General features: G+C 45.5%; 70 protein-coding genes (1 of these 70 only partly in view). 30 read left to right on the plus strand and 40 right to left on the minus strand.

From position 1 onward, the window contains the following. Window positions 1-110 precede the first annotated feature (110 nt). The gene (locus GO755_RS26415) at window positions 111-890 is read left to right on the plus strand and encodes an IS5 family transposase (RefSeq protein ID WP_157588318.1); all 780 of its coding nucleotides are present in this window, start codon (window positions 111-113) and stop codon (window positions 888-890) included. Between the two features lie 316 nt (window positions 891-1,206). Here the strand turns inward: GO755_RS26415 and GO755_RS26420 are convergent, their stop codons facing one another. Continuing rightward, complete coding sequence (locus tag GO755_RS26420; RefSeq protein ID WP_157588319.1) at window positions 1,207-1,860, minus strand: hypothetical protein; 654 nt, start codon at window positions 1,858-1,860, stop codon at window positions 1,207-1,209. 415 nt (window positions 1,861-2,275) lie between these two features. Here GO755_RS26420 and GO755_RS26425 point away from each other — a divergent pair, with 415 nt between their 5' ends. From GO755_RS26425 to GO755_RS26475, 11 genes are all read left to right on the plus strand, one after another. Further along, complete coding sequence (locus GO755_RS26425; protein WP_157588320.1) at window positions 2,276-2,857, plus strand: hypothetical protein; 582 nt, start codon at window positions 2,276-2,278, stop codon at window positions 2,855-2,857. A 480-nt stretch (window positions 2,858-3,337) separates the two neighbouring features. Then, a complete protein-coding gene (locus tag GO755_RS26430) occupies window positions 3,338-4,153 on the plus strand; it encodes a serine protease family protein (RefSeq protein ID WP_157588321.1) in 816 nt (271 codons plus the stop codon). Window positions 4,154-4,686: 533 nt separating this feature from the next. After that, the gene (locus GO755_RS26435) at window positions 4,687-5,055 is read left to right on the plus strand and encodes a hypothetical protein (protein ID WP_157588322.1); all 369 of its coding nucleotides are present in this window, start codon (window positions 4,687-4,689) and stop codon (window positions 5,053-5,055) included. Further along, entirely contained in the window at window positions 5,052-5,639 is a 588-nt protein-coding gene (locus GO755_RS26440) for a hypothetical protein (protein WP_157588323.1), read from the plus strand. Before GO755_RS26435 ends, GO755_RS26440 begins: the two co-directional genes overlap by 4 nt. 168 nt (window positions 5,640-5,807) lie before the next feature. Beyond that, a complete protein-coding gene (locus GO755_RS26445; RefSeq protein WP_198174936.1) occupies window positions 5,808-6,530 on the plus strand; it encodes a CHAP domain-containing protein in 723 nt (240 codons plus the stop codon). 12 nt (window positions 6,531-6,542) lie between these two features. Then, window positions 6,543-6,821: a hypothetical protein gene (locus GO755_RS26450; RefSeq protein WP_157588324.1), complete on the plus strand. Its 279-nt coding sequence runs from the start codon at window positions 6,543-6,545 to the stop codon at window positions 6,819-6,821. Window positions 6,822-6,829: 8 nt separating this feature from the next. Continuing rightward, a complete protein-coding gene (locus GO755_RS26455) occupies window positions 6,830-7,186 on the plus strand; it encodes a hypothetical protein (protein ID WP_157588325.1) in 357 nt (118 codons plus the stop codon). 47 nt (window positions 7,187-7,233) lie between these two features. Next, window positions 7,234-7,998 carry a terminase small subunit gene (locus GO755_RS26460; protein ID WP_157588326.1) on the plus strand — a complete coding sequence of 255 codons (765 nt, stop codon included), beginning with the start codon at window positions 7,234-7,236 and terminating at the stop codon, window positions 7,996-7,998. After that, the gene (terL, locus tag GO755_RS26465; RefSeq protein ID WP_157588327.1) at window positions 7,982-9,448 is read left to right on the plus strand and encodes a phage terminase large subunit; all 1,467 of its coding nucleotides are present in this window, start codon (window positions 7,982-7,984) and stop codon (window positions 9,446-9,448) included. Before GO755_RS26460 ends, terL begins: the two co-directional genes overlap by 17 nt. Then, the gene (locus GO755_RS26470; protein WP_157588328.1) at window positions 9,445-10,839 is read left to right on the plus strand and encodes a phage portal protein; all 1,395 of its coding nucleotides are present in this window, start codon (window positions 9,445-9,447) and stop codon (window positions 10,837-10,839) included. The genes terL and GO755_RS26470 overlap by 4 nt, the downstream gene beginning before the upstream one ends. After that, window positions 10,840-11,916 (plus strand): hypothetical protein, encoded by a 1,077-nt coding sequence (locus GO755_RS26475; protein ID WP_157588329.1) that lies wholly within the window; start codon window positions 10,840-10,842, stop codon window positions 11,914-11,916. 48 nt (window positions 11,917-11,964) lie between these two features. Here the strand turns inward: GO755_RS26475 and GO755_RS26480 are convergent, their stop codons facing one another. The 3 genes from GO755_RS26480 to GO755_RS26490 all read right to left on the minus strand — a co-directional run bounded on the left by GO755_RS26480 (window position 11,965) and on the right by GO755_RS26490 (window position 14,475). After that, on the minus strand, window positions 11,965-12,183 hold the full coding sequence (locus GO755_RS26480; protein WP_157588330.1) for a hypothetical protein: 219 nt from the start codon (window positions 12,181-12,183) through the stop codon (window positions 11,965-11,967). A 164-nt stretch (window positions 12,184-12,347) separates the two neighbouring features. Continuing rightward, window positions 12,348-13,472, minus strand: coding sequence for a DUF4848 domain-containing protein (locus GO755_RS26485; RefSeq protein WP_157588331.1), 1,125 nt, complete (start codon window positions 13,470-13,472; stop codon window positions 12,348-12,350). Between the two features lie 787 nt (window positions 13,473-14,259). Further along, window positions 14,260-14,475 carry a hypothetical protein gene (locus GO755_RS26490; RefSeq protein WP_157588332.1) on the minus strand — a complete coding sequence of 72 codons (216 nt, stop codon included), beginning with the start codon at window positions 14,473-14,475 and terminating at the stop codon, window positions 14,260-14,262. A 46-nt stretch (window positions 14,476-14,521) separates the two neighbouring features. Here GO755_RS26490 and GO755_RS26495 point away from each other — a divergent pair, with 46 nt between their 5' ends. Then, window positions 14,522-14,845 (plus strand): LytR/AlgR family response regulator transcription factor, encoded by a 324-nt coding sequence (locus tag GO755_RS26495; RefSeq protein WP_157588333.1) that lies wholly within the window; start codon window positions 14,522-14,524, stop codon window positions 14,843-14,845. 33 nt (window positions 14,846-14,878) lie between these two features. Here the strand turns inward: GO755_RS26495 and GO755_RS26500 are convergent, their stop codons facing one another. From GO755_RS26500 to GO755_RS26630, 28 genes are all read right to left on the minus strand, one after another. After that, the gene (locus tag GO755_RS26500; protein WP_157588334.1) at window positions 14,879-15,364 is read right to left on the minus strand and encodes an ASCH domain-containing protein; all 486 of its coding nucleotides are present in this window, start codon (window positions 15,362-15,364) and stop codon (window positions 14,879-14,881) included. Window positions 15,365-15,367: 3 nt separating this feature from the next. After that, entirely contained in the window at window positions 15,368-16,006 is a 639-nt protein-coding gene (locus GO755_RS26505) for a YopX family protein (RefSeq protein WP_157588335.1), read from the minus strand. Beyond that, entirely contained in the window at window positions 16,003-16,284 is a 282-nt protein-coding gene (locus tag GO755_RS26510) for a hypothetical protein (protein WP_157588336.1), read from the minus strand. Before GO755_RS26510 ends, GO755_RS26505 begins: the two co-directional genes overlap by 4 nt. Further along, on the minus strand, window positions 16,281-16,454 hold the full coding sequence (locus GO755_RS26515) for a hypothetical protein (RefSeq protein WP_157588337.1): 174 nt from the start codon (window positions 16,452-16,454) through the stop codon (window positions 16,281-16,283). The genes GO755_RS26510 and GO755_RS26515 overlap by 4 nt, the downstream gene beginning before the upstream one ends. Next, window positions 16,451-18,661, minus strand: coding sequence for a DNA cytosine methyltransferase (locus tag GO755_RS26520; RefSeq protein WP_198174937.1), 2,211 nt, complete (start codon window positions 18,659-18,661; stop codon window positions 16,451-16,453). Before GO755_RS26520 ends, GO755_RS26515 begins: the two co-directional genes overlap by 4 nt. Window positions 18,662-18,671: 10 nt before the next feature. Further along, window positions 18,672-19,118 (minus strand): IS200/IS605 family transposase, encoded by a 447-nt coding sequence (gene tnpA / locus GO755_RS26525; protein WP_157588339.1) that lies wholly within the window; start codon window positions 19,116-19,118, stop codon window positions 18,672-18,674. Between the two features lie 98 nt (window positions 19,119-19,216). Further along, entirely contained in the window at window positions 19,217-19,417 is a 201-nt protein-coding gene (locus tag GO755_RS26530) for a hypothetical protein (RefSeq protein ID WP_157588340.1), read from the minus strand. Further along, complete coding sequence (locus tag GO755_RS26535) at window positions 19,414-20,199, minus strand: DUF5131 family protein (RefSeq protein ID WP_157588341.1); 786 nt, start codon at window positions 20,197-20,199, stop codon at window positions 19,414-19,416. Before GO755_RS26535 ends, GO755_RS26530 begins: the two co-directional genes overlap by 4 nt. Before the next feature lie 9 nt (window positions 20,200-20,208). Beyond that, on the minus strand, window positions 20,209-20,448 hold the full coding sequence (locus GO755_RS26540) for a hypothetical protein (protein WP_157588342.1): 240 nt from the start codon (window positions 20,446-20,448) through the stop codon (window positions 20,209-20,211). 4 nt (window positions 20,449-20,452) lie between these two features. Further along, window positions 20,453-22,984, minus strand: coding sequence for a DNA methyltransferase (locus GO755_RS26545; RefSeq protein WP_157588343.1), 2,532 nt, complete (start codon window positions 22,982-22,984; stop codon window positions 20,453-20,455). After that, window positions 22,981-23,280 (minus strand): hypothetical protein, encoded by a 300-nt coding sequence (locus tag GO755_RS26550; protein WP_157588344.1) that lies wholly within the window; start codon window positions 23,278-23,280, stop codon window positions 22,981-22,983. The genes GO755_RS26545 and GO755_RS26550 overlap by 4 nt, the downstream gene beginning before the upstream one ends. A 77-nt stretch (window positions 23,281-23,357) precedes the next feature. Then, on the minus strand, window positions 23,358-24,176 hold the full coding sequence (locus GO755_RS26555; RefSeq protein WP_157588345.1) for a hypothetical protein: 819 nt from the start codon (window positions 24,174-24,176) through the stop codon (window positions 23,358-23,360). Next, window positions 24,064-25,035, minus strand: a complete 972-nt coding sequence (locus GO755_RS26560; protein WP_157588346.1) for a hypothetical protein — start codon at window positions 25,033-25,035, stop codon at window positions 24,064-24,066. Before GO755_RS26560 ends, GO755_RS26555 begins: the two co-directional genes overlap by 113 nt. Window positions 25,036-25,116: 81 nt before the next feature. Further along, complete coding sequence (locus tag GO755_RS26565; protein ID WP_157588347.1) at window positions 25,117-25,503, minus strand: hypothetical protein; 387 nt, start codon at window positions 25,501-25,503, stop codon at window positions 25,117-25,119. Window positions 25,504-25,535: 32 nt separating this feature from the next. Further along, complete coding sequence (locus tag GO755_RS26570) at window positions 25,536-26,243, minus strand: hypothetical protein (RefSeq protein WP_157588348.1); 708 nt, start codon at window positions 26,241-26,243, stop codon at window positions 25,536-25,538. A gap of 57 nt (window positions 26,244-26,300) precedes the next feature. Further along, on the minus strand, window positions 26,301-26,741 hold the full coding sequence (locus GO755_RS26575; protein WP_157588349.1) for a hypothetical protein: 441 nt from the start codon (window positions 26,739-26,741) through the stop codon (window positions 26,301-26,303). A 26-nt stretch (window positions 26,742-26,767) separates the two neighbouring features. Next, window positions 26,768-26,977 carry a hypothetical protein gene (locus GO755_RS26580; RefSeq protein ID WP_157588350.1) on the minus strand — a complete coding sequence of 70 codons (210 nt, stop codon included), beginning with the start codon at window positions 26,975-26,977 and terminating at the stop codon, window positions 26,768-26,770. A gap of 179 nt (window positions 26,978-27,156) precedes the next feature. Further along, the gene (locus tag GO755_RS26585; protein WP_157588351.1) at window positions 27,157-27,741 is read right to left on the minus strand and encodes a hypothetical protein; all 585 of its coding nucleotides are present in this window, start codon (window positions 27,739-27,741) and stop codon (window positions 27,157-27,159) included. After that, on the minus strand, window positions 27,741-28,532 hold the full coding sequence (locus GO755_RS26590) for a hypothetical protein (RefSeq protein ID WP_157588352.1): 792 nt from the start codon (window positions 28,530-28,532) through the stop codon (window positions 27,741-27,743). The genes GO755_RS26585 and GO755_RS26590 overlap by 1 nt, the downstream gene beginning before the upstream one ends. Next, window positions 28,498-28,647: a hypothetical protein gene (locus GO755_RS41000; RefSeq protein WP_198174938.1), complete on the minus strand. Its 150-nt coding sequence runs from the start codon at window positions 28,645-28,647 to the stop codon at window positions 28,498-28,500. The genes GO755_RS26590 and GO755_RS41000 overlap by 35 nt, the downstream gene beginning before the upstream one ends. After that, a complete protein-coding gene (locus tag GO755_RS26595; protein ID WP_157588353.1) occupies window positions 28,644-28,865 on the minus strand; it encodes a hypothetical protein in 222 nt (73 codons plus the stop codon). The genes GO755_RS41000 and GO755_RS26595 overlap by 4 nt, the downstream gene beginning before the upstream one ends. Further along, complete coding sequence (locus GO755_RS26600) at window positions 28,862-29,017, minus strand: hypothetical protein (protein ID WP_157588354.1); 156 nt, start codon at window positions 29,015-29,017, stop codon at window positions 28,862-28,864. Before GO755_RS26600 ends, GO755_RS26595 begins: the two co-directional genes overlap by 4 nt. After that, window positions 29,004-29,306: a hypothetical protein gene (locus GO755_RS26605; protein ID WP_157588355.1), complete on the minus strand. Its 303-nt coding sequence runs from the start codon at window positions 29,304-29,306 to the stop codon at window positions 29,004-29,006. The genes GO755_RS26600 and GO755_RS26605 overlap by 14 nt, the downstream gene beginning before the upstream one ends. A gap of 320 nt (window positions 29,307-29,626) precedes the next feature. Continuing rightward, window positions 29,627-29,911, minus strand: a complete 285-nt coding sequence (locus GO755_RS26610) for a helix-turn-helix domain-containing protein (protein ID WP_198174939.1) — start codon at window positions 29,909-29,911, stop codon at window positions 29,627-29,629. Between the two features lie 25 nt (window positions 29,912-29,936). Continuing rightward, window positions 29,937-30,107: a hypothetical protein gene (locus GO755_RS26615; RefSeq protein ID WP_157588356.1), complete on the minus strand. Its 171-nt coding sequence runs from the start codon at window positions 30,105-30,107 to the stop codon at window positions 29,937-29,939. A 13-nt stretch (window positions 30,108-30,120) separates the two neighbouring features. Continuing rightward, entirely contained in the window at window positions 30,121-31,014 is an 894-nt protein-coding gene (locus GO755_RS26620) for a phage antirepressor KilAC domain-containing protein (protein ID WP_157588357.1), read from the minus strand. Between the two features lie 2 nt (window positions 31,015-31,016). After that, on the minus strand, window positions 31,017-31,214 hold the full coding sequence (locus GO755_RS26625) for a hypothetical protein (RefSeq protein ID WP_157588358.1): 198 nt from the start codon (window positions 31,212-31,214) through the stop codon (window positions 31,017-31,019). 4 nt (window positions 31,215-31,218) lie between these two features. After that, entirely contained in the window at window positions 31,219-31,461 is a 243-nt protein-coding gene (locus GO755_RS26630; RefSeq protein WP_157588359.1) for a hypothetical protein, read from the minus strand. 133 nt (window positions 31,462-31,594) lie between these two features. Here GO755_RS26630 and GO755_RS26635 point away from each other — a divergent pair, with 133 nt between their 5' ends. From GO755_RS26635 to GO755_RS26665, 7 genes are all read left to right on the plus strand, one after another. Then, window positions 31,595-32,392: a helix-turn-helix domain-containing protein gene (locus tag GO755_RS26635; protein ID WP_157588360.1), complete on the plus strand. Its 798-nt coding sequence runs from the start codon at window positions 31,595-31,597 to the stop codon at window positions 32,390-32,392. A gap of 48 nt (window positions 32,393-32,440) precedes the next feature. Further along, window positions 32,441-33,262 (plus strand): endonuclease/exonuclease/phosphatase family protein, encoded by an 822-nt coding sequence (locus tag GO755_RS26640; RefSeq protein WP_157588361.1) that lies wholly within the window; start codon window positions 32,441-32,443, stop codon window positions 33,260-33,262. Window positions 33,263-33,265: 3 nt separating this feature from the next. After that, window positions 33,266-33,643 (plus strand): hypothetical protein, encoded by a 378-nt coding sequence (locus tag GO755_RS26645; protein WP_157588362.1) that lies wholly within the window; start codon window positions 33,266-33,268, stop codon window positions 33,641-33,643. Window positions 33,644-33,965: 322 nt separating this feature from the next. After that, window positions 33,966-35,552 carry a hypothetical protein gene (locus tag GO755_RS26650; protein ID WP_157588363.1) on the plus strand — a complete coding sequence of 529 codons (1,587 nt, stop codon included), beginning with the start codon at window positions 33,966-33,968 and terminating at the stop codon, window positions 35,550-35,552. Window positions 35,553-35,602: 50 nt separating this feature from the next. Further along, window positions 35,603-36,046 (plus strand): hypothetical protein, encoded by a 444-nt coding sequence (locus GO755_RS26655; RefSeq protein ID WP_157588364.1) that lies wholly within the window; start codon window positions 35,603-35,605, stop codon window positions 36,044-36,046. Continuing rightward, entirely contained in the window at window positions 36,043-36,990 is a 948-nt protein-coding gene (locus tag GO755_RS26660) for an ATP-binding protein (protein WP_157588365.1), read from the plus strand. The genes GO755_RS26655 and GO755_RS26660 overlap by 4 nt, the downstream gene beginning before the upstream one ends. Before the next feature lies 1 nt (window position 36,991). Further along, entirely contained in the window at window positions 36,992-37,279 is a 288-nt protein-coding gene (locus GO755_RS26665) for an STAS-like domain-containing protein (RefSeq protein WP_157588366.1), read from the plus strand. A gap of 414 nt (window positions 37,280-37,693) precedes the next feature. On the opposite strand, the gene GO755_RS26670 is transcribed toward GO755_RS26665, so the two are convergent. The 3 genes from GO755_RS26670 to GO755_RS26680 form a co-directional block, all read right to left on the minus strand. Next, window positions 37,694-39,037, minus strand: coding sequence for a tyrosine-type recombinase/integrase (locus GO755_RS26670; protein WP_157588367.1), 1,344 nt, complete (start codon window positions 39,035-39,037; stop codon window positions 37,694-37,696). A 263-nt stretch (window positions 39,038-39,300) separates the two neighbouring features. Then, window positions 39,301-40,434, minus strand: a complete 1,134-nt coding sequence (locus tag GO755_RS26675) for a glycosyltransferase (protein WP_157588368.1) — start codon at window positions 40,432-40,434, stop codon at window positions 39,301-39,303. Between the two features lie 45 nt (window positions 40,435-40,479). Further along, the gene (locus GO755_RS26680; protein WP_157588522.1) at window positions 40,480-41,445 is read right to left on the minus strand and encodes a lysylphosphatidylglycerol synthase domain-containing protein; all 966 of its coding nucleotides are present in this window, start codon (window positions 41,443-41,445) and stop codon (window positions 40,480-40,482) included. A 47-nt stretch (window positions 41,446-41,492) separates the two neighbouring features. Here GO755_RS26680 and ruvC point away from each other — a divergent pair, with 47 nt between their 5' ends. The 6 genes from ruvC (at window position 41,493) to GO755_RS26710 (ending at window position 46,264) form a co-directional block, all read left to right on the plus strand. Further along, window positions 41,493-42,083: a crossover junction endodeoxyribonuclease RuvC gene (ruvC, locus tag GO755_RS26685; protein WP_157588369.1), complete on the plus strand. Its 591-nt coding sequence runs from the start codon at window positions 41,493-41,495 to the stop codon at window positions 42,081-42,083. 95 nt (window positions 42,084-42,178) lie between these two features. Then, a complete protein-coding gene (locus tag GO755_RS26690) occupies window positions 42,179-43,291 on the plus strand; it encodes a sensor histidine kinase (RefSeq protein WP_157588370.1) in 1,113 nt (370 codons plus the stop codon). Continuing rightward, window positions 43,288-44,031, plus strand: coding sequence for a LytR/AlgR family response regulator transcription factor (locus GO755_RS26695; RefSeq protein WP_157588371.1), 744 nt, complete (start codon window positions 43,288-43,290; stop codon window positions 44,029-44,031). The genes GO755_RS26690 and GO755_RS26695 overlap by 4 nt, the downstream gene beginning before the upstream one ends. 116 nt (window positions 44,032-44,147) lie before the next feature. After that, a complete protein-coding gene (locus tag GO755_RS26700; protein ID WP_157588372.1) occupies window positions 44,148-44,900 on the plus strand; it encodes a dioxygenase family protein in 753 nt (250 codons plus the stop codon). 105 nt (window positions 44,901-45,005) lie between these two features. After that, window positions 45,006-45,533, plus strand: coding sequence for a hypothetical protein (locus tag GO755_RS26705; RefSeq protein ID WP_157588373.1), 528 nt, complete (start codon window positions 45,006-45,008; stop codon window positions 45,531-45,533). A gap of 5 nt (window positions 45,534-45,538) precedes the next feature. Then, on the plus strand, window positions 45,539-46,264 hold the full coding sequence (locus tag GO755_RS26710) for a pirin family protein (protein ID WP_157588374.1): 726 nt from the start codon (window positions 45,539-45,541) through the stop codon (window positions 46,262-46,264). Between the two features lie 57 nt (window positions 46,265-46,321). Here the strand turns inward: GO755_RS26710 and GO755_RS26715 are convergent, their stop codons facing one another. Next, window positions 46,322-47,152, minus strand: coding sequence for a toxin-antitoxin system YwqK family antitoxin (locus GO755_RS26715; RefSeq protein ID WP_227687095.1), 831 nt, complete (start codon window positions 47,150-47,152; stop codon window positions 46,322-46,324). Window positions 47,153-47,266: 114 nt separating this feature from the next. Here GO755_RS26715 and GO755_RS26720 point away from each other — a divergent pair, with 114 nt between their 5' ends. Further along, window positions 47,267-47,701 (plus strand): secondary thiamine-phosphate synthase enzyme YjbQ, encoded by a 435-nt coding sequence (locus GO755_RS26720; RefSeq protein ID WP_157588376.1) that lies wholly within the window; start codon window positions 47,267-47,269, stop codon window positions 47,699-47,701. A gap of 114 nt (window positions 47,702-47,815) precedes the next feature. Here GO755_RS26720 and GO755_RS26725 read toward each other — a convergent pair whose 3' ends face one another. The 4 genes from GO755_RS26725 to GO755_RS26740 form a co-directional block, all read right to left on the minus strand. Continuing rightward, window positions 47,816-48,706 (minus strand): hypothetical protein, encoded by an 891-nt coding sequence (locus GO755_RS26725; protein WP_157588377.1) that lies wholly within the window; start codon window positions 48,704-48,706, stop codon window positions 47,816-47,818. 218 nt (window positions 48,707-48,924) lie between these two features. Continuing rightward, the gene (locus GO755_RS26730; protein WP_157588378.1) at window positions 48,925-50,979 is read right to left on the minus strand and encodes a thioredoxin domain-containing protein; all 2,055 of its coding nucleotides are present in this window, start codon (window positions 50,977-50,979) and stop codon (window positions 48,925-48,927) included. A gap of 77 nt (window positions 50,980-51,056) precedes the next feature. Continuing rightward, window positions 51,057-52,700: a T9SS type A sorting domain-containing protein gene (locus GO755_RS26735; protein ID WP_157588379.1), complete on the minus strand. Its 1,644-nt coding sequence runs from the start codon at window positions 52,698-52,700 to the stop codon at window positions 51,057-51,059. Window positions 52,701-52,942: 242 nt separating this feature from the next. Then, window positions 52,943-53,443: a DoxX family protein gene (locus tag GO755_RS26740; protein WP_157588380.1), complete on the minus strand. Its 501-nt coding sequence runs from the start codon at window positions 53,441-53,443 to the stop codon at window positions 52,943-52,945. Window positions 53,444-53,573: 130 nt separating this feature from the next. Between GO755_RS26740 and GO755_RS26745 the strand changes: the two genes are divergently transcribed. The 3 genes in view from GO755_RS26745 to GO755_RS26755 are tightly spaced (at most 8 nt apart) and all read left to right on the plus strand, a layout consistent with a single transcriptional unit that may run on beyond the window. After that, a complete protein-coding gene (locus tag GO755_RS26745) occupies window positions 53,574-54,842 on the plus strand; it encodes a sensor histidine kinase (protein ID WP_157588381.1) in 1,269 nt (422 codons plus the stop codon). 8 nt (window positions 54,843-54,850) lie between these two features. Continuing rightward, complete coding sequence (locus GO755_RS26750; RefSeq protein ID WP_157588382.1) at window positions 54,851-55,546, plus strand: response regulator transcription factor; 696 nt, start codon at window positions 54,851-54,853, stop codon at window positions 55,544-55,546. Beyond that, a protein-coding gene (locus GO755_RS26755) for a cupin domain-containing protein (RefSeq protein WP_157588383.1) crosses the window boundary here: on the plus strand, window positions 55,543-55,674 show its beginning. The gene runs 630 nt beyond the window's last position; only the first 132 of its 762 coding nucleotides appear in the window; the start codon lies at window positions 55,543-55,545; its stop codon lies beyond the right edge, outside the window. The genes GO755_RS26750 and GO755_RS26755 overlap by 4 nt, the downstream gene beginning before the upstream one ends.

The raw sequence follows: 55,674 nt of genomic DNA on the forward strand, positions 1-55,674 counted from the left end.
AATGGTGTATAAGCTTATTGCAATCTACCCAAAGCTACTTTAAGAACGTGTTGGGGAATTGAGAAAGGTTGAGAGTCGTGCCAACTTTGTGGTCGCCAAACGACAAAGTCATGCCCAAACAGTATACGAAACTGACCGACCCTCAATGGGACGCAATTTCCTCCTTTTTTGATCTCAAACGCAAGCGTAAACACAATCTACGTCAAATGGTGAACATCATTTTATGGTTGCTACGCACAGGCGCTCAATGGCGTAATTTACCTGAGAAATGGCCTATCTGGCAGGCCGTTTATTATTATTTTGAGCGATGGAAGCAGGATGGCACCCTCGAGCGAATCAATGTAGCGCTGAATCAATTGGATCGAAAGCGAATCAAAAAAGAAGCGTATCCCTCTGTACTATGTATTGATTCACAAAGTGTTAAGCTAAACCCTATGATCAACGAATACCGAGGTACCGATGCCAACAAACGCATCAATGGACGCAAGCGACAACTGGTTGTCGATACCCAAGGTCGACTCTGGGTAGCAGCGGTTCACGCTGCCAATCAAGCCGATGGTCCTGCTGCTATTTCGCTGATTGGGGATATACTTTGGCGAGCGGGAGAACGCTTAGAAAAAGTGTATGGCGACCAGTCGTATAATGGCGTTTTTGCCCAATCATTGGCCCAATGGAGCATTGATTTTGAAAAGGCCTCGCGGCCTAAGTCGGTCCAAGGTTTTGTGCCGGTTGCCAAACGTTGGGTCGTTGAACGCAGTATTGCTTGGACGAATTACTTCCGTCGCATCGTCAAAGATTATGAGTATACGTTATTATCTTCGGTCAACTGGCTGTATTTGGCTAACATCCAACTAATGCTTCAGCGAATCGAACCTGATCACAAAAGATAATTCCCCAACACGTTCTAATGATACGTATTATTCAATATCAATCACTTGATTTAACGGTACTTAAATGGATATATACTTATATAAGTAGTCAAGAATTACTTATCTCAAAATACCCTCTTTTTAAGAGATACTTAACTCATCATCCCCTACCCACGTAGCTTCATTCCGTATCTCTCCCCCTTTCTAATGCCGGTTTCAACTAGCAGTATATAGAAAAGGCCCGACAGCAATCTGTATGTTGTCGGGCCTTTTCACTGCGTCCACACTTACGCATAGATAGATTCATCTATCCAGCTAACATAACGAGTATTATTAACTACTTTGGGCATCTGCACAGGCATTGGGCTAAAACACCTTTGTCTTGATTGTTTTTATAGCATCTATATCCCGTTCCCACTACTACCGGAGCACTATTTCCATATTCACCGCTTTGGCCTTGGCAGGTTGTCCCAAAGCTATCCACAGTAGAAGTACACCCAATATTAGCACAGGATGTTTGGCAAGGTTGAGTACTATAGGTATTGCCTATCGCTTGAACGGCGGTTGTGTAATGATTAACAGGCGTATCTGTTGGGGTTAACAGTATCCAACTTGAACCATTATATCCCTCGAAATTAGTCCCATTCCAGCGTATTGTCCCAGCTACAGCAATGGAAGCATTACCTACCAATAAATTAGTGACCTTCACTGATCCAGGATTGGTATTAGCAATATCATTACCCGTCAATTGCCAATTTTGAGTTGCCGCATTTGCATCAAGAGTGAGAATGACATTACCGGAAGCATCTACTGACAACTGTTTACCGTTGGAGGTCGCAGCAGGTGAGGTACTTTTAAGATTGGTAAAGCTCAGGCCACTTGTATTCGCCAGTGGACTTTTGATGGCTGTAGGTGTTAGCGTAATTGTTTGGGCAGCAGAAGAAATGAAGGAAATAGCCCAGAAAGCGGATATAAGTAGAAACTGACGCATAAGGAGTTAAGGTTATTGGTGTGACTTAAATCTAGTTAAGTAGCTAGAATTCTACAAGTAGCAATATTTGATCTAGCTACATATTTTAAGTTCGTCTGTATAAAACTATCATTCTCTAAAAAAAGGGGGTTTTTCCCGTAGGAAGTAAGGGGAGAAGAGGAGTAATTGTGGGCTTGGAAAAGCTTTATCGGCTAACCTATTTCTCCTTGATTGTCAGGTTAATATAGTTTAGTGGGTTTGCGTACAAAAATTAGTTGGGTGCTAGACCATAAATTGCTTCAACTTCCAGTTTTCGGGCGACAGGGTGAACGCCCCACAAGGTATGTTTAAGCTTCCATTTCCAGCTTTCGGTTGATATAGCGAACGCCCCTAATGCAGTCAAATTAAATTCTATTTATTCAAAAAAATCAACTACATGAACGTAGATTTAACGAATACATTCAAGGATGCAAGACAACATCTAACTATGTGGAAAGCAAGGTATTCACCAGCAGAATACCCACAAAAAGTTGTTATGAATATTTTCTATCGGAAATATACGATAGACAAAATGTGGTCACGGGTCATTAATCAAACGCACCCTACATGGCAAATTGCTTACCAAAACAATAAACTCAAATATGCGGAAGTTGCTCAGCATGAAATAGTACCAGTACTGGAAGCTTTGATTAAATCAGACAAAAAAGTATCTACAAGCAGATACTCTGATTTCGCTCAATATGTCAAATCGGCCTCTCAAGGAGACGAGAACGCAATTAAAGCTGTTGAGTTCACGTACTTTCTGCATCGAATTTTTGACGAACTCACTACTGTATGGATTTCAATGGTCAGCAGTGGAGACACTAAAATAAATGCAATCGCGAAGATGACTGGTGCGATTCTCGCTCCTGAAACTCCCATCACAGGTTACGCTGATATTGAAAGTATTTTTGACCAATTAGGGGCTGAGAAATATTTGTACTCACTGTTCATGAAAGAGATGAACAACCAAATATAAATAATGCTTTTCGCTCCGCGTGGGCGGGCTTCCGGCGACAGGACTCTCGTCCCGTCGTCGGGAATTCAGCCCAACCAAACGGGTGTGTAAAGGTTCAGGTACGGTTGTTCAGTTGAGTTACGCACCCACCATCAACACCCGTTGGCGTTGGGTGGAACGTCCAAAATGGGTTCGTGTGCCAGCGTCTATACGACAGGCGGCACGTCCCAAAACTGAGCGGTTTTTACTCACAAGGAGGTTCCCGTTGACTTGTCAACCGCCCCATAATTCGGGTTTTGACAGGTTAGGCAGGTTGCGTGTGACACGAGAAACGCTCCGGTTGAGCAAGTTTAGATTTTTAGGGTGACATCTTAGAGATGGGGTAAACGCCCCAACAGTCCGGCTTGAAAACTATAGCATACACAACGCGAAATGCGTATTTTGTATTGAAAGTGCGGCATTCGGCGAGTAACAGGCTATTAAAACAAGATACTCTACTAAATGAAAATTCATCAGGACAATTTTTCTTATTCGATTCTACTTTCTATTGATCGTGGAAAATCTAAAGGTTCAGGCTTTCGTTTAAAATATAAAGGCTTCAATTTTTTGATTTCAGCTAAGCATGTTTTCTATAATGAAGATGACAAGCTTTATGGTGATACTCTGATTGCTACTTGTCCATCTTCACCTTTAGGAAATGGCACCATCACATTTGAAATTGATTTAACAGCAGCTAAAATATTCAAATCCGCAAATTCGGACGTTTGCATAATCTTGTTGGGTAAAAATCAGCATCTTTCTGAGCCAGCCGGACATTTAAAGCTTGAAACTGGTAACTATAAGCGTCCAGCAACTCTTGAACTTGAACCGTCAGTAAGCGTATTGGAACAATCAGCCAAACACATAACGTCGTTGGACATTGAAGCAACACGGAACCTTGCTGAAATAGGGATTGCAAATGAAGTTTATCTAATGGGGTATCCAACGTCACTTGGGCTGACACATAGTAAGTATTTTGATATCACTAGGCCATTGATAAGGAAAGGAATCATATCGGGAGTGAACATGAAAGAGGGAACTTTTATTATCGATTGCCCTTCTTATCAAGGAAATTCCGGGGGACCAATTATTGAACAAGGCGAAGATGGGTATTTTAGAGTCATTGGATTAGTTTCTCAGTATATTCCCTATGAAACGATATGGTACAATAATAGAGAACGTATAAAAAATGTTGAAATCGCAAATTCTGGTTTCTCGGTTTGTGTTCCGTTTGACAAAATAACTGAGCTAATTGAGCAGCACATTAACAGCCTATAATATTACATTGGCAATATGAAGGAGTATTCAAAACTATTTGATTACCAACTCGAACGACAGAAAAAAAATGTAGTCTCACTCTGTACGATTGAGTTTCTAGAGACAGGCCGCATGTCCCGAAGGAGATCGTTCAGCCCAACGAAAATGAGGGTGTAAAGGTTGAATCAGTGCTGATAAATGAGTACCTCGCTCAACATAAGCCCTCTAAGGCATTGGTGAAAAGCACAAATATAAAACGGCCATTCTTGCCCCCTTCCTCCTCACTTATCTCCTATTAATAATCCCTCAAATCGTAGACTAGGCTTTAATTCCAAACCTCTTTCCTACCTCCGATTCAACCGCATTCTCCCAGCATTGAGGCCAGCCTATAACTTAAGGATTTACCTGTAAGCCTTACTAGCTATAATGTAAGCTCTAAAGGGGTTGTATTAATTTGCCATATTGATTGTTATACTAATTATTAGTAAGCTAATTAAATTACAAGTTCTTTCTATCTTTGATGCTTATAATGTAAGCACTCAACGCCCGCCGGAATGGAATGGAAAGTGGAATATGGTTTAATACTTTTTTTAGCATTTGCGGGCGTAACCTACCGATTAACACAAGGTAAGATGGATTCAATGGGAACAATCATGCAGCGCGTCTACGCTCAGTTCTACGCCTTTCTGTTCACGGTCGTACTGTACATTGGACTCCTGTTAATGATCTGGGGTTGGCACATTGTCATTGTCTGTATTGCCACGCTTCTACTGGCTCCCGTCTCGGAGCGGTTCATCTGGCTGTGGATGCAAAGCCAGAATTCGTCCAAAAGTGTCTGGCAGTACATTAAGCGATTTCGCAAAACATGGGACGCCATGGAACAGGAAAACTCAACGAATAATGAAAATCCAACAGACCAATGAATCAGACACCCATGTACATCGTCTTTACCTGCATCTCAGGCCTTGCCCAGTACGGGGCATTACTTCTTAACGTAGACAGCAAATCGAAAGTCTGGAAACGGGGCATCTACGTCGGCATGATCGGAAGTGCCTACAGCGCTGGCGCGTTTGGTATACCCCGCTTTGAGCTCTATCCATGCCTGGTATTTATGATCGCCATCGCCGTCATGCTTTCCTGCGTAGTCGGCTCCTACTACACGGCGCCCATTCCGGAAAGTTTTACCCCCCTCCAACGTGAAGAGCGAATTGAAGTCAAGCATAGCGCCCTTCGCCAATTAGGGATTGGTTTGATTCTGTCCATTCTGGTCGCCACCTGCGTGGGTTATACCCAAAGTCAGTCAGACGGCAATCGGGTACAGATTGGCTTTGCGGGTGTGGTGTACCGTCTCGCGGATGAGGTAAAATCCCTGCATGGGGTAGTGAGTGATTTGGTGGTTGATGTTAGACAGCTGAAGGCAGAGAATCGGCATCGGGCTAAAGCGGATTCAATTGCCCAGATGCGGTCACTGCGCAATCAGGAGAAAATGCTGAAGCAGAATCGGTAGGACTAAACCAAAAAGGTCATCTGCATACGCAAATGACCTTTCAACAACCACCGTTTGTTCACTTTTAATTTCTTTAAAGATAACAAAAAAAGGCCACTAGCAACCGAAATCGCGCATGGCCTTACCTCTAGTTCCCATTTTGAGGATATGCAAAACTAGTCTATTTCTATGACCCCTCCAGTTATTAGAACCCCATACGCCTATCAGCTAATGAATCTGGGCTGGGCAGTTGATCAATCCATTCCAGGCTATGGCATGATCGACGTACTCAGGCGATTCCAGGCGGCTAGTCTGGATCGAAACGGCAATCCGCTGGAAGTTGACGGCGTGTTCGGCCAAATCACCTTCGATGCCCTGTTTAAAGAATACCCGTTACCGGGCGCTACGCTCACATCCCGAGTACTGGCCATCGCCAAAAGTCAGATTGGCATTTCAGAGGTGCCACATGGTTCGAATCGTGGACCACAGGTCGATTTATATTTAAAAACATGTGGCTTATCACCCGGCTATCCATGGTGCAGTGCTTGGGTATACTGGTGCTTTCAACAAGCATCTAGACAGTTAGGTATCAAAAACCCCTGTCCGAAAAGTGCGGGTGTTCTCAATATGTGGGCATTAGCAGGGTATAAAGAATCAGGTTTAAAAAGGCTCACCTCCCTACAGGTGGAAGATGAGCCGGAATTGGTCAAACCCGGTATGCAATTCTTAATGAAGTTTTCCGCTACGGCTGGCCACACTGGACTAGTCGAGAGTGTTGGGAAAGGTGGTTTACTCACCACCATTGAGGGCAATACAGCTCAAAATACTGGGACACGTGAAGGGAATGCGGTTTGCAGACTTACCAGACGACGGATCGATTCGATTAATCTTGGATTTATTTCTTATCAGTAACCTCAACTTCCCATGAATCCAAAATCAACTTGGTCCAAAAAGGACAGGGCATTAGGTGAAGTGCTTATCCGACATGAGCTTAATAAATTAAGTTATGTGGCCATGGTATTGCTTCGCTGGACTGGACTAAGTGGCTGGTTTATCATTAATCGAATCAATCGCAACACCAAAATAGCCGTGGAATACAAAAAGCTGGCTGAAAAATTCGACAAAGACTATGCTGGAGCAGAAGTGAAAGTACCAGCGGCCTATGAGCGCATCTTGAATAAGTATTATGTCTCTAAAAACTAAGCTCGACCATGAACAACTATCAATTAGGCGATAAAGTACGCTGGGTTGTACATCAGGGCAATCGGGTTGTCTTTGAAGATGTCATTTTCACGATAGTAGGCATTCAGGATGATTCAGTCAAGTTACGCGGCAACATAACTGGAACGGGCGATGTCACTCCAATTCATTTTATCCCCATTGAAGAGATTGTTCCTGCCGAATCAGCCAAACGCTTTGACTTTCGCGATGTACATCGGCTAATTGATTTAGCAGGAACGATAAAACTGTTTATGGTAACCAGTCAAACCATCACCCCGGGAATGATTGATGAATATACAGAACTGGCTACTCGGTTGAAGATTGAGCAACCCATACAGTTCAAATAGGCTAGCAAGCTCAAAAAGGTAACGAAAAGTAACGAAAAGTAACGGTCATGAAAGACCTGAAGCAACGGTTTGTTGAAGAATACTGCATTGTCTGGAAAGGCGCACCTGCGGCTATTCGGGCTGGCTATGCCAAAAGCAGGGCGAAGCAAACCGCGCGCGATTTGTTGCAGGATCCTGAAATCCAAGCCGCCATCAAAGAATATCATTCTAAACATGGCATGTCAGTTGAAGAGGCCATTAAACGTAACACGGATATTGGTCGAACCCGTCTAAATGATTACATGAAGGTGGAGGAGGTATGGGAATCGACCTTTGAACGAAAGCCACTAGCTGACCTGATCGCAGAATTGAACCTGCAAATTAAAATTGACGATGAATTTTCGGATAGAGCTGGGCTAACAGAACAGGAACAGGGTAAAATATTCGAACTTAATAAAGCCCGTGAGCGGGAAATCTTGCGCTATGAGATTGAACTGAAACTTAATCCCAAAGCCTACCGTGTTGTCAAATCCGAGCCACGACCCGTCGAAAAACCAACAGTTGATCTTATAAAATTAGCGAAAGCTGATGAAGAGGGGGCTATTAAAAAGATATCATGGAATGAACGTGGGCTGCCATCCGTAGAAATGTATCCTGCTGATGCTGCCATTAAAACTGCACTACAGATTCACGGTAAGCTGGTAGAGAAACATGATCATTCCTCTAGTGATGGGAGTATGACCCCTAAAAGCATTGCCATTGATCCGGCAAAGCTTACCCCTGAGCAATTATCAAACCTTGTTGATGTGATTCGCAATGTCGAGCAGTCCTAATAATATAATTATCGCCAACGCGGATGAAATCGAACGGTTCGCCTGTCAGCACTCGTTTTTCGAGTTCGTCAAATCCTTCTGGTCGGTAGTCATCAAAGAAAAACCAGTCTATAACTGGCACATTCCTTATCTGTGTGGTGAGTTGCAGGCGCTCAGCAAATCCATTGTCGCCAGAGAAACCAAGCCCTATGACCTCATCATCAACATCCCACCCGGAACCACCAAAAGCACGATAGTTACGATCATGTTTCCGGCGTGGCTCTGGACACAGGATGCCTCGATTCGAATCATTTCCAATTCGTATTCGATGGATTTGTCCATTGAACACGCCGTCAAAAGTCGGGATATTATTCTGTCCGACAAGTTCAAACGGTTATTCCCTGAAATCGTTGTTCGAAAAGATAAAGGCGCCAAGTCGATGTACGAAACGACAAAGACCGGTGCGCGCTACACAACCTCAACAGGTGGCACGATTACGGGTAAACACGCCCACGTCATCATTAACGATGATCCGCTGAATCCATCCCAGGCCGCCAGTGATGCGGATCGGAAGTCAGCCAATGAGCATACCAAAACCCTCGCTTCACGGAAAGTCAACAAGGAGAATACGCCAACTATCCTGATCATGCAGCGGCTTCATGAAGAAGATCCGACGGGCTATATTCTCAAGAAAAAAGGCGATTCGATACGTCATATCTGTCTGCCTGCAGAAGCCTCTGATGACATCAAGCCGTCTGAACTTCGCCAGTATTACGTAAATGGCTTACTGGACGCCAATCGGCTCAATCAAAAGGTTTTGCAGGAAGCACAGGTGGACTTGGGCAGTCGGGCCTACGCGGGTCAATTCGGCCAATCCCCCTTTGTGGATGGGGGTAATATTATCAAAAAGGAATGGTTTCGCTTCGTTGACCGGGAGACGTTTGCCCGGATGCGAAAAAACGAACCCATTGTCTTTTTTGGCGATACAGCGTTTACCGAAAAATCAGGCGAGAATGACCCGACAGGTCTGATGGCGACCTGCAAGATTGGGCAGGATATGTTCATCACCAGTGCGGTGAAGGTGTATAAGGAATTTCCTGACCTGATCGAATTTGTCAAGACCTGGACAAAAGCCAATGGCTACACCTCGGCCAGTACCATCCGCATTGAACCCAAAGCCAACGGATTATCCGTAGTTCAACAGATGCGACGCATAACAGGCCTCAACATTACCAATACACCGAGTCCGAAAGATGATAAGACGACGCGCTTAACGACGGCTTCGCCCAAGGTTGAGTGTGGCCGGGTGATACTCGTAAGTGATCTATGGAACGAGGAGGTCATTGAGGAGGTGACGGGCTTCCCGGCCAAATCCCATGATGAGTATGTTGACCTGATTGCCTACGCCATTGATTACCATTTGAATGCCGGAACCCAAAATAATTCATCCTACGCTGGTTACTTCCAATGAAATACGCCCAAATTACCCAGACCGACCAAATCGAGGAGTCCATCAAAATCCTGTCGGCCACAGTACCAGACTGCAAGGTGGAGGATTACCGCAATCAGTATGAGATTACCGATAAACGGGAAATCATGGACGTAACCAAACGTCCCAATAAAACCATCAAGGTGGACGAAACAACTACCCGACTGGAGTATGTCAACCGGCTGGCCTTACCCCTACAGAAACGGATTGTCAACTCCACGGTCTCGTTCACGTTTGGCAATCCAGTGGAACTGGTCTGTGAAGCCGATGAGGAAACCACCGAAGGGCAAATCCTGACGGCCGTCAAGCGGATGCTCTCCGATAATAAGATTGATAGTTTCAACCGGGGCATTGCTCGGGATTTAGCCCGGTGCACCGAAGTGGCCGAATGCTGGTTTCCGGTACCTACTGAGGAAAGTCATGATCATTATGGCTTTACCACTTCGTTTAAAATTCGGGTGCAGCAGTTTTCGCCCTGGAATGGCGATATGCTCTACCCATTTTTCGATAAAACCGGCGATATGATTGCCTTTAGCCGGGCTTTTGCCCAAAAAGAGGACGGCAAGGATGTGAGGTACTTTGAGGTCTACACCGACGAAGAGAAAGTCATCTGGAAGAATGCCGGGCAGGGTTGGGAGGAAGAATCTAAAGAGCCCAATGTACTCAAAAAGATTCCGGTGGTGTATGCCAAACAGGATCGGGTCGAATGGCATGACGTGGAAACGATGATCAATAGACTCGAAAAGGTACTGTCCAATTTTGGCGATACCAATGATTATTTCGGTTCGCCGATTCTGGGCATCTGGGGCAAAATCATGGGCCTCTCGGCGAAGGGTACCCAGGGCAAAGTGATGGAGTTTGAAGGCGATGCCAAGGCCGAATACATCAGCTGGGACCAGGCGCCCGAGTCGGTCAAGTTCGAGGTAGAAAATCTATTTCGGTTGATATATGGGCTATCGCAAACACCCGACCTTTCCTTTGATTCCGTGAAAGGGCTGGACATTTCGGGCATCGCCATGCGGTTTTTATTCATGGATGCTCACCTGAAGGTTCAGGACAAGCGGGAAATATTGGATGCGTACCTGCAACGGCGCATCAACATCTTAAAAGCGTTTGTGGGCGTACTGAATACGACCTGGCGGAAACAATCCCTGAAGCTGGAAATTGCGCCGAAAATCGTTCCGTTTATCATCACCAACGAGAAGGATATTATTGATCTATTAAGCGAAGCCACGGGCGGCAAACCGGTCATTTCGCAGAAAACAGCGGTCGGTATGACGGGCCTTGTGGATGACGTGGAAGAGGAATATAAGCAAATTCAGCAGGAGCAAGAGCAGGCCAATAAACTTGATGTATTTAACCCAGTCGCCTAAATGAGTAATCGTAAATTCTCCATCACCGACTGGAACAAGCGCCACTTTAATCAGGTGGAGCAGTATGCCCACCGCCTGGAAGTCATCTACCAAAGTGCCGTTCGGGATGCCGCCCTAATAGCCGCAGACCTTGCCCTGAAACCTCGAAAGGTATTCGAGTTTGACGATTACCCCCAGGTAAAAGAGCAGGTCAAAGCCCTCTTGCAAAAGCTGGCGGCTCAAATCATTGTCACCATCTACTCAGGCCAGAAAGCGCAATGGGAGTTTGCCAACGCAAAGAACGATGCGTTTGTGGGGTATGTACTGGGTAAAACGTCGTTATCGCGTGCCGCCGTGAAACGGTACAATGCTCGTAATTTAGAGGCATTGGCTGCGTTTCAAACCCGAAAAGTGGCAGGTCTAACGATTTCAGATCGGGTTTTCAACTACACCTCTCAATTCAAACGGGAGATTGAATTTGCGCTGGATGTGGGACTCGGCGAAGGTCGCTCGACCAATCAGCTGAGTCAGGATTTGCGCGGCTATTTACAAGAACCTGATAAGCTGTTTCACCGGGTGAGGAACAAACGGGGCAATCTGGTTTTATCCAAACCGGGGAGCCTCTATCATCCTGGTCAAGGCGTGTACCGCAGTAGTTATAAAAACGCCCAACGATTGGCCAGAACCGAGATTAATTCCGCCTATCGGGAATCGGATCGACTCCGCTGGAATGCACTTGATTTCGTGGTTGGGATTGAAGTGAAACGGAGCAACAACCCCTACCCTTGTGATGTATGTGATAGCCTGAAGGGGATTTACCCCAAAACGTACGTCTTCCGGGGGAACCATAGTAATTGCCGATGTTATGCTGTTTCCATCCTCGCTACACCAGCTGAGCTCAGCAAGTTGAATCAGATGCTATTTCGTGACGAGGAGCCGTCGAACTTTACCAGTGTGAACGAGGTGACTGACATCAATCCAGGTTATCTGGAGTGGGTGGAGAAAAACAAAGAGAAGCTACTCAAGGCTAAGTCGTTGCCTTCGTTTGTCGGAGACAATTTGGGAAAGATTCCTCAACTGGACTTCCTAAAGCGGTAGCTTATTGCTTTAAAGGCACCCCCAATAAGATCTGATGCGAACAGGCGCCTACATTATAATCAATACCCAGAATGGCAATGGCCCGACTGCGTAACGTAGACAGCTGATCGATACCTTCATAGGTTTCCTTCCCTCCACCAGAATATTGACAATCTCGGTGTAGCCCTCTTTAACCGGCTTATTGGCAGGCTTATCCATAAGCGGATCTTTCAGGCGCTTTTTGATGTCCTGAATGGTGTTTCTGATCTGTAGTTCAGTGGGTTTCACTTATTGAACCTGTTTAAACTTTTTATGACTCATAACCGGTGTTTTTTATCGTACCAACAAAGAAGGAATCTTCGGGTGGGGAGTTTCTTTGTAGCCTCCGAAAATCCCTCCTTTGTCAGGATGCCAAAAATGCTATCAAAACAAAAGTTTAAACAGCTTATATATTAAAACGTTATTGTACAGATAGTGCCGGATACGCTTAACGAAAAATTGAGGTTAGTTATATGCATAGGATAATCAAGACTATATTGATCCATAGAAACATTGGGCGAGTTCCTTTGCTCAAGAACAGCTGTACCGCCTGAGGTATATTGACCTGGTGTACTATTATAATAGTAGCTTCGATGTTGACAGGGGCCATACAAACTATAGCCGCTTTCACAATTTACATCAAATGTGCCAGTGACATGCCAATTGTCACTGTATACGGATCCATTAAATAAACCTCCCCAAAAATATGTTCTAATATTCATTTCTTCATGCGTTCTATACCCATTAAATGTTTGTTGATCCGTTTGTGGGTCATAAGTGTATTCAGGATTATTCCACGCAACAGTCCATAATGCTATTTTTTGATGGATTCCAGCAGGATTAGTAGATTCAGTTTCAGATTCTTCATAAAACTGTGTTCTCGAATCCCTCGCTCTGGCATCATGTTGTACAAAATTATTCATAGCAACATTTATGCGATCAGAAGTAGATGTTGTTATCGCTGACTTTATTTTCTCCAAATCGTTAGAGGAGAAGTTTTTGCCAACGTACATTACTTTGGTATACATATCAGTAAACTGCATCAAATAGCCACCTACTTTCAATAGTCCATCTTTGTTAATAACGCTATTCTGAGCTTTATCAGCCGTAGGGGACTTTATCCAGAAAGAGCGACCATATTCATCAAAAAGAAAAGATGATTTATTCTCTAATACAAATTTTGAATGTAATAGACTTGGATCCTTTAAAACCCCATTCGCATTAGTGGCTTGATCAATGGTTAAATTCTCAATATATTTTTTATCCTCAGAAATAGCTAAATCATAGAAACTACGAACAGATATAAAATTTAGATTTTTTTCCCACTTGTTCATTTCTTCTTCTGTCATCGTTTTCAGAGCAGTTAACTGCTCTTGGTAAACTTTAGAATTTGAAAATTCTAAGAATACACCATTGTTAACTACACCATCTTGGTTCTTTTGAAGTTGACTTACGTCAAAAGATTCTTTGCATGATAATGATACAAGCATTAAAATAAAAACCATCCAACCAGTTGTAGGAATTGATAGATTTTTCATGGCATTTGCTACTTGTTTAGAGTTGAAAGATGTACTTAAGCGTTGAATAAGAATGAAATTGTTTAACTTTTGAGGAAATCTCGATTACGTAAGCTGCCAGTTACACCAGAAAATATAATTGGGTTATCGGAGGAATTTTGTCCGTCTTTGTAAAGAAATTGAATTGATGTATATGAATACTTCTTTTCAAATGCAATACGGTTTTCAACTGAAAACTTTGGATTGCTACTTATTCAAAATCTGTTATCAAGCGGTCACAAGATACATGGAATATTACCAACCAATCAGAGGTAATAATAAGTTATTTCATAATTGATAAAGCTTAAATAGTTAATAAAAAAATTTCAAACTTCACTTAAGTTTTTTTGTCTAGTAACAGTAGACGTGATTTCGAAAGGAAGGGTTTGTAATTATATAATGACTATCAAGAAAATACATTAAAATGCTTATTTAATACAAAATTGCCGGTTATATCAAAAAGAATCAATGGGATATTTCCCGTAGTTTTTGGGATATTTCCCGTATTTTTCTGGGAAATATCCCGTATTTTCGGCTCATGCACAGGTCTTGAATTTCCCCTTGCGGAATGGTTGCAATAATGTTTTTCATACCTGCTTAGTTATTATCTGATCACGAATTGCCACCATGGAATCCGCCAAGTTAAAGGAGAAGGGCCATTAGCTTACAATACGTCCCCTTGTCGGTTACGAATGGCCAGGGAGTTGGTTGTAGGTTATAGTTTGATTGTTTAGTTAGTGTAGTAAATGATTTTATCAACCAGGCCACGTCAGTTTGATGTGGCTTGCTTTTCTGTATTCACTTTCCGGAGCAGTCTGCCAATCACATTCGCCACACGGCCATTTTCGAATTGAACCAGCATGTTGCCGTTCGTGCCCCTGATGCATTTGTCTCCATTCATGACTGCGGTGCATAACTGACCTTTCAGGGTAGGGTCAGTCATCCGATCCCCCAGATAGGTGTATGTTGATAAAATTTTCGTCATATGATTTGTACTTACAATTGGTTAGGTTGCACACCAAGTCGTATGTATGAGAAAAAGACTACCTAAAACAAAGCCGGTTGATTATTTTGATCCCCAGACAGTATTATACCTGACTGGTAGTGATAATTACAGCCAGGTTCACCTGGTGAATGGCCGGGTTATCTTATCTGCCCGCACCTTGAAATGGTTTGAACGACAATGGCCGGTCTTTTTACGACCCCATAAAAGCGCCCTGATCAATCCAGATTACGTGCATGGGCTGTTGATCGGATCAACTCTACGATTCCCCAGCTATGTAGTTATGCAAGACAACGTCCAACTGCCCATATCCCGCCGTCGGGTACCCTGGATGATCTGTTACTTTAAATAGTCGTCCACAAGGCGTTCGCCGACCGGTTCCTGCCTAGAACAATTGCAATTGGCCAGTACTGGCATTGATTTTTGGCGTCTCATAACTCCACCAGCCTTGCGACCCTTTGGCCTTTATCGGCTCATCAAAAGCGGTAGCGTTCTTAGTTCGCCAGATCCACCGCCCAGGTTCATAATTGCCATACCGAAATTCCCGATCCTCAATCTCAAATTGTTCAGGGCTCAAATTGGGACTACTAAATTCATTCATCCAATCCTCACTGCGTTGGTAGCTGACGATCTCAACAGTTCCAAGTATTACCCCTAGTGGCAACTGAACACCTTTGAGGTCTTCGCAGAATGGCCAGGTGAGCATGAGATCTTTGGCATACTTGTGCATTGTTTTCGCAGCGGCAATACCAATGATACCTTTTACCTTTTCATGATGCCAGGAGCGCGTTTCGTTGCTTTTGAGTACATGCCCGTTCCGCTTGAGGAACATCAGCGTGGCGTAGGGTTGGTGTAGGGTGATGATTCGCATAATTTACTCTTCGTAGAAGAACGTTTGAAACGCATATTTAACCGATTCGCCATTATTGAAAAAGTCTTCTCGCAGCGACTTCCAATCAGTCGATTCAATCGATTCTGGAATGAATCCATCTGCTTTTTGCAATTGACGAAAAGCTCCCTCATACTCAAACCAATTGGTCAAATTACCAGACACAACTGGTTCGACATCTGGAATGTGTGCAAACCGTTTATCATCCCATCGTTTCAGTTCCTCCGGATCGGCCATATAGCCTACCAGTTCGGGATTCTGAAATATATTGCCTACAACTCTGGCATCTTTAATTTCACCAATCTGTGCGAAGCAGGCATGCTCCGAAGTCACTTCTCCAATAAGGCCAAAACACCCATCTCGAAAAGCGATTTCATTATAGACCAATCCGAACCCCTTTAGCTCCATTTTGTCTTCGTGGCGAGTTTCAATAATATCGCCCTCGTAGACATCTTTGCCATCCATATCGGTTTGGCCCGTAAATTCCATCATGACACCATTGCCATGCATGTGAGCATCATAGGCACCATCCAGGCTGAGATTCGGCTGATAGGCCATGGTATTGCGAAGTTCGACAACGGGATACTCACTCGTATGCCAGAGCCTGAATTTTAGCTGTCTCATTTTTCTGGAGTTGTATTAAGCGTAAGCCGAACCTCATAGCCAGTAGCCTGTTCAATGGCACCCTGAATATTATTGGCCACATCTGTTTCAATCGTCAGTGGTTGAATAGCCGTATCAGGCACATCAATCACGGCGTTCAACTGCGGCTTCTGAAATAAACTAGTAGGCAGATTTAAGCTGACCGAAATAGCGATTTCATCCCAGTTCAATCCGGGCTTTGTTTTGAGCGCCTTGATACTCCCCTTACTGTTAACGACTAGAAAAAAGTTGGTTTTCATTTGTGTATCTGTTTTAACAATTTCCTGCGTACTGTCTGTGCGGCTTGCAAATCGACCAGGCTGATGTTACTCTGCCGTCGCATGGTCGGGCTTTTCTGAAGTTGCTCAATGCCGATCTGGATGAGGTAGGCGGCCGTGCGGAGGCCATCGGATTTAGTCAGCTTTTTCATGCTGCAACGCACCTCCTTTTCTTCAACCGAGGGGCTAAAACTTCAATCATGCTTTTGGGAACCAACGGATGCACCGAGTTGCCAATAAATTTCTTTTGATGGGTTTCGGCGCCCTTTAACACGTAGTCATCAGGAAAGCCCTGAATACGCTTGAGTTCGGGCACATTGAGCATACGCATCTTTATGTCCACAATGCCAAAGGCAGCCATGAACTGCTTGATCTTGATCGTACAGGGACTATCACCCGGCAGAATCTGAATGGCCAGTTCGCCCGATGAGGTCACTACTAAATAAGGATAGTGTCGGTCGGCTGTTATTGTCGGAGCTACCTCGTCAATCGAACGTAGAGTATTGTTAAATTGAGCATTAAGTAAATAGTGATGATTGCCGGTAAGCAGAGTTGGAGCAGGTTGATCAACACTAGTCGGTACGTTATCGTGTTGATTATTCATTAGCAACTGACACTGGACAACCGAAACCGGCGCTTTGTCCTGACGGGCGATAAGTGTAGGTGCGGGATCATCCAGATCACTACTGTTTCCGAACCAACCGGGATTCTGCAGAAAGCCTTCAACGGGTTCGACACTGACCAACCGTTGATTAGGAATGGTCGTAAGGGCCGTTGTTGGCTCGTTTAAATCCTGCGTTTGGCAGCCTTCACTGAAATAGTTGGCCATAAATCGTTCCGTCCGGATGAGGCCAAACTTTGGGTTTTCCGTTAACGTACCCGCTGGCTGATCAATGGACGCCGGTTCGCTATTGCCATACTGCTGATCAATAAAGTGCTCACACTGCACCAGCGAAACCCGGTCTTTGGTCGGAATTGTCGGCGATGGCTCATCGATGGAGGTGGTTTGGCCGCCACCCGAATAATAATTTGCCAGAAAATTAGCCTGGACGAATGCGCAGCGGTTTTCCGTTGTCAGCGTTCCGCACAGCTCATCCATTCCTGTATTTCTGGATTCGGGTTTGCCGCCGTAATATTTACTAAGGAACGCCTGTACCAGCTCCTGATTCCCGCCAGTTGTCGTCACCGTGCGGGCAGGTCCATCGATGGAAACTATCCGCCCTTCGGGACTTCGGCCAGCGACATCATTTTGCCGCTGAACAATGAAGGCCGCTTTTACCAGCGCGTGACTATCGGAGGTTGTCAGTGCACCGGCAGGACCATCGATACTAATGTTTTTCCCTTCCGGTTTCCCCGAATAATACTTGCTTAAAAAGCTGACATCGCCATTGGCAACATGTTTCAGTAAACCCGCATAGATCCGTTCCAGCGTATTCTCAACCAGATCCTCCCGGTCCTGCGGGCGAAGGGCCATATTGCTTTTACGGCCAAAGATGCTGTGCCCCTCATCGCTAAAATCCAGCACATCCCGAACGGGCATCCACGGTTTGAGCTTATCGAATAGCGAAGTCTGGCCCATCAGTACCTGCTTGCCAACCACTTTGGCATGGGTCGGTTCTGGCCAGACAATTGGAATATTCTTTTTGGCGAAAATGGCGAAGTAGCGCAGCCGGGAGGTATAGGCTCCGAAGTCAGCGGCATTCAATAAGCGGGAATCGAACTGATAGCCCATATCCTGAATCTGACGAACCCAGCGTTGATAATACTGGCCTTTGGTGCGACTTTCCGGTATCCAGTGATAATCCCACTCCTTTTTCTTCTTATCGTAAATCATGTGACAGGCGGGTGCTGCATGACCATCCCAGGTGTGTTTCATATCGGGCTTGGCGATCATGGGTCCCCACGCCATAAACTCCCGAACGTTTTCCACCGTGAACAGATCTGGTTTCAATACGCGTAAGTAATTTGGCATAAATTCAGCGAGTGAGCGGCTGTCAGCATCGCGGGATTTACCTCCTTTGGCATTGCTGAAATTTGTACACTCCAACGAACCGTGAAAGAGTAAAACGGCATTGGGATAGAGTTTTCGGGCAGCCTGAACAACGGCCAGAATTCGGCGGGGCAGGGTCTTATCCCGAATATCCTCCACAAAGTGCATGGTCTCGGGATGGTTAGCTGCATGGGAGGCAATGGCCAGTTTGTCATGATTGATCCCGACAATAACCACAGCCAGCCGGTTGCCGAATCGATCAACTGCCCGCTCAACGCCTTCGGTCCAGCCGCCAGCTCCACAGAAAGAGTCTATTATAGTAAAGTATCCCCCACCAGAGGTGGGGGCTTTATGAAAAAATACCCCCAAAGGGGGATAACTAGTTGAAGAGGTCGGTTTGGCGCCCGTCGGCTTCCTCTTGTTTATCTTGATCTTCCTGATACTTGATGTATCGGCGAATTTTGTCCTCATCCAATCCGATTGTACTTACAAAGTAGCCTCGTGACCAAAAATGATTTCCCCAGTAAGGTTTCTTTTTTAAACTCGGGAATGCCTTAAACATATTGATTGCTGTCTTCCCTTTAATCGTGCCCAATACTTCTGCAACACTACACTTAGGCGGAATCGAACACATTAAATGCACATGATCAGGCTGCACATTCAACTCCAAAACCTCCACTTCTTTCCAACTACAGACTGTGCGTATTTTATCCTCAACCATATCGGCAATCACTTCCCGAAGGATACAGTATCGATATTTGGGAGTCCACACAATGTGGTAGACACAATAGTAAAAGCTGTGCGATGATCGACGATATTTGCCCATGCCACAAGGTAAAAAAACTGGCACAGCCATTCAACATCACCACCGCCAAAGGCGGTGGTTTTAATACTTCAATAAATTTGACAAGCTCAGGGACTATTTTAGGCTTGGGCGCAACGCGGTAGCTCATGAGTAACGAGGTTTTTGTACGCTTTTGAAGGTTGGTAATCGAATCCGATAAGAATCCCGGTCTGACCAGCCATTAATGAACTGCCAGGTGCATAGTAACCAGCCAGGTCAGGATTCTTACGGGTGAAAAAACAGGGGCAGGCAGGTGGCCCGCGCGTGAGACGAATACTCATGCCAGTACTGGAAACTGCCTGATGTGTAAATCATCAGGAATGGACTGAATCTTATCGACCTGCTTGAAGAAATACGGTACCTGTTGCACTTGACATTGATACTTCATCGACCGTGCCCAATCCGTATCGAATGGCCGCTTACCCGGTCCAGACTCCCCACCCTGAATGACCCAGTGAATCCCGTTTAGGTCGATGTTGGGAATGTTTTCCAACTGAGGCTCTAGCGATAAAAACCGTTTCCCATTGACGCGTTTCAACTGTTTAAGAAGGGTTACCAATTGCGACCGCTTGACAATGCTGGTGCCGAACATCACGTTGGCCGGTGGAGATGTCTTCCAGCGTTCGGGAATGATTTTATTGAAGTTCGACGGCCTTTTGGTCAATAAAAGATGCAACAGATTTGGCGTCGATGGAATGACCTCATTAAAATAACGTTGCCGAATATGAGTGTTATCAATTGGGGAGTTGTCATTCACATCGATAGCCTGAACGCCCAGTCGGTTTATGAGAAACATTGGCTTTTCGGCGATATCCATCATGGATCCCACGAACACCCGATGCACTTCCCCCGCAGCCTCGGCTAGTCGCTGGTATTTCTCAAAGGCTTTCCAAACGCCCTTGATTTCCATTCTGGGCGTTTCTTTACCCCATATAGGAACGGGTTGATACCGTTTTGCCCAGGCTTTGGCGTAGCAGTTATCGCAGCCTTCATGCACCTCTTCACAACCCCACCAAAGGTTCGCGGTGTGATGCGTCCATTCAATTTTAGAATCTTTTGCCATGATAATTGTTTAGTTAGATGCTCCTCGTTGCCAAACACTTCGATTGGACAGGGTATAGTCGGCCTCTGAAATCACCGAAATGCGTTCGAAAAGCGGAGCGTTCAAACTGGGATGGGTATGCTCCAGTTCGGTACCCAAAAGATCTTCCTGTAACCAATGTTGGATGTCCCACAACTGCTGTTCACCGATTTCCCCTTCCAGCATATGTAAAGGGTCTGGCAGGTCATAGACGACAATTATTTTAGCCATAACCCTAAGCAGATTGAAGTAGGTCAAACAGGGTTGGTACCTTCCGTTTGTATTCAGCCTCCCGGTGATAAGCCACATTGCACCGGAAATAGTCAGGATTGAGCTCACAGGAGTAGCTGCGCCGGTTCAACGGAATCGCCCGATTGCCGACGGTACCCAGACCTCCAAAGGGATCATACACCACATCGCCTTCGTTGGAGTAGCGAACAATGGCCCGATCAACGATATCGATCTGAAACGGGCAGATGTGTTGCTCCTCCCGATGCTGGGATTGACGACTGTTCAGGGTGTGCATGCGAACCACATCATCCCAGACGTATTCGGACCGGGCGGCCACACGCAGCGATTCGAACGTCGCGGGCAGCTTGCCCCGCTTATCCATTTCGTTAGCTGATTCGACGTGGGCAGCATAATTGTACACCGTTTCCCGGCTTCGCTCCATGAACACCGAAGCTATTTTATCGACCTGCCAGTTAGCTATTTCCTCTGGCGTAAGCAGGGTATCGCCCGATGAATTCCACTTAGCGCGGGCATCGATCTGCCATTTGCCACGGGTGTAGGCCTCCTTGGCTTTGACCACCGGAATATCGGCGTAGGCTTTACTGGTATCGGTGGGCAGCTTCCGAAACAACAGCAGGTATTCGGGCGAGCCAACCCCCATTTTACTCCCATCTTTACATTGCTCTGTCCACCCCAACCGGTAGGTACCATTGTTTTCGCGAACCACATCCGTTTCGATGGTGATCATGCCCATAAACTCAAACCCGTGTTTCATAAAATGAAAGGTGGTTTTCATGTGAAAGGGATTCACCGTCGGCATACCCGTACCCGTCACAGAGCCAAACAGGATCCGGTCTTTGACGTGAACAACTGCCAGTCGGCCCGGTTGCAAGACCCGGTGCAGATTGGGCGTCAGAAAATCCATTTGGGCAAAGAAATGGTCATCATTATTGGTGTGACCAAGATCGTTGTAGGAGGGCGTGTACTCGTAATGATTGGAAAAGGGAATGCTGGTTAGAATAAGCCCGACGCTGTTTTCTTCCATACGCGCCGTCTCCAGAATACAATCGTTATGCACGGCCGTAAACCGATCTCCGCTCACCTGCTCACGCTCCACCCCCATCGACCGGTTTAGTTCACTGTGCATAGCCGTTTGGGATAAACCAAACTCCTTGACAATCCCAGTCATGGTCGCCACTAGTTCATCATGCCGTTGCCATTTAGCCTCAAACTCACGCCGAACATGTTCCTCCGCATCGGTATAGATGAAATGGACATGGCATTCGTGCGACTGGCCATACCGTTGAATCCGGTGAACAGCCTGGATAATGTCGTTAAATTTGTAGGTGATGCCCAAGAAGATAGCGCTGTAACAATGCTTCTGAAAGTTGCACCCTTGCCCCGCTATGGATGGTTTGGTGGCTAGTATTCGATAATCGCCGTGCTTGAAGTCGATTAGCAGTTTTTCCTTCAGGGCATCGTCCTGTGAGCCGTACACGGATTTAAAACTGGTCCAACCCAGCAGGTCGGCCGTTTCCTCTAGTTTTTCGCGTTCTTTTTCCAGGTCATGCCAGATCACCCAACTCGTATCAGAGGGCTCTCCGTCTACGATGCCGGTGGCATGCACAATTCTGGCATCAATACTGTCTCGTTTTTCTTTAGCGGAGGAGCGCAGGTCAATGGCCTCATCCCGAATGAGCTTTAACTGGCCATCGCGATCTACCGCACTTTCCTCTTTGGGTAGATTAATTAGATGCCAATGCCGGTGCAGTTTGGGTAACGCAAAACCCTCATCCGAATAGCCAAGATCGGAGGGTTTTGTAATGAACAAAGCCCACGAAGAAACCCATAGCCAGAATTCCCGCTCTTTGTGGGGATGGATGGTCAGGTTATTGGCCTTCGTCGAATCGCGCTTAAAAAACCGAGTCAACGCCTGCCCCGTATCCATCACGCCCAGGAATCCCGCGTAGTGAATCAGCTCTTTGTATTTGTTGGGCGAAGGCGTGGCCGTACACACATACCGGAATTGAACCGCCTGGAATTTAGATAAAAACTCCTGATAGGTTTTCGAACCGTAGGAACGCAGCACACTAGCCTCATCCAGACTGGCAAACACAAAGTAATCCGGCTGAATATCCCCATCCCGAACCCGCTCATAGTTAGTGATGATGATGCGGGTTTGAGTAGCTTCCACCTCCGCCTGCGTTCGGCAATAAGTTATTGACGTGTCGAGCATCTGGGCGGCTTCGTAAAACTCCTGTTTGACAGCCAGCGGACAAACGATGAGGGCTTTCCCTTCGCGGCCCGCTAAACACAGCATGGCCAGTTGCAACTGGATGATGGTTTTGCCCAGTCCAAAGTGAGCGAAGATGGCCCGGCAGCCTCCCTCGGCTCCCCATTGAATGGCATTGGCCTGATACGGAAAACAAATGGAGTGAATCTGCTCCCGATTAACCATAAAACCGGTTTTGGGCGTTGGTACCATCTTTTCCGATAGAAATCCCTGATACTCCCTGAGAAATTGATAGTCGTTCATAGCTGTTTGTAGCGTCGAATGGTGCGTTTTTTATCTTGGGCCACGGGCGCGTCCACTTCAGCCAGATCCTTCGCCAGATGCGCGGGCAGCCGTAGCGTTTGGCCCAGGGCGGCATACTTGGCGCGTTTCAATGCCAACTGATGCGGTTTGACATACACCACCCTGGGCACGAAGATGGTTTTACCCGTCAGCGGGCAGGGAATCAGGCCAGAAATGTCAGACGGGTCTAGCTTTTCGGCCATTGGGGTGAAGCCTTTGGTGTTGGATTTAGTGACGTTTTGATGGTTTTTAGCCATGATTTTGACAGATTAGAGAGTACATGCCCAAAGCGGGCGAAGCCAGCGGAAAAAGGGGCAGGATGTGAGTTGATTGGTTAGTCTACAGGTTCTTCAACTTGATTTCGACGGGCTTTTTCGGTCTCCACTATGGCCAGCACATCGGGTATATTTTGAGCTTTGGACCGGCGTTCGAGATCTTCCAAAATCTCGAATTCAATATCCTCCGCGTTTTCGGCCAAATACTTGGCAAAGTTTTTATCACTGGAAATGGGCGTCGTGATTTCCGGGGTTTTATGCAGTTTGGCCCGTTGAATGAAAAGCTTGATTTCTTTGATCTTTTCCTGACCCAAACTGGCCAGTAAACTATTGCCGGTCTGAATCATGTCGGATTTGAATTTCCGGTTTTGCTCTTCACCCCATTCGGCTTTTTCCAGCAGGTATTTCCGAAAGAAGTCCGACACAACCGTTCCGTCAATCCGGTTGAAAATTGGCCCATATCGGCCCGCTTTTACCCGTTTTAAACACAGAATCAGATCTTTTACGGTTTCATTAGGAAATTCACCACACCACACCAGAGCGTATTCAAACAGTTGACGGGCATCCATCCGAAGGGAGGTATTCAAACCATCGTTGAACAGCTTCAGAATGGCACAGACCAGTTTAAGTACGGTCGGCTTGCCGTGAAAGCCAATGACCTGCTGAACAGTTGACGCCGTTGCTGCCTTTTCGATGGTAACCGATTCCTGCAAAGCAATCAGGGACATATACGACTCTTCCGAGAGTTCTTTGGCTTCGCTGAGCTTAAGTGCCGAAGTACCTTTCAGCGAGTCCATCAATTCCCGCTCCGGTTTCGGCTGTGCTTTGGCGATTCCCTGATTGCCGGTGGTTTGTAGGTTTCGATTGGCGTTGTTCATCAGCTTGAAGTCGTAAAAGTTGATCCTTGATCCAGTTTAGGCAGTGTTTTAAAACCTCCGGGTAGCTTCGGGTTGTCAGGTTTTTGGTAGCCCATTGCTCCGAGACAAAGAGCGAAATCCATTGCAGGGCGGCTTCACCTCTAAGCCCATGATGCTTGCTGAGGTGCTCAATAACGCGTCGTTCGGAGTGAAGTTTTTTGGTAAACTCGTCCAATTCAGCTAGATCAGCCTCACTCAGATCATCGGTGGGGAAAGGGGGCGCGCGGAACTGGGGGTTAGGGGCATTTTCAGCGTCGATCTCCTCGGCATCAACCTCCAAAATTTCGGCTTCACCCGCGTTTTTTTTAGTTAAGTTTAAATTATTCTCTTCTTCTATTATTCTCTTATACATCGGATTTTGGTCCGATGCCCCTTCGGATTCTTTTCCGATGGCCTTCGGATTTTGGTCCGATGGTTCTGATTCTGATCCGATGGTTTGAGGCTCAATGAGGCTACCCTTCGGATTTTCATCCGTACCATCGGATTTTTTTCCGATGGTACTTTCTATCAGGTAAGAATTAGGACATAGCGCATACCAGCTTTGGTTCTGTTGTTTGTTTCTGGGATGTGCTTTTAGAAATTCTTTGTCACAAAGCGCCTTCATTCGACGGTACATCGTATCGCGTTTCAGCTTTAGCATCGGCAGCTGAGTGCAGATATTATCATGCTGAAACCAGTAATACGTAGTCCCTTCCTCCACCCAGGACCAGCACGTTTTCGAGAAATTCAAACAAAAGTCTATAATCGCCCCATCAACCATGTCGAGGTCAAAACCATGCTCCATGATGGCCCGTTGGTTGATATTTAACTCGAACTTCATAGAGACTTTACGTTTCCCAATAACTGCTTACATTACAAGCAGTTATTGGGCTGTTTACGAGCGAACGATACACACTATACGCTAGGTAGTTGGTTCCAATACATCCGCCTTGTTCACGGAAAAGAACAGGGGTTGTACCGGTTTATGAAACGTCCACATCGAACACCACAGCTTTCCCGTTAGCAGGATCTTGAGCCGGTCCAGCGGAGCGAGTTGCCAACAGGCCACCATCTGCCCCTGGTCGCCTTCCTTGAAGTGAGCGGGCAGTGGTCGATATTCGGGTTGATCCTTGGCAACGCGGGTATGCTGCTCGGGGAATTCAATCGGTGTTAGGCCATAGAGCCGCTTTTGCTCGGCATCAAGTTTCACGGTCGAAAGGGTTCGATACAACAGATAGCCAACCAGAAGCATGGCCAGCGAGACGAGCGGTATGGCCACCTTGAGAAATGTGCTTAAGAGAATAAACATCGTGTGAAATTGATTAGAGGGTGAACGGGCTGCTACTGTTCGATGATCACGATGTCCGGCGCAATCTCCTCAATACCCTTCAATACCTGATCAATCTCCGAATCGCGCATCCCTTCAATCAGATCATTGACCACCGGCGAAACCAGCGTACAGGTAAAATCATCGGGATTAATGTACACCTCCACCTCAAAGACTTCTTTCTTGGTACCCTTGAAAATGGGCATGACCAGGTTAAACGCTTGGGGTAGATTGCTGGTCACCAGCTGGGCCCGTAATTCCCGTACATTGCCTTTGTTGTCATTCTGCTTTTCAATTTCCTTATCCACCTTCGCCCGAAACTGTTGAAGGTCGGAAACGAGCTGCATGGCCACAGAAGGATTCTCAAAGGCGGTGCGGTTCATCTTAAACAGCTGAGCCATCTGGTAATTGGTCAGGTATTTACCGGAGTTGACCCCGAAGGTGATGAACATCGGATGGTATTCGAGTTTGCCCGTAATCATTGGCGCATACGGATCTGTTTCGTGCACATCGAGCTCAATCGACAGCTTGTTTCGGTCAACCGTTACCAAGCATTTTAATTGCTCAATCGTTGTAATTCGCTTGAGTAGCCACAGGAGTGGACTAGCTAGCACACCCGACCGATGGGTAACCACGGGTTCACGCAGTTCCAGCGCTTCACCCTGCCGGATGGTCAGTTCGTTTTCGTCAGAGACAAGATTTACTGTGAATTCTGGTTTCATGAATTAGAGTGATTTGAAAATGAGAGAATTAAGAATATTCTTACCTGACTAAGAAAATTAGTCGTTGGTGCCGGTCATGTACTCATCACGGCGATTGACAGCGAAGACCGTCTGCTGATTTTCACCGGGACGCATCGGTCGGGAGCTAACCAGTCTTCCCTCAGCATTGTAGTAGCCAACGAGTTTGGCATCAGCTTCGAAGAACATATAACACGGCTCGGTGACCTGTTCGGCTTTGTTGCGCAGGAACAAAAGCGTCAGACCGGCTTTCCCTTTTAGCTCTTTGAGTGTCAGGTTAAAGGCATCATTGGCCTTTTTCTTTTCGGCCTCCAGCTTGGCGATCTGGATACTGACATCGGTATAGGAATCCTTTAACTGATTCAGCTCATCCGATTCGTAGGGCTTGAGGTATTCCAGGGTTTCGACCCTATCGCAACTGTCAGACAGAATCTGTTTTCGGTCGGCCGGGGCAACCTCGGCAAATAATTGGTTTTGCATAGAAATAGACTTGGTTTGGTAAGTGCTTAGTAAGGTAGATTATCTTCCTCTTCGTCATCGTCCTCTTCGTCATCACCACTTTCAATCCGACGCTGAGCCGTTTCATCGACCGCTGGCTTAATCATTTGACGAATATCCCAGGCAGTAATGGGCTTGAATTTGATCTGTTCAGCGCGGGCCTTAGCAACCTCTTCGGTGACGGGGTTGATTGCATAGATTGAGGAGGGATTTAGCAATCGATCAAAACTGGGACTGTCAGAGGTAGCTGGTATCGAAACCCGAAAGAACGTAGCGGACCAAAGGTTTGTTCAGTGACATGGCCAGCGAGTTGCTGATGACCAAAAAGCTCCAGGATACACCAGGCTTCAAATTTTTGAACGGGCGTTTGAGGGTTCATACTTATCTAAATTTGAGGTTAAAGCTTATTGATAGGCACTACTTTAAAACCAGCCCGTTTCCATCCATTTGAATCAACAGGCGCCAACGTTTCCGTTTTAGCGACTAAAAGCCCGTCGATATAATGGAACCATTGAACGGCCAGCGGTTGATAATTGATTACGTAGGTCAGGCCCGTATGAACGATCTGCCAAGCGCCGGTTTTAACCAAAGCGATTTCTAGGGGCTTAGTCAGATCATGATGGGGACTCAGAATTAAACTATCACTATCCACATCTCGACGGGCCGTTTTTTGATACAGCATGTGCGGACAAAGCCGGATTGATTCGCGGGCACAGGCTTCATGCATAAAGCAGTCAGTGCCGACCCGATTCGTTAAGCCTTTTGGACCCGTGACCATAAACGAGGCTTTATCAAGTGACTTACTACATACCCAGCACTTTTTGAACTTGAGGCAAGTCACCCATTTCCGCCCGTCGGCACGGTGAAAATTAGGCATGGATTCTCCTGAAGCATCGGGCAGCCATTGCACAAAGTAGGGCACTGGGTAGCCCCGGTGAAACGGCAGGTGTTGCCAAATCGGTGGAACATCAGCTTGTTTCATCAGATAGCCGGTTGAAGCAAATAAAACCGCCGTTTTTCGCCATCATATTCCACTCCGTAGTTAATACCGTGTCCGAGCAGTTCATCAAACAGATCATCCTTTTGACTATCATTCAGGAAAGTAAATCCATTCAATTCCGCCAAATGCGCATCCCATTCTTTCGAGTTTTCTAAGCTTAATTGCTGGTAGCGTTGCTGCCAGTCCAGCACTTTCTGGGAGTTGGGCGATAGAGCCCGCTTACTGGGATGTTGGGGAATGCTTAGTTGATCGGCGGTAACGACCTTTTTGCCGGATTGCTCCACAATGGCCTTTACCTGTTCTTGTTGAGAAGTTGGCAACTCAGCCCGCAGGTAAAATTTATGCCCAAACACCTCGGGAAAGGCCAGCTGAACGCCCCGGCATAAAGCCAGTTCGTAAAGCTCCTGTTTGGTAATCGGCGGTACTTTCTGCTCGACTTCGGCGCGACTTAGCTTGATCTGACCAGAAATTTTCTTGTTAAAGAAAAAGTTAAGCTCACACAGATCATCTGTTTTGTGAATGATCTTGGTTTCACAACCGTCATGGCGTCCAATCACCCGTTCAATTAAAACGGGCCTATCGACAATAACCCGGTTGTTTTCCACCGAGATACCGAACAAACTTTCGGTGATGGTCAGGCTCAATAAACTACCGAACAGAATTTTGGCATAAAACTGCTCGGGCGAACCTGCGCCAAACGCGCCGGATCCAGATAGGTTTCGGGCAATAATGTCCAGCTCAGCGTGTGAAGAGGGAATTAATAAAGAGTTCATGATGATGCGATTTATGGAGCACGATGTGGTGCATGCAGAGATAGGCTTTAACGCTAATAAACAGGGCCACTACCATCAGGGTCGGGACCACGTACTCAGTCAGGAGTCGTTTCATCGGAAGATCGAGTAAACAACGTAGCTCCAGCCAGCAATTCCGGCCAGAATAATAATGGACCAGGTCACTAGTGAAACCGGCTCAATTTTTGGCTTTTCTTTTGGCTTCGCCTTGGCCTCTACCAGAATCTTGGCGAGTGTTTGACGGTGCTGCTGGGGGTGCGTACCGAGTCGATATTTTGACATGGCAGGACGGGAAGTTTTAGAAGCGAGGTTCATAAAGGCGTAGGGGTTTGAGGTTCAGGTTTTGGCTCATCCAAACAGAGAATCCACCGTAGTAGGTTAATTTCAACGGCATCCCGGTGGCTTTTCCAGTTGAGGGCTTCCAGCGTCTTTAGGCGATCCGTTAGTTCCTGTTCAGATCGTACCATGGGGATTAGGTTTGGCGCTGTATTGTCGATAGCTACCCCCGTTCACTTTGTAGCAGTTCAGCTTTTCCGCCCGTTTGTCCAGCGCGGAAGTGGCCAGACCCATTTTCTTAGTTTCCTTCAGTCGGTGGATCGTGCCCCCGTTCTGACCAATTCTGAGATCATCTGCCATCGCGTTCAACTGTTCCAAGGTGGTGCACCTAGCCACGGCCTTATCCCAGTCTTTCAGAGTGGGGTATTTCAGAAAGGAGGCTGGCGGGGAGCTGGTTTGTTTTTCTTGTTTTGTTTCCATTGTTTTGTGCTGTAATTGATTTTGGTACTGACCCGACTCGCCTGAGTTGGGTTTTGTCTTTTCTTATGGGAATAGATGAAACGTTAGTGTTTGTAGTCATACTGGAAATACAGCCAGGCACAGAGTAGCCCCAGACACAGGGCAATCAGCAACACGAGTTCTACCAATCTGAGAAGGGCCTGCTTCATGTTCATTAGATCTTGGCTAGGTTAGAAGAACTGGAGCCAGTAGCCCCAGTCCTTGCCTTTTTATATCCACACCAGTTGCACAGGGTTTCCCCCGCACTCAACTCCCTCCCCTTTTTTTCGGGGAAGTATCGTTTACCCGGCTGCGTGCACTTTTCCAGCCGCACGCCAGGCGTCTAAGTCTTTTCGTTTGTAGGAAATAATCCGGCCTACTTTTATATGTTCCAGCCCCCGCTCCCGGTAGTGGTACATCGTTTTAGGTTGTACGCCGAGGTATTTAGCCGCATCCCGCTCGTAGATATCGACGTTGTCCAGAATATCCCGAACTTCTGACAAGGCCTTATTACTGGCGTCCAGTTGAGCCGAGATGCGCAGCATCAGATCGGGCAATTCGGCGAGTGCTTGAAGAAATAAGTCCATACAAGTGCTTGAGAAGGCGGCTTTGTCAGACCCCCTTGGTTACGTTATACACCGTTGTTTCACTGACGTTAAATTTTTGGGCGACGGCTGTCTTAGCTGCCGTTGCCATCGCGCCCCGCTTCAACAGGCGAGCGTAGGTGTTCCGAATTTTCTTATTTCGGGCTTCTAGTTGCTTTCGGAGGGGGGTGGTTAGCATGAGAAGGCAAGAATTAAGAGATACGAACACCTGTTCTAAGCCTGGACACGTTGGCACCGGAAAACAACGAAGGTGGTGGTGAAGTCGGCGCGGGGGTTGGGGGAACTACGGGTGTATCCTCATCAGAGTCATTACTATTGTCCCATCTTTTACGAATAGCCTCCACCCCTTTAGGGGTTACAAACAATTGAGGGTACGACTCTTCTTTGTCACCACGTCGAAAAGTCTTTTGGCGAACCATAAACCAGCCCTGATCTACAAATTGCTGGTACGGCTGATTGTGCCCCCGATGGTAGAAAAGGATTTTGTCGTTTCGTAAAAAATCAAATAGCCTATTTTGGCCAGTGCCAATCATTTTAGCAACTTCAGCGATTGTGTAATATCCTTCAGCATCCATTGTTCGCTTATATTGCTCAAGCTTGGGTTTGGCCGCTTCGATTTGAAGTTGCTGTTCCTGAGTTACCTTAAGCTGATCAATGTAAGCCTGTAATGCCTCAATGTGATTTTGGGGCAGGTAGTAAACGGAGGAGGCAGGAACAATGGACTGTTCTGTACGAGCTACTTCTAGTTGGTCAGCAACGGCGTGGAAGACTTGGCGGTAAATTTCAAAGACAGCACGTACTTTTCGAGCGACCAAATGTTCCATGCAAGGAACCGATAGTTGGTAAATTATTTCCCCCCTTCCCCTACCTGAATTTTCACCTTTTTGGGTGAAAAATAAATAATCCTCATTTTCAAAGCATTCCTTTTTGAGGACATCTACGGCCTTCTGTTTTTTGGTATAAACTAGTGGCCACACCTCATCCAAATTAACCGGATACTTCTCTCCTGATTTCGCCAACTGCCGCACTTTCTCAAAGTAGGCTTTAATGGTGGCGGGATTGCTTAAGTTAATTGCAGTGTTCATGGCTAGTACTCGATTGTCTGCGTTCCGGTGATGCGAGCTTTATAATGCACTTTGCCTTTCCGGGGGAAAAAACTGCCCTCCGTATCTGTAATGTGAACCTCTAGCCCCAACTCAGCTGCCCTGATAAGCAGGCTAGTGAGCCCAGTTAGTTGCATTCGGATTGCCTGAGCGAGGTCATTTCGCTTTTCTTCTGTTGTCATGGGATTAGGCAGCTACACGTGATGCTTTGCGTTCGTTGTCAATTTTTCGATCTGCCTCAGCCCGTTCTAAGCGGGTTAATCCTTCGCAGAAAGCATCGTAGGTTGGCTGAGTCACGTTTTCAAAGCGAATGACCTTTTGTGCAGCTCGCTCCGAAATACCTCCCAGAGCAGCAGCAGCCTTAATACCGCCTTCGGTCTTAGCTAGTCGCTTACGAAGGGACTGTTCGATATGCTTGCTAATTATCATCGTTCATATATATATTGCGTACACTCAAACGTGCATTCATCCGTTTATCAATTTTGTATAACAAAGTTAATCAATTCTGTTTAACATTTGCAAATATGTTACACAAAATATTATACAATATTGTTTAATTTATATGAATGCGTACTCAATAGGCGTGGAAGCAAGAGAGGCTATTAGAAAAATTATAGAGGCTAGGGATATTTCGGTCAGGTCACTTTCGGCTATGATTGAAATAGCAGAGCAAAGCGTATCTAGTATGCTTAGTGGAGGCCGAACACTAACAGATAAAACTTTGGCTAAAATGTCCAAAGCCCTAGATGTGCCATTCGAGATTGTTAAATATGGAGAAGGCCTTGAGCCGTATCTAAAAGGTAAGCCAAGCCAAGAAGAAGCTAGGGCAATAGGATTAATAGATGAGACGGAAGTAGTGACCAGTAAGTCTGGCATGGAATTTCGCGACCTTGATAATGGCATGGTTCTAATGACCATGACACTAGTACCAGAATATGCATATGCCAGTTATCCACACGGCTGGCGAGACCCGGAATACTTGATAGAGTTACCTAAATATTCGATTGTTTTACCTGCCCCAGAGCCAGGCTTTTTTCGAGCCTTTGAGGTGCGTGGCGACTCTATGGATGATGGTACCAAATATGCCATTGGGCATGGGGATGTGGCTGTTGGCAAGAAAATAGATCCTGATATGTGGAATTATAAGCTTTATCAGAATGGAGGAACAGACTACATAGTCGTCACTCATGACGGTGTAATCTGCAAGCGTATAATAGATCAGGATATAAAAGAGGGTGTAATTATTTGTGCTTCGAAAAACCCTAACAAAAATGAATATCCAAATTTCACTATTCGTCTATCAGAGGTATATGAACTTTATAAAATCAGAAAGATAGATCGCGATTGGAACCATAGATAGAGTAATTATCAAACTAAGCCAGCAACCTTAACCCCACCTCACCATCCAATGCCTAGATTAAACTTCCTGTTTTGGAATCTTCAAAAAAAAGACCTGACAACTCAACTGGTCAATATTTGCAGAAGCAGGGAAGTTGATGTACTAGTTCTGGCAGAAAATGTTATTAATGAGGCATCTCTATTACTTGCATTGAATGTAGCTGGAGCTGACTATTATCCCAATAACCCTGTTTCTCAATGCAAAAAAGTTACAATAATTACAAAATTTCATTTTGATTTTATCTCGCCAGTTTTTGACAGTAATAGAATTACTATTCGGCGAGTCAGCTTACCACTTTGGGAGGATTTTTTATTAGTGGGAGTTCATCTAATCGACAAAGGGAGCCATTCTGACGATAGTCAGAGTGACGAAGCAACCAACATTGTTAATGAAATAAATAAGGCCGAGATTGATAATAATATTATTAGCAGCCTCGTCGTAGGCGATTTTAACATGAATCCATTTGAGTCAGGTATGATTAAAGCTCCGGGTTTTCATGCAACGATGAGTAGTGCAGTAGCCAATGCATTGACAAGGGTAGTACAGGAGCGAACATACAAATTCTTTTACAATCCAATGTGGAGCTTGTATGGCGATTTACACAAAGAAATTGCAGGTAGCTACTATTATAGAAGTGCCCAGCATGTCAACTATGACTGGAATCTCTTTGATCAAGTATTAATTCGACCTAGCTTACTTAATCACTTCGTCAAAAGAAGCTTGGAGATCGTAATAACTGATGGTATTAGTTCGCTTTTAGATGTACATGGTAGACCGAACAAAACTACCTATTCCGATCATTTACCGATTTTTTTCTCTTTAAATAACTAAACAATGGAAAGTCAAAATCTTTGGCCTGAATTTGAATTTATTCCGGCAAGGCAGCCAAAAACAATTTTGAGAGAGCAAGCTAATTTTCTAATTCAAAAAACTAAAAATATATTATCAGCTGATATAGAGTCCTCTCAAAGCCGGGATTTAATTTATCACAGATTTATAATATATGCTCCTGCTTTGAATAACTATCGTTATGAACTGCTTGTAGTTAGGCACACCATAATTACATATCCTTTAGATGTATTTTTCGAAGGAGAAGCATTTTCGACTGCAAATGATGAAGGTGAACTTTTGAATGCCTTAAGTAATATTTTTAATCATCCATCAACAAAAAAAGTCTTGGATTCTCTCTTATCGCAAAGTATAGCAGAATAACCAGTTTTATTTATAAGCAATCTTCTTTCCACATCACAATGAAACAGCTCCTCACCCTCCTACTCTTTGCCTCCTCCCTCTCCTGCTTCGCGCAACTTGACACAATCTACACCAGCACCGAAAAAATCGCGTGTACAATCAAGGAGGTAACGCCTGACGCGATTCAATTCACTTACCCAGGCGAAGCTCTATCAAATTCAATCTATAAAAACACAGTTAATAAAATTGTATTTCGCTCTGGGCGAACTCAATTATTCTCCGAATCAACTTCATTAAATAAAATTAACCACCGCAGACGATTTTTAACTATTAACCAAACTCAATGAAACAACTCTTTACTTTTCTTTTAGTAGCCATACCGATTTGCCTGCATGGTCAGGATAACTTAGTTATTACTTCGCCTAATACCTCCATCCCTGGTGCTTATAATACAGTGATTGGTATAAATGCTGGAAATATTGGCATCACAGGCCAAAACAACGTGGCCACTGGCTACTATGCCGGCAATGGATTGACATCAGGCAGTGATAATACCTTTTTGGGTAATTCAGCGGGAATCCGAACGACAGTTGGTAAAGACAATACGTATTTAGGGTCTGGCGCTGGCTATATTAACACCAGTGGAAGCCGAAATCTGTTTGGGGGTGCTTATGCCGGATTTAATTCAACGACAGGAAACGAGAATACATTTTTAGGCAGTGCTTCCGGTACTAATAACAAGACTGGTAGTCGGAATACGTTTGTTGGCATGAATTCAGGCTATGCTACGATGTCGGGGGTTCAAAATGTTAGTTTGGGCTTTCAGTCTAGTTATAATAATATAAACGGGAATGGCAATACGCACATTGGCACCCTTGCTGGGGGATATAATCAATCAGGTTCTTTCAATGTAATGGTTGGCGATTCAGCTGGTCTCAATAATACGCAGTCAGGGAATGTATTTGTTGGCTCAAAGTCAGGGTATACGAATACATCTGGCGCTAATAATGTGTTTGTTGGTCTACTTGCTGGTAATGCAAATACAATTGCATTCGGTAACACTTTTGTAGGTGCTTATGCTGGACGAGCAAACGCAATAGGTAATAGCAATAGCTTTTTTGGGGCAAGTGCGGGCGAACAAAACACAGGTGGCGGTAATTCTTTTTTCGGTAATCACGCTGGTTCTAGTAATACTACTGGCAATCAAAATACATTTATTGGAGCTTCGTCAGGATTTCTTAACAATGAAGGGAAAGCTAATATATTCATTGGCTCCAGTGCAGGATTTTACAACACAACCGGCTCGAACAACATCATCATAGGTCCCAACGCTGGTAACACCATCACCGATGGAACCGACAACGTTCTAATCGGCTACAATTCTCAGGCAGAAGACGGTCTCCACAATGCCACGGCCATCGGATCCGGCTCCCATGTGGCCATCAGCAACGCCCTGATCCTGGGCAATCAGGCCAACGTGGGGATTGGCACCTCCGCGCCCACCACAAGCCTCCATGTCAAAAGTTCCCAGGCTAATGAGTCTGGTGTTCGCCTGGAGCAATTAACGACCTCCTCGCCTACGTCCCGCTCGACGGATCAATTCCTGACCGTCGATGAGAATGGCAATGTGGTCAAAGCCCGGTACCAGCTACGTATTAATAATCCTTCTGAATGGAGCGATAAGGTGTTTACACCGGGCTATCAGCTTCGAACACTTACCGATGTGTCATCTTACATTGCTCAGCATGGCCATTTGCCGGGTGTGCCCTCGGCTCAGCAGGTGACTAAAGAGGGCATTGACCTGATCAAGATGAATGCGACACTTCTTGAGAAAGTGGAGGAGTTGACGCTGTATTTACTTGAGCAACAGAAGGTAAATAAGGAGATGAAAGCCCAGATTGAAGAGTTGAAGCGGTTGATGAAAAGATGATTTTTAATTAAATGAAAGCATTCTCTTATCCACAATAAATTTTTTCATAAATGAACGATAGCGGCTTACTAAAAGAACTACTTGATAGCTACAATAAACAAGCGAGTCTTCTCTGGACAGTCGGAGCCTTTGTTATTGTGAATATTATAGTCGGCATAATTAATTTAATAGCTCAATATAATATTAAAAAGCTTGACATTACAGTCCATAAAACAAATCTTCAGGAGACAAAAAGACTTGATTTAATGAATGACTTATACAAAAGAATGGATTCACTAAGAAATATATTTAATGATAACCCAACATTACAAGCCGAACTACAATCAACATTTCAATTCTTAAGCGAAAATGGGTTTTATCTTAAAAATGGAGAAATGAAGGTTGCCAGAGAGTGTTGTGATTATTTTTCTACTCTTTTAATTAGTCAGGCTAACAAAGATATAGCTAAAGAAAAACTATTTCTAGAAAATTTCAAAAAGGAATTCATTAAATGATAATAAAATTTCCTAAAAATTTTTATAATCAAAGTGCAGTGCTAAGTGTACTGGAACAAACAAAATTTCTTTTTGGAAACGAATGGAAGTTTAAGCCTGGAATGAGATTTGATTGTAGAGAGGTGCATAAAATATCAATATACGGCGTATTGATTTTATATAAAATAATTGATTATGGATATAGAAATCAATGTTTTTTTAAAGCCAGCTTTTTAGGTAATATGCGTTTTTTCGAAAGTGTGTGGAAACTATATGGGTTCTCTCAGTTAATGAGTTCTTATTTTGAAGATAATCACACTGATCGTTCATATAGTTTTATGGAGTTTAAAACTGAACATAACATTATTATTGCACCTCAGCCTTTATTAAGAATGGAACATGAGCATGTTAATAATATATTGCAGAGAGTTTTTGCTCCAAAACTAAATGCTTTCTATAATGATAATCCAAAAGGAGTTGATATGGCCTTTGGGTGTATAAGTGAGATTATTGGAAACTTTTGGGAGCACTCTAATGATCAAAGTTCTATGTTGGTCGCAGAAGGATTAAAAGACCAAATTGAGATTTCATGCGTTGATAATGGCTTTGGCATTATTTCAACAATGAGAAAATCTAATCAATTTAAAGCAAGTGTTACTGATGAGGCTATTCTACTTAAAGCTCTAAATAAGGGAATCACCTCAAAACCAAAAAGTAACCATATGGGATATGGGTTATGGATAATTGACGAAATTGTGACACGAGTTGGTGGAAAATTCTTCATTTTTACTGAAGGAGTATATTATAGTAATGAATACAAGAAAAAATCGGTAAAAAAATGTGGATTTTGGCGGGGAACAATATTATACCTACTTTTACCCATGGTTAATCCAATTACACCATCTCAAATCATTGAAAAAGAACTTGTTACTGACAATAGTACGCTACCAATAAATTTCGTTTAGCATGAAAACAATTTATTTAAAACACTATGGCTTCGTTATTAGTGATAGCGAACTTGGGCAGAAAATATTTGATGATATTATAAGTGCTTTAGATGAATTTAATTTTCTAACCATTGATTTCGATGAAATCATTTCTATGGCTACTTTTTGTTCAAAACAAATTTTCGGAAAATTATATTTAAAATTAAGCTCAAAGGTTTTTTTTGAAAGAGTAAGAATTGCAAACGCTACCAATGAAATGAGAATTGTTGTCCGTCTTGGAATAGAAAAAGCTCTGGAAGATCAGTAAATAATAAGAGTGAAATTTTTCTACTATAGGTTACCCGCCAAACAACCTAATCGTCCCCTAGTAACGTTTTCCTCATCATCGCCTGCTCATGTCAAGAACGCCAACGCTATCAGTTTAAGGCAGCTTATTCGTTGGATTGAGTACCCAACCACTTGACCATTTCCTCACCATCGGAAGAGGAATGCCCCTTTTGCTGGTTATACTCCCTAATAACTAAATACACGGGTTTCGGTCAGGTCATGCCTACTGGGTGTGACCTGACTTTGTTTGAGCCGTTGCCTCACTCGTAAAAGGCATTGTGCTGATTAGGCGTTAATCCTAATTCATATTACATAGAATGGATTTAATTCATGCCGCTTCGGATTTGGAGCGGTTTTGATTTTATACCCCTTCGGCTTCCGGGTTGCCAATGGTTCACTGACCAAAAACCGCATCCACCGCCGAATCCAAACTCCCATCTTCCAATTCCCCCCGGTAAATTTCGCTCGTCTTGACACTGGAATGGCCAAACAACGCCTGAAAGTCAAAGATCGTCACCCCCTTCCCGGCTTTCATGGCCCGAACCGCTGCATCGCCCACGCTATGGCGCGCGGAGTGGTTCGACAGCTTGCCGCCAATCACTTCCACCCCCCGCTCCACCACCACTTCCCGAATGGCCCGGTTTAGCTGACCCGTTCTGGCCGCAATGCGCTTTTGCAACGCAATGGCGAAGGCCCTGGGCATCGCCCTGACCTGGTCATAGGTTCGGTACCGGGCGTAGTCGGCGGCTTGGTCCAAAAATGGCAAGAGATAGGTGCCGCCTGACAGGCCCAGTTTCCAGACTAGTTTCAGATGCGCGATGGCATCCGGCGATAGCTTCAGACTAATCTTGCGGCCATTCTTCTGCATCTGGTAGCGAAGCCGGATCGGGTAACCGGCATCGTCTAATTCATACCATTCGTACCGTGAACGGAGTAAGTCTCCCACCCGCATGCCCGCCTGGAAGTAGCTGGCCAACCAGCACCAGCGGGCCCAATCTTCCCAGACGAACATCAGCTTGCCATTGCCCACCGAAGGCCTATAAAACGTATAACGACCTTCTTTCAGGGCGTCGAGACCTTTTTCGCGGAGCCTGCCTTTATTGGCACTCTTGGCGTTTAGCTTCTCGATTTCCAGAAAAGGCGACGTGGTCAGCATCTCCCGTTTACTAACCCCTCTGGCTTGCTGTACCTCCTCGTAAATGACCCGGAGCGAGGAAATGTATTGATTGATAGTCGAGTTCTTAAGACCCTTCTCCAGAAGTTTTTGACGGTAGGTTTGTAGCAGTACCGGCGTGATCTGCTCAATGGTTACCGATTCGCCCACGATGGAAAGAAATCCCGACAATACGTGGGTCGTGTCCGATACAGTAACCTGCGAAATGTCATGCCGTTGCACAGCTTTGGTGGCAAGCTCTTTATAAGTGGTGGAGGATCCTGAGGCTTCGTACCGTAGCTTGCAGTCTTTGGGACTCAGGTAGGGCTCTTTTTCCAGATACCCCTCGACTGTTTCCCGAATCTTGTCCAGTGCTTTTTTAATTGTACTATTCTCCGTTTTGGCCGTTAGGTGCGTGGAGCGAATCCACTGCAAATCCTTCTTTTCGGGGTTCCAGTATTTTTTGTAAATCTCGGTCGATAACTGAATCCGGGCAGGCTTGTGATCCTTTCTGTGGAGACGGATCATGATGTGGTACAGGCCCGATTTGCCGGGCTTGTCAGCGAGTTCAACATTATAGGTCATGGGCGGCTGGAAATTTCAGTAAAGATAACACTACTGTAATATTACTGAAACGTTTTTGAGATAGGCTTACTTTTTGGGGTAATTGCCCTAACTCCAAGAATGGGCTAAAATGACCTGTATGACCCTATCAGGCGGGAAAGTGGAGGGTTGGCGTAGGTTTGTTGCAGTTATGAAGAAAAAATGACAAAATAGTTTACGGTTTATAGTTTACGGTCTACAGTTAGTCGATCCATAACGAACCGTAAACTGAAACCCAAACCTGTTCAACTTAACTTGCGGTCTTTCCAAACATATCCTTTTCCCTGGGCAGCCAGCCCGAAAAAAAGAACGTACAAAGGATAAATCAATTGCGTCAGTGGAATGATCCATACCGACGATTTTTTTTGTAAAAAAACAAGAATCTGTCGTAAAAACAAAAACTCTGATACTGCTTTTAATCCTATAACTACAAGAGTCGTATTTCCGTTTAAAAATCCCATCAACCAACCCAGAATAGCTACTATCGGGGCGGCATTGCTCAGAAAAACAAAAACAGCCAGCACCGAAGGCAAATAACTCTTATAAGCCCTCCACTTACTTGCCCACCGTTTGCGCTGGTTGTAAAACGCACGCATTGATCGATGGGGTTGCGTTCGAACAATGGCGTCGGCACTTTTTAAAAACCGAATCCCATCAGGATAACGGGTCGAAATCTTGTGCATCAGAAACTCATCATCGCCCGATGCCAGATGGTCGACACCCGCAAAACCGCCCACTTCCGCAAATACTTCCTTTACGTAACAAAGGTTGGCACCGTTGCACATAGTTGGAACACCAAGTGCCATTGTGCAGGCTCCGCTCCCAATCAGGCTTGCAAATTCAACTGTTTGTAAGGAGTCAAAAATAGTTTCTTCGGTTGTAAAAGTCACTGGACCAGAAATCAGTCTGGCTCCTGTTTCTTTATAGAAAGAGGCTATTGCTCTCAACCAGTGAGGCCCAACGCGACAATCGCCATCGGTTGCGACAATCAGACTGCCCGCTGCCAGCGCAATACTTTGAGTGATTGCTCTTTTTTTGGGAGAAGCAGTTTGTTCGTTTGTTAAGGGCAGAGGGCGCAGAATAAAGGAGGCCTGTTGTTGGGCGTATTGCTGAATAATTGAGAGCGTAGTATCGGTAGATGAATCGTCGGCAACAATTACTTCGAAATGCGGGTAGGACTGTCGATTCAGGTCATTGAGCAGGTTTTCTATATGTTCTGCCTCGTTTCGAACTGGAATTACGACAGTAATAAACGGTGTATTTGCTGCATCCGTGCCGATTCCTTCAGCCTGAAACGATGGAATTCGTAGCCAGGTCAGCCAAAGCGTGAGCGTAAAGAGTGCATACAGTAGGCTAACTGCCAACAAAAAAACGGTCATTTACTTATCATTTGTGGTCATTGATAATCAGTTCTGGAATGATTATCAATGACGGCTAATCTTTAGTTTCCAGACCCAAATTAATCCAACTAATACGGGAGTCAGGACATTTGCCAACCAGAGTGTCAGGGTTGCCGTAATCAAAACGGGGGCCGGAACCCGTTCAAACGGAGCAAACACCCATAATGAAGCCGCTTCCCGCACACCCAAATCGCTTAGTAAATTGAATGCAGGGGTAATCGTTTTTACCAGAAATACCAACCCAATACCAGATGCTGAGACAGCAGGCGGCAGGAATATGCCTACTACGCGCATAGCGAAGTAAAACTGAACCGAAAACACAATATAGCGAAGAGCTGCAACGCTAAGCGCCAGACCAATTTCCAAACCTGAGTAAAGACCCGCTACGTTCCAATAGGTTGCAAATCGCGCCAGAGTCGGCCAGGTCGAAAGCCATAGAACAAGCCTGCGACGCACCATCCCAAATACGACTCCTCCCAGCGACAATACGCACAAGGCAATCAACAACACCTGTGCAGTCGATGTATTTCGCTCAGGAACAATTACCAGATACTGCGCCCAGGCTACTGTCCCGAATACCAGAGCGACGTAAAACTGCATCCCTCCTGACACTAAGGATGCTCCGATTGCTTCGGCGCGTCCTTTGCGTACTGATAATACCCGGCCAGCCGTATCGCCCAGTTGCGCAGGCAACGCAAATCCTAACGACACGCCGGTTAATACCCCCCGGTAAGCGTCCCAAAATGACGTTTTTTCGACACGCTGAAGTAGAATCTGCCATTTCAAGGCCTCAAAACCCCAGTTAACTGGGGTTAACACTACTAATCCAATGGCCCAGCGTTCGGGATGATCAACGGTGAGAAGTTGAGTTTGTACTGTTTCCCAATCGAACGGTTGCTGCCGAACTACATGGACGATATAGGCCACAAGTCCGGCAAAAACGACGATTTTAGCCCAAAAGGTGATTTTTTTATCTGGTTTCAGCGACAATACGTAGGAGAACACGTTACTTTGTATGAGAGCCTAACGCCCAATTCATGATTATCACACCTACTTCATCTACCCTCACCAAAGAGAAAATTATTCTCGGTGTCGATCCCGGAACCCAAATTGCTGGTTATGGCATCATTTCGGTGAAAGCGGGCGTCATGAGCATGATGCAATACGGCGTGGTTCAGTTGACCAAATATAGCACTTACCAACTGAAGCTTCAGAAACTCTACGAAACCATCCTCCGCCTGATTGACGAATATAACCCGGATGAGATGGCCATCGAAGATCCATTTTTCGGCAAAAACGTACAGGCTATGCTTAAGCTTGGGCGAGCGCAGGGTGTAGTTATGGCCGCTGCTTTATCCCGGAATATTCCGATTGTAGAGTATGCCCCCCGGCGTATAAAACAGTCCGTAACGGGCAACGGAAATGCGTCCAAAGATCAGGTGTCGCAGATGGTTAGCCATTTGCTGAAAGAAAATCTAGACCCTCAGTTTTTCGACGCTACCGACGCGCTGGCCATTGCCATTTGCCATCATTTTCACGAAAATGCGTTACCGGTTGCTCCGGGCAAAAAGACAAAGAAAGGTGCCTGGGGCGCATTTGTGAGCGAGAATTCAGGGCGAGTGATGTAATCCAAATCGACTTATTCACCGGCACATTCTGCCTGCCTGCCACAATTCTGCTTACCAATCAACCGATTTAGCTGATTCAGGAGTAATTTCCCTCCATGAATAATCGGCTTTCGACCATCGCGATTCACGTGCTTGGTTGCCTAACCTTTCTGGCACTGCCCTATATTTTTGCGTCGAATGGACTGGCAAAACTGGCCGAACTCCCCAACAATCCGCATGAGCAACGCAACCTGATATCGTATCTACTGACAATTGTCTTTTTCTACACGAATTACTACGTCCTGATTCCAAGGTTGTTTTTCCATAGAAAATATGTTCTCTATGCACTCGCTTCAGTAGGCTGTTTTCTACTCATTGAAAGTACGCTTGTTGCCATCAATCGGCAGGGGATTGGTTCACCAGTAAGGCGTCAGCCTCCTCCAATCGACGACCGCATGGGGCATCGACCACTACCGCCATTTCCAAACGGCCCACGTCCACCTTTCCCATCAGACCATTTTCCAGAACCAGGATCTCAACCATCAGGCTTACCGTCCGAACTTAGTCAAACGTTTTTCCTGACGCTGGTCGGATTTCTGATGGCCCTCGCTATACGCGTTAATAACCGATGGCGAGAGACTGAACAGGAAAAAATTCAGACAGAACTCTCCTATCTGAAAGCACAGATTAACCCACATTTTCTATTCAATACGCTCAACAGCATTTACTCACTGGCAATTATCGAATCGCCCCCGACAGCTGATGCCATTGTTAAACTGTCGTCATTTTTACGGTACGTTATTCAGGAATCGGAAAAAAATCTGGTTTCGTTACGGAATGAACTCGATTATGTGGGGCAGTATATTTCCCTGCAAAAGCTGCGATTGGGTGATACGGTACAGATCGATTTTTCGGTTGAAGGCAATGCCAACGGTAAACAAATTGTCCCTTTGTTGCTGATCTCCTTCATTGAAAATGCATTCAAATACGGTGTTAGTCCTGAAGAGCCGTCTGGGATTCAAATTGTCATCGCCATTAAGGATGCTGAATTGCACTGCTACGTGGCCAATAAGAAAGTACGCGTGTTCCAGCCTACAGCCGTAGCCAGTGGCATTGGACTAACCAATACAAAAGCTCGTTTGCAACTTCTGTATCCTGAGCGTCATCGACTGGTTATTAGCGACAAACCAGATAGTTTTACGGTCGACTTATCCATTACTCTGTCATGATTCGCGCTATTGCCTTAGACGACGAACCCCCTGCCCTGCGGATACTTACCCACTTCTGCCAGCAAGTGGACTTCATCGATCTGCAAAAAACGTTTACCCGCACCGATGAGGCTCTGCGTTACCTGGAGCAATTTCCTGTCGACCTTTTGTTTTTGGACATCAATATGCCGTCGATGTCGGGTATTGATTTTTATAAGGCTACGGGGTCCGAATCAGCCAATCAGTCTGTCAACCGGATGGTTATTTTCACGACAGCTTATGCCGAATATGCCGTCGAAGGCTTTACGCTCAATGCTGTCGATTACTTATTAAAGCCATTTACCTTCGAGCGTTTTTTGCAGGCGGCTAACAAAGCGACCGATTTCTACCGATGGCAGCAGCGCTCCGATAAAGCGAGCGAAGCCTATATTTACGTCCGGGCTGACTACAGCCTTCATAAGATTGCCCTGGCTGATATTTTATTCATTGAAGGGTTAGACGATTACCTCAAAATACACTTTCAGCCGACTAGTACGGGTAAAAATCGAACCGACATACCTCGACCCATCGTTGCCCGAATGACCATGAAAGCCATGATGGAACGACTCCCTAGTACGGATTTTGCGCGGGTGCATCGTTCGTATATCGTACCCTTGAATCGCATAGAAACCATTCGAAACAAGGCGATTTTATTAGATGGCCGTGAAATTCCGATCGGTGCCAGCTATGAAGCTGACTTACTGAACCGATTCGGGCAATAAACTTCCGTTTACCGACACAAACGGACTGTTTACCGCAAACCTCAGCGGTAAAGCAACATTAAATTTCCTCGCTGCGTACTGTCCTATATAAATCAACTTCCTGTTTATTACTTAGTATGGAACGCAAAGAATTTTTGAAACGAGGTTTTGGCAGTTTATTAGGTATCGCTGCCGTTGCACCGCTTGTTGGAGCATGTTCATCCTCAACGGTTGATCCTGTTTCAACTACCACTACTGGAACCAGCACATCGACGGGTTCAACCAATGGCAGTTCGTCAAGCAATTGTAGCGTCACACCCAGCGAAACCGAAGGCCCCTTTCCCACTAAAGTGCCTGCCAACTTCGTCCGAAAAGACATCACGGATGGTCGAACAGGAGTTGCGTTTACCATGAATATCACGATCAAAAATGCGAACAACAGCTGTGCCGCTTTGTCTGGTGCGTTGGTCGATGTCTGGCATTGTGATAAAGATGGGTACTATTCGGAATATGGTGGAAGCGGTATGCAAAGCGTTAATTTCACGACTGTCGATTTCTTGCGGGGTCGGCAAACGACGGATACTAATGGGCTAGTTTCGTTCACGTCTATTTTCCCCGGCTGGTATTCGGGCAGAGCGCCACACGTTCACGTGCATATTTACAATTCAGCAGGCAAATCGTTGTTGGTAACGCAGATCGCCTTCCCATACGATATCACAACCATTGTTTATACAACGGCTCAGTCTTATGGCTATACCAAAGGCGTACAGGACACAAAGAATGAATCGGACAACGTCTTTTCGGATGGCTTCACGACTGAATTAGCGACCGTTTCGGGAAGCATTTCTGCCGGGTACACACTCTCGCATACAATAGTTGTCAGCGCATAATATCTTTTAACCACAGAGAACACGGAGTTTTTACCTGCTTTTCCTCCGTATTCTCTGTGGTTAAAAACTTTAAAATATCTGATTGATTGAAGCTTATAACTAGTTATGACAAAAGGGATCATTCGCCTGAGTTATCGAAAGATCATTGACGCTACGTCTCAAAAACCGTGGGACAAATTCGTTTTTGAGGATACCTACATGGAATTTTACATGCAGGCCCAGTACTATAACCAGGCGAACAAATACAGTACGTTTCAGGAGTTGCTGGATAATGTCCCTAACGCCGATAAGCTCCATAACCTGACCAGTAGGGCTGCTATTGGCTACATCCGGCAGTTAAACAAAATCATCCCTGACATTGCAAATAGTTCAGGGAAACTGTGTCTCCCGTTTACGCAATTCAAATTTGAGATTATTCAGTCGCATGTTCAGACTAAAGATGCTCATAAAATTGCTATCTTATTTTATAGCGAACCGCTAACCTGGATCGATACGCTTATTGACCGATTACTGATTGCTTACGGCGACCAGCGAGAAGCCCTGCAAACGGGCAAAGAGATAGAGACAGACCTGATTGCCCTACAACCCTATCTTAGTATTTCGTCATTCCAGCAGGCAGATTTGCCGAATTAATCCCTATGGATAATCACACCCAGGCTCAACTGTACCTGTCCGACCAGCGGGGCTGTTCACAAATCGATTACTTCCGGAGTTTTCACGACTTCAATTTTGGCAGTTATGTATCGGAACATAGAGAGCCTTTCGGAGCCTTGAAGCTCCTGAACGACGATACACTGAAAGCTGGCTATAGCATCAGCATGCATGTGGAGGAAACTACAACGGTTATTCTACTTCCGATTGTTGGTGGACTTGAATACCAAAGCAGCGTAGGCACTGGCTTTCTGGAAGCTGGTCAGACTCAGATTCTTTCGTTATCAGCTGGTATGAGTTACCAAATCAGTAATCCATACGAAACAGAGCTGATCAATTTTATACAGATCTGGCTAACAGATCAATCGAGTGCGTTTACTCCAGCAAGCCAGCAAACAAGTTTTAATCTTACCGATAAAAATAAGCTCCTCCCTTTTTTCTCAATAAACTCGACAGCCAATACAAATCATGGCCAGAGTACTGGCTTTATTGGTACCTATGCTGGTCGTGAAGAAGACGTTTATCAGCTAAGAAAAGCGGAAAACGGGATCTTTGTATTCATACTTAGCGGTGCCTTTGAAATTCAGAACAGGCTTCTTCACGAACGGGACGGGCTAGCGTTGTCGGCGATACAACATGGAGAGGTAGACTTTGAGGCTTTATCAAACGACGCAATTCTCCTGCTCCTGGAAATTCCCCTGAACGAATCCTAAAAAACCAAGTCAATTATTTATCCTGGAAAAGCAGCTAGATGCCGATTCACTGTTGCCTTACATTCGAAAAGAGAGGTTGTATTGGATACCTCCATATGTGCGAAATATCGTCATAACACAGGTCGATGCAATCGTTACTCCATCATTGACAGCAGGCTTCCAGTTAAATTTCTCAGGCATCCACTCGGGCATATTACGCAGTATCTGCTGAACGTAGCTGCCTACAACAGGAACCTGCTGTTCTGCATATGGGGCGGTGTAAACAGATACACTAACGCGAACAACCTGACCAATCTCATTGATGGTCAACGACGCATTTATCCTCCGTACCTTCTCTCCATCCAGTACCGACGCCAGTTTTTGATTTAGATACGCTTGTAAGTCCTGGGGTCTACCCAGAAACTTAGCCGGTTGGTAAAACGGCTCACATTTTTGTTCAACTCCCTCCGGTGTATAACACTGGCTCTTGGTCAGGCGCCCATTCTTGTAAAATTCCTTCCGCTTAATGGTACCATCCTCATAAAAAGCCATAAAGGGGCCATGCAACGCATCCTCTTTATAGTCGCAGTTTATGTATATCTGCCCGGAAGGATACATGATTTTAGTAGGCCCATGATGAATTATTCGGCTGATACTGTCTAATTGAAAGCCATTGGCAAGCGTTTTGGGCAATAACGTATAGGAATCCGTACGGAATAACGCGCCATTTTTTCGGTAAATACGGACGGTAAAGTACTGATCATGCTTACCATAATAAAGAATCTCTTCATCATAGTCGGCAAACTCATGGCGAACTGTATACGTCAGCTTCGTATGAACAGAATCTGCCTGCGCATACACAGATTGACCGGGCAACCAGGGAAGCAGGAAATATAAAGCGATTATCAAATAGTTCCTGTAGAGCGTAATCCTCATTTTCCAGGTATATAAGCCTTAAGCAATGACAACTGATTAGTTACTAAGATAGTTATTCTTGCAGTATTGTGCTACTAACTATCTATTATGGTTGTCTATCAACATACCCTTCATTTACCGGCCTACTCTCGCGGTTTTCATTTGATTACCCGACTTATTGAGCGTGAATTTACTGACCTGCAACAGATTCGCACAGGATTATTGCAGGTGTTTATTCAGCACACATCGGCCAGTCTGACCATCAATGAGAATGCTGACCCAACTGTACGAGGTGATTTTGAGCGATTTTTTAATAAGACAGTGCCGGAAAACGCCCCCTATTACCAACACGATTACGAGGGTTCCGACGATATGCCCGCTCATCTGAAAGCCGCGATGCTGGGCCATTCGGTCACGATTCCTATTACGAACGGGCGATTGAATCTGGGAACGTGGCAGGGTATTTATCTTGGCGAACATCGCAATCATGGCGGCCGTCGAACGCTGATACTCACTGCCTGGGGAGAATTGATGAATGAATGATTTTACAAAATTCAGTTCATTTTTTGCCAGCTACCTTATAATGAACAATTCTCCAGACTCTCTTTGCTCAAAAAGAGAATCTGGAGAATCATTACCGTGTCTTTAGGCTACTTATCAATAATTTTCATACTCAAAATATAAGGTTTCCAGCACACTGTTACCACTCGCCGTAACGCGCTTGGTTGGCAAATTGGCCGCGTTGTAGGTATACGAATACAGCGTAACTACTCCCCCTGATATAGCAGAGGTTATATTATTTTGACTTAACGTGACCAGGCTATTAATCACACCCCCAAAATACGTGTTGTCATTTAAACTTGCACTGATTGGTATGGCAAACATACCAGGCCTAGGAATGACAAAGAGCCCATAGAACGGGTTTACGTTCGTGTCAAATGCATAGGTAATAGTTCCAGTAGTGGTGAAGGAAGTACCGCGAAAAATCGTTGATGAGACAATAGCGGTCGTTACGTTATTGCCAGTATAGGTATATGAATTGTTCCCAGTGACCGAGACACCAGGAATGCTAAAGGATATAGAACCACCTACTACCCGGTTGGCAGGATCATATTGAGGGGTCACTGACCAGCCCGGATTAGGAATTGAGTAATTAGTTGAGAGCCCAAATCCAGACACTTGGCCAGCCCCATTATAACCATATGAATAAAGTTCAACCGGGTTAGGCGAACTCCCAGATCGTCTGACAACTTCGCGCCGAGCCTGGATGAGTCGATTTTGGGCATTATATTGAAAAACCGTGTTCTCCACTGGCGTTGTACTACTATCGGGTGCCTGGTACCCAATAATCAAACTAAGACGCCCTTGCGCATCGTATTTAAACGCGCTAACCTTCGATGTACCATTCGGTCCGTCCTGGGTTATTGTTTTAACCCGCAAACGGCTAGCCCCTGGTGTAACAGCCGGAATTCGGTGATCTGCGCAGCCGACAAACCCGACAATAAGCAGCAGACAACTAATGGATTTAAGTAAATTTTTGGTCTTCATGGGATATAGTAATAAGCTATTATGTTAAAACATTCGCCTTTTCTAGCTATCAACTAAACGGCTGTTAATCAGCATTATTAATAACAGCAGCTTAGTTGATTTCTACTATGCGAATTCGCCATGAAGGTATTTTGCATTCTATTTATTTCCTAATACTTTTCCGGTTTAAACGTTGAACTGGTTACAGAATTTATAAAGCGGTCACTTTTTACAAAAAACTAATGTAGGATCTGCCAGACCTCCTGCACACTCGTGACAGGTAACTGACAAGCCCGATTATAGCATACATATATGGCCGTCTGTCCATTCACCAATCCACGCTGTTCCAATAGGGGTAATTCACTTTTGTCTGTTGTACCACTCAGAACTTTATTTGGGTAAAATTCAGCATCTAGTTCAGCTCTGAACTGATCAGCGTCGGGACCAACAATAGCGATTTCGGCAGTGGGTCGTGAACGCAGGGCAAACTGAGCCGCCCAATTGGTCAGGTAATCGGCGTTTTGCTGCACCAGCGGTTGCATTCGGCCTAGCATCTGATCGGCACGTTCAGCATAGTCAGGCCGGTCAAGCAGTAGGCTCAACAGGTATAAATTTTCAGCCATCATCGAGTTCGACGAGGGGATAACATTGTCGAACAGTTCTTTACGGCGAGCAATCAACTCTTCACCATTTTTATCGGTAAAGAAAAAGAGCGGTTCCGGGCCGGTTAGTTCATCAACCGAAGCGTCACTAAAATTGGCCAATACATACTTCGTTAGCTGATCGGCTTCGGTAAGCCAGCTTTCGGTGAAGGTAGCCTGATAGAGCGCCAGAAACCCATCGATAACTGCCGCATAGTCGTCCAGAAAACCAGCCTGCCGGGCACGACCCAGTTTATATGTATGCCATAACCGGCCCGATCTGGCGTCTCGCATTTTTTTCAACAGAAAATAAGCCAGCCGAAGAGCAAGTGTCAAAAACTCAGGCTCGCCAAAAACGCGATAGGCTGTAGCCAGCCCTTTCAACATTAGCCCATTCCACGAGCACAGAATTTTATCATCCAACCCTGGTCGGATACGTTCGTTACGCACCTGCAACAGGCGGATATGTGTAGCATCCAGCCGTACATTCAGGTCGGCCAGCGACCAGCCCATGCGTTCGGCAAACGCTTCGTCCGATTCGGTGCGGTGCAGAATATTACGTCCGTGTTCCCAGTTACCAGCATCGGTCAGGCTGTACAATTCAGCGAACCAGTCGTAATCGGCACCCAGTATTTCCCGCAACTCTGGCGTTGTAAAGGTGTAAAATTTACCCTCTACGCCTTCACTGTCGGCGTCAAGTGCAGAATAAAATCCGCCTTCGGGACTAAGTAGTTCACGCTGGGCAAAACCAATAGTCTGATAAACCACGTGTTTGTAAAGCGGACTTTTTGTCAAGCTATAGGCTTCAGCATACAGGGTTAGCAGTTGGCCATTGTCGTACAGCATCTTCTCGAAATGGGGAGCAAACCAGTCACCATCTGTCGAATAGCGGGCAAAACCACCTCCGAGCTGATCATAAATACCGCCCAACGCCATCCGGTCAAGTGTCAGTTTCACCTGATGTAGGGTACGGTCCGACGTTTCGGCATCGTTCCCGGTAGCGTCGTAATAACGCAATAAAAATCGCCAGACGCTCGGCATCGGAAACTTCGGTGCCCGACGCATGCCACCTTTTTCATCATCCGTTTTGACCGCCACTTTTCGATACAATACCTCTACCGTTTCGGGGGCAAATAATGGATCGTTTTGAGTAAGGCCATACCGCTCAGCATCTGTCAGGTTCAACTCACGCGCAAACCCCTCCGCCGACTGCACTAAGTCCTGCCGGTGTTCGTCGAAAGCCGAACGAACACTGTCCAGCAAGTTCACCCAGTTCTTTTTCGGCAGATAGGTAAGCCCGTAAAAAGGCTTGGCATCAGGCATTAAGAACACGTTGAGCGGCCAACCACCTTGCACACCCATTGCCTGCACAGCGTCCATATAAATAGAGTCGACATCCGGACGTTCTTCGCGGTCAACTTTAATGCAGACAAAATTTTCATTCATCAACCAGGCAACATCCTCTTTCTCAAAAGATTCCCGTTCCATTACGTGGCACCAATGGCAGGCCGAATACCCAATACTGACAAGAATTGGTTTGTCTTCGGCAACGGCTTTGGTCAGGGCTTCTTCGCCCCAGGGGTACCAGTCAACCGGGTTATTGGCATGTTGAAGCAGGTAGGGACTCGTTTCGTATTGGAGTTGATTTGGCATGATCAATAAGTAGTCAATAGTCGTCAGGCAATAGTCAGGAGCGGCCAGGACTTGTTAAGGGAGTTCATTGCTGGGAACTACCGATTTATGACTATTTTTTTCGTCTGACTTCCGGTTTCGTTCTGGATTCTGAGCACATACAATCCAGCGGGCAAATTCGCCACAGTAATGGTCTCTTTACTACCGATAACCGCTTTCCTAACGATAGGTTGCCCGTTTGTGTTTAACAAAACAAGTTCGGTAGGTATCGTGGGAAGTTTTCCAAACGATACCGTCAGGCTGGTTTCGGTTGGATTCGGGAATACCGTAACCTCCGCCAAAATGGGTTCTGTTGCCGTAATTGTACCCATATCGAACCGACACAGGTAGACTTCAGTGCCAGTAAGCTCGATGGTCTGCTGCCAGGATTTATACCGAACTAGTACGCTGGTTTTCGCACCATCGGCCGCATACGGATTCTGGGCAGCAATCAGGATTTTGTTTCCGTTCACTACTCCCCGCCAAACAGGAAGCTGCTTATTCATAAGATCTCGTGCGGGTGTTTCGATCACTAATTCATACGTTCCCTGAAACATATCGGCGAATTGTGACAATCGATACAGCCCATGCGTAAAGTACTCGTAAGCGGCATAAGTATCCGTTCGCGTTTGCGTCAGCGTAGGGTTCTCCCAAAGCCATAAGCCAGCAGCTCCCGAAAAAAAAGGAAAAATAGCCGTTGCTTCAGCCATAAAGGGCTGGATAAAGTTTGGGTAACTACTCGAACTATCATGATACCGGAGCCAGACCCAGGGCACCACCGGTTTCGTGCTCCAGGCGCGGTTTACCTCGACCTGAAACAATAGATAGGCCAGGTAATCCTTTGCCAGCGGATTCGGATAATCATAATAGTAATAGTCTGAGGGCGACAGGGCATCCAACTGATCATAGTATGGCCCCCCAATCCCTTTCCCTAGCGAATCCTGAACGATATAATTTGTCCGGCTGAGGTTTGTTGTCCAGTCGGCCCAGGTAAAGGTTGGTACATTTAGATAGGTGTTCAGCACGGGCGTATCGGCATAGCTGCTTACACTAACACCCGTCAGGTCGGCATGCTGGCGAACGTAACGAAGACCTTCTGCGTAAAGGTTACGCATGGCTTTTTTATAGGCAGCCACAAAATCAGCGTCGGCTAGATTCCGGTACGTTTCGGGAACGCGGGTATCGGTTTTGATTTTCAAAATCCGGGTATCGGTTTCCTGGAATCGTTCAATATCCAGTGCCAGTCTATTTACCGGGAGACTATAAAGGCCAGCCGCATTTTTCTGTCCGCCCGCCAGCTCCGACAAAAAACGATCCCATTTGGCCTGATACGCGGTCAGGTCATTCGCCCAGGGACTTTCGATGGTTTCCCATGGCTGACTCAGTCCCGTTGCAAATCCGTAATACACCAATGCGCGTTGTTTCGCCTGAACGAGCGAGCCGTATTCGCTATCGTTAACATCGACCAAATGGCTAAACCCATGCCGCAACGGACTAGCCTGGGTATCGGTAAAGCGAGGACCGCCATAGATGACCGGAAACGGGAGTGTAAAATCGGGAAACTTACTCCACTCAATCTGATTGGGCTGGCTAACGGGTGTGAAGTTGAGTCGATCAGCGCACTGTTGAGCGCTGGCCAATGAGCCAAAACCCAGCCCAAATCCACTAAACCAGACAAACAAAATGCTAAATGAAACTCGCATTGCTTAAACTTTCGCCACAGTCAAGGAACCGAAACAGGGCGAAATATAACCTTTCGTTTACAAAGCCGGTTTGTCCAGTCGGAATTACTTTGTTTGCCACATCTCAACTACTTCATTGTTGCCGTTATACAGCCGACTGTTAACCAGGGCAAAATCCATGTTGCAATATGCAAAAAGAGCCTGCCCGTTCGGGTTAAACAAACAGACAGACGCTTTTCGCTCCGAGCGAAAGTCCTAGTTTCTTAAACCGGAACCTCGATTTTATAGGATTCCTCTTTCGGCGATCTGGCATCTACTGAAAACGGGCCTGCACCGTTCAGCGCTATAAACAGGCAGGTAATCAATAGCGAAAAATCGGTTCGAACCTCATGGAGAAAAGCCCAGATCCCGGCCTGGGGCGGTGAAGGTGGTAAGGGTAGCGGAGACGTACCGAGATAAAGAGCAATTTTTGTCGTCAGAATAGCGACAATCATCTCTCCGACAAAAATCAGGCTGACAAGCCGGCTTCGGTAACCAAGAATCAGTAAAATACCGCCCACAATCTCCAGCACCGCAATGAAGTGCGCCGTTTCGGCTGGATACGGAAAGCCTAATTTTGTAAATCGGCCTACGCCCTGGTTCGTATACACAAACTTCAGAATACCTTCCCACAGGAAAATAGAGCCACTCATCAGGCGAAGTAAAAGGGTAGCCGAGACGCCTTTGGCTGATCGGTCAAGTACCCAGGCAATTAGATTATTCATTGTTCTGACGTTTAAAATCTTCAGCAAAAGTGAGGCACAACCCCTAAAGTCGTTGTTAAAGACTTGCTAAACATGTTTAAAACATTGTTAAAAAAAGCCGTCGATTTTAAGACCCTGTGTACTTTCGGTGATGAAACGTACATCCTTACGCGGGTTAATGGTTTTAGCAACCGGCCTGGTTATCGGTATTCTGCTCACCCAGGTGCTGTTTTTAAAAAAGGCAGCTGATTTTGAAGAACGACTGACCGACCAAACCATCAAAACGGCGCTGATTCGGGTAAGACGATTGGTCATGAATACGGCCTTGCCCCAAAACGCAGGTGATTCAACCGGTATTCGTCAGCTTTCGCCCCCGTATTTTGTGGTTAATATTGATAGACAAGTCGATGAAGCCTTCCTGAAACAACAATTGGAACAGGAGTTATATCGTGTTCAGATTACGGACGACTTTCAATTCGCAATTTTTGACAAGGTCAACCAAAAGCTTGTTTTTGGTGAGTATGTGGCTCGGGATAAACCCGCTCGAAAAGCGTTACCGGTTAAAGGACTGCCAACATACGCGTCTAATGACTACTATTTTTGCGTGTATTTCCCGTTTAAAAACCACATTATTCTCCGCGAACTGAATGTCTGGATTCTCTTTAGCCTTTTAGTAGGTCTGGCGGTTATCGTTTTTGGATATGCTATTTTTATTATTCTCCGGCAGCGTCAGCTTGCTGAGATTCAAACGGATTTTATCAATTCGATGACGCATGAATTCCAAACCCCAATCGCTACGATTTCGATCTCAGCCGAAGCGTTAAAAACAAAGGGAATGGTGGTATCGCCGGAGCGAATCGATCACTATGCCAGTATTATCCATCAGGAATCCAAACGACTTGCCAATCAGGTAGAAACGATTTTACAGGTAGCCAGAACCGATCAGCAACACCTGCATCTTATTCGACAATCGGTACATCTTCAGGACTGTCTGTTGGCGATTATGCAGAAGGTACAACTCAATACGAAGACTGATCCGGCTGCGTTGACGCTTAGGGTCCCTACCGAACCCATTTACCTTTCCGTCGATCCGATCCATTTTTCGAACGCCATCTATAACGTATTGGACAATGCAATAAAATACTCCACAGAAATCATTGATGTAGTCATGACCGTTCAGCCGGACGAATCCTGGGTTATCATTGCCATTACGGACAAGGGAGTTGGTATTTCTAAGAAAAATGCGAAACGTATTTTTAAAAAGTTTTATCGTATTCCCACCCAGGGCCCTGATGCGCGTACGGGTTTCGGTATTGGATTACATTATGTTCAACAAATTGTAAAGGCGCACAACGGTAGCATTTTTGTAGAAAGTAAGCTGGGTGAGGGCACTACCTTTTCTATCCGTATCCCTAAATAAGTTAAGCTATGGGGCCTGCGAAGGTTATGTTAGTAGAAGATTATCCTAATTTAGGGTATGTCATTAAAGATTATTTAACGTTTAAAGGCTATAAGACCACCTTGTTTGAGGATGGAGAGCAGGCCTGGCGGGGCTTTACAGAGTCGCCCTTTGACATTTGCGTATTGGATATTATGCTCCCCAAAAAGAACGGCTTCGAACTACTAAAAGCGATACGCGGCTCGAATGCAGAGATACCGGTCATTTTTATTTCGGCCAGGGCACTAGATGAGGATAAAATCACGGGCTTACGGTTAGGGGCCGATGATTACATCGTCAAGCCGTTTAGTGTTGAAGAACTATATCTACGCATCGAAGTATTTTTAAACAGGCCAAAAAAAATGCAACCCGTAGAGACCGTCGTTCAGATAGGTGCCTATTGGTTCGATTACCCCAATCATCAACTGAACTCTGCCTCAGGTAGCATTCAAATAACGCACAAAGAAGCCCAGATTTTAAAACTGCTGTACACCCATCTTAACCAGACTGTTGAACGCGAAACCATTCTACAGTTGATCTGGGGTGATACAGATTATTTTATGGGCCGAAGTCTGGATGTCTATTTATCCCGTTTGCGAAAGTATATGCTGGATGATCCATCCGTGGAAATTGTGAATGTGTATGGGGTAGGGTTTAAATTAGCCATAAGAATAGCTTATCCATGAGAATCTTCCTTTTGTGCTGGGCAGTCGTTTTAACTTCCTTTCCAGTTTTCTCTCAACCCATTAAATCAAACGTCTACTCTGCGGCTCAGTCACCCATTTTCAACCAGTCGGGTTACGAGGAACGAACC

Origin of the sequence: Spirosoma arboris (genome assembly GCF_009754945.1) — a bacterium.
GTDB lineage: Bacteria > Bacteroidota > Bacteroidia > Cytophagales > Spirosomataceae > Spirosoma > Spirosoma arboris.

Bases quoted from the DNA above. Each gene is read 5' to 3' on its own strand.
- GO755_RS26620 (WP_157588357.1), bottom strand. From the start codon at position 31,014: ATGAACACTGCAATTAACTTAAGCAATCCCGCCACCATTAAAGCCTAC.
- GO755_RS26585 (WP_157588351.1), bottom strand. From the start codon at position 27,741: ATGAAACAAGCTGATGTTCCACCGATTTGGCAACACCTGCCGTTTCAC.
- GO755_RS26500 (WP_157588334.1), bottom strand. From the start codon at position 15,364: ATGCGAATCATCACCCTACACCAACCCTACGCCACGCTGATGTTCCTC.
- GO755_RS26445 (WP_198174936.1), top strand. From the start codon at position 5,808: ATGACCCCTCCAGTTATTAGAACCCCATACGCCTATCAGCTAATGAAT.
- GO755_RS26420 (WP_157588319.1), bottom strand. From the start codon at position 1,860: ATGCGTCAGTTTCTACTTATATCCGCTTTCTGGGCTATTTCCTTCATT.
- GO755_RS26495 (WP_157588333.1), top strand. From the start codon at position 14,522: ATGAGAAAAAGACTACCTAAAACAAAGCCGGTTGATTATTTTGATCCC.
- GO755_RS26435 (WP_157588322.1), top strand. From the start codon at position 4,687: ATGGAATGGAAAGTGGAATATGGTTTAATACTTTTTTTAGCATTTGCG.
- GO755_RS26575 (WP_157588349.1), bottom strand. From the start codon at position 26,741: ATGCAAAACCAATTATTTGCCGAGGTTGCCCCGGCCGACCGAAAACAG.
- terL (WP_157588327.1), top strand. From the start codon at position 7,982: ATGTCGAGCAGTCCTAATAATATAATTATCGCCAACGCGGATGAAATC.
- GO755_RS26730 (WP_157588378.1), bottom strand. From the start codon at position 50,979: ATGCCAAATCAACTCCAATACGAAACGAGTCCCTACCTGCTTCAACAT.
- tnpA (WP_157588339.1), bottom strand. From the start codon at position 19,118: ATGGGCAAATATCGTCGATCATCGCACAGCTTTTACTATTGTGTCTAC.
- GO755_RS26710 (WP_157588374.1), top strand. From the start codon at position 45,539: ATGGATAATCACACCCAGGCTCAACTGTACCTGTCCGACCAGCGGGGC.
- GO755_RS26510 (WP_157588336.1), bottom strand. From the start codon at position 16,284: ATGAAAACCAACTTTTTTCTAGTCGTTAACAGTAAGGGGAGTATCAAG.
- ruvC (WP_157588369.1), top strand. From the start codon at position 41,493: ATGATTATCACACCTACTTCATCTACCCTCACCAAAGAGAAAATTATT.
- GO755_RS26535 (WP_157588341.1), bottom strand. From the start codon at position 20,199: ATGGCAAAAGATTCTAAAATTGAATGGACGCATCACACCGCGAACCTT.
- GO755_RS26570 (WP_157588348.1), bottom strand. From the start codon at position 26,243: ATGAAACCAGAATTCACAGTAAATCTTGTCTCTGACGAAAACGAACTG.
- GO755_RS26560 (WP_157588346.1), bottom strand. From the start codon at position 25,035: ATGAAGTTCGAGTTAAATATCAACCAACGGGCCATCATGGAGCATGGT.
- GO755_RS26615 (WP_157588356.1), bottom strand. From the start codon at position 30,107: ATGCTAACCACCCCCCTCCGAAAGCAACTAGAAGCCCGAAATAAGAAA.
- GO755_RS26515 (WP_157588337.1), bottom strand. From the start codon at position 16,454: ATGAAAAAGCTGACTAAATCCGATGGCCTCCGCACGGCCGCCTACCTC.
- GO755_RS26640 (WP_157588361.1), top strand. From the start codon at position 32,441: ATGCCTAGATTAAACTTCCTGTTTTGGAATCTTCAAAAAAAAGACCTG.
- GO755_RS26545 (WP_157588343.1), bottom strand. From the start codon at position 22,984: ATGAACGACTATCAATTTCTCAGGGAGTATCAGGGATTTCTATCGGAA.
- GO755_RS26750 (WP_157588382.1), top strand. From the start codon at position 54,851: ATGGGGCCTGCGAAGGTTATGTTAGTAGAAGATTATCCTAATTTAGGG.
- GO755_RS26475 (WP_157588329.1), top strand. From the start codon at position 10,840: ATGAGTAATCGTAAATTCTCCATCACCGACTGGAACAAGCGCCACTTT.
- GO755_RS26530 (WP_157588340.1), bottom strand. From the start codon at position 19,417: ATGAGTATTCGTCTCACGCGCGGGCCACCTGCCTGCCCCTGTTTTTTC.
- GO755_RS26645 (WP_157588362.1), top strand. From the start codon at position 33,266: ATGGAAAGTCAAAATCTTTGGCCTGAATTTGAATTTATTCCGGCAAGG.
- GO755_RS41000 (WP_198174938.1), bottom strand. From the start codon at position 28,647: ATGAAACGACTCCTGACTGAGTACGTGGTCCCGACCCTGATGGTAGTG.
- GO755_RS26705 (WP_157588373.1), top strand. From the start codon at position 45,006: ATGACAAAAGGGATCATTCGCCTGAGTTATCGAAAGATCATTGACGCT.
- GO755_RS26605 (WP_157588355.1), bottom strand. From the start codon at position 29,306: ATGGAAACAAAACAAGAAAAACAAACCAGCTCCCCGCCAGCCTCCTTT.
- GO755_RS26425 (WP_157588320.1), top strand. From the start codon at position 2,276: ATGAACGTAGATTTAACGAATACATTCAAGGATGCAAGACAACATCTA.
- GO755_RS26565 (WP_157588347.1), bottom strand. From the start codon at position 25,503: ATGTTTATTCTCTTAAGCACATTTCTCAAGGTGGCCATACCGCTCGTC.
- GO755_RS26740 (WP_157588380.1), bottom strand. From the start codon at position 53,443: ATGAATAATCTAATTGCCTGGGTACTTGACCGATCAGCCAAAGGCGTC.
- GO755_RS26700 (WP_157588372.1), top strand. From the start codon at position 44,148: ATGGAACGCAAAGAATTTTTGAAACGAGGTTTTGGCAGTTTATTAGGT.
- GO755_RS26610 (WP_198174939.1), bottom strand. From the start codon at position 29,911: ATGGACTTATTTCTTCAAGCACTCGCCGAATTGCCCGATCTGATGCTG.
- GO755_RS26690 (WP_157588370.1), top strand. From the start codon at position 42,179: ATGAATAATCGGCTTTCGACCATCGCGATTCACGTGCTTGGTTGCCTA.
- GO755_RS26555 (WP_157588345.1), bottom strand. From the start codon at position 24,176: ATGAACAACGCCAATCGAAACCTACAAACCACCGGCAATCAGGGAATC.
- GO755_RS26430 (WP_157588321.1), top strand. From the start codon at position 3,338: ATGAAAATTCATCAGGACAATTTTTCTTATTCGATTCTACTTTCTATT.
- GO755_RS26625 (WP_157588358.1), bottom strand. From the start codon at position 31,214: ATGACAACAGAAGAAAAGCGAAATGACCTCGCTCAGGCAATCCGAATG.
- GO755_RS26415 (WP_157588318.1), top strand. From the start codon at position 111: ATGCCCAAACAGTATACGAAACTGACCGACCCTCAATGGGACGCAATT.
- GO755_RS26655 (WP_157588364.1), top strand. From the start codon at position 35,603: ATGAACGATAGCGGCTTACTAAAAGAACTACTTGATAGCTACAATAAA.
- GO755_RS26485 (WP_157588331.1), bottom strand. From the start codon at position 13,472: ATGAAAAATCTATCAATTCCTACAACTGGTTGGATGGTTTTTATTTTA.
- GO755_RS26725 (WP_157588377.1), bottom strand. From the start codon at position 48,706: ATGAAGACCAAAAATTTACTTAAATCCATTAGTTGTCTGCTGCTTATT.
- GO755_RS26460 (WP_157588326.1), top strand. From the start codon at position 7,234: ATGAAAGACCTGAAGCAACGGTTTGTTGAAGAATACTGCATTGTCTGG.
- GO755_RS26470 (WP_157588328.1), top strand. From the start codon at position 9,445: ATGAAATACGCCCAAATTACCCAGACCGACCAAATCGAGGAGTCCATC.
- GO755_RS26600 (WP_157588354.1), bottom strand. From the start codon at position 29,017: ATGGTACGATCTGAACAGGAACTAACGGATCGCCTAAAGACGCTGGAA.
- GO755_RS26635 (WP_157588360.1), top strand. From the start codon at position 31,595: ATGAATGCGTACTCAATAGGCGTGGAAGCAAGAGAGGCTATTAGAAAA.
- GO755_RS26550 (WP_157588344.1), bottom strand. From the start codon at position 23,280: ATGGCTAAAAACCATCAAAACGTCACTAAATCCAACACCAAAGGCTTC.
- GO755_RS26665 (WP_157588366.1), top strand. From the start codon at position 36,992: ATGAAAACAATTTATTTAAAACACTATGGCTTCGTTATTAGTGATAGC.
- GO755_RS26630 (WP_157588359.1), bottom strand. From the start codon at position 31,461: ATGATAATTAGCAAGCATATCGAACAGTCCCTTCGTAAGCGACTAGCT.
- GO755_RS26595 (WP_157588353.1), bottom strand. From the start codon at position 28,865: ATGAACCTCGCTTCTAAAACTTCCCGTCCTGCCATGTCAAAATATCGA.
- GO755_RS26440 (WP_157588323.1), top strand. From the start codon at position 5,052: ATGAATCAGACACCCATGTACATCGTCTTTACCTGCATCTCAGGCCTT.
- GO755_RS26650 (WP_157588363.1), top strand. From the start codon at position 33,966: ATGAAACAACTCTTTACTTTTCTTTTAGTAGCCATACCGATTTGCCTG.
- GO755_RS26590 (WP_157588352.1), bottom strand. From the start codon at position 28,532: ATGAACTCTTTATTAATTCCCTCTTCACACGCTGAGCTGGACATTATT.
- GO755_RS26660 (WP_157588365.1), top strand. From the start codon at position 36,043: ATGATAATAAAATTTCCTAAAAATTTTTATAATCAAAGTGCAGTGCTA.
- GO755_RS26540 (WP_157588342.1), bottom strand. From the start codon at position 20,448: ATGGCTAAAATAATTGTCGTCTATGACCTGCCAGACCCTTTACATATG.
- GO755_RS26720 (WP_157588376.1), top strand. From the start codon at position 47,267: ATGGTTGTCTATCAACATACCCTTCATTTACCGGCCTACTCTCGCGGT.
- GO755_RS26455 (WP_157588325.1), top strand. From the start codon at position 6,830: ATGAACAACTATCAATTAGGCGATAAAGTACGCTGGGTTGTACATCAG.
- GO755_RS26670 (WP_157588367.1), bottom strand. From the start codon at position 39,037: ATGACCTATAATGTTGAACTCGCTGACAAGCCCGGCAAATCGGGCCTG.
- GO755_RS26675 (WP_157588368.1), bottom strand. From the start codon at position 40,434: ATGACCGTTTTTTTGTTGGCAGTTAGCCTACTGTATGCACTCTTTACG.
- GO755_RS26735 (WP_157588379.1), bottom strand. From the start codon at position 52,700: ATGCGAGTTTCATTTAGCATTTTGTTTGTCTGGTTTAGTGGATTTGGG.
- GO755_RS26450 (WP_157588324.1), top strand. From the start codon at position 6,543: ATGAATCCAAAATCAACTTGGTCCAAAAAGGACAGGGCATTAGGTGAA.
- GO755_RS26695 (WP_157588371.1), top strand. From the start codon at position 43,288: ATGATTCGCGCTATTGCCTTAGACGACGAACCCCCTGCCCTGCGGATA.
- GO755_RS26745 (WP_157588381.1), top strand. From the start codon at position 53,574: ATGAAACGTACATCCTTACGCGGGTTAATGGTTTTAGCAACCGGCCTG.
- GO755_RS26490 (WP_157588332.1), bottom strand. From the start codon at position 14,475: ATGACGAAAATTTTATCAACATACACCTATCTGGGGGATCGGATGACT.
- GO755_RS26505 (WP_157588335.1), bottom strand. From the start codon at position 16,006: ATGAGACAGCTAAAATTCAGGCTCTGGCATACGAGTGAGTATCCCGTT.